Source organism: Paraburkholderia sp., from assembly GCF_004298475.1.
In the GTDB taxonomy this organism is placed as follows: Bacteria; Pseudomonadota; Gammaproteobacteria; order Burkholderiales; family Burkholderiaceae; genus Paraburkholderia; species Paraburkholderia denitrificans.
This window is the reverse complement of record NZ_SCRP01000031.1, coordinates 57,672-105,279: the sequence shown is the minus strand read 5'-3', so window position 1 is coordinate 105,279 and position 47,608 is coordinate 57,672. Positions and strand designations below refer to the sequence as shown.

Annotated in this window: 40 protein-coding genes and 3 pseudogenes (1 of these 43 running past the window's edge); 17 read left to right on the top strand and 26 right to left on the bottom strand. The window is 62.1% G+C overall.

Annotation, left to right across the window (positions count from 1 at the left end; translation table 11 throughout):
• Window positions 1-790 precede the first annotated feature (790 nt).
• The 6 genes from EPN59_RS15390 to EPN59_RS15365 all read left to right on the top strand — a co-directional run bounded on the left by EPN59_RS15390 (window position 791) and on the right by EPN59_RS15365 (window position 9,124).
• Window positions 791-2,827 carry a sigma-54-dependent Fis family transcriptional regulator gene (locus tag EPN59_RS15390; protein WP_293035412.1) on the top strand — a complete coding sequence of 679 codons (2,037 nt, stop codon included), beginning with the start codon at window positions 791-793 and terminating at the stop codon, window positions 2,825-2,827.
• A 440-nt stretch (window positions 2,828-3,267) separates the two neighbouring features.
• A complete protein-coding gene (locus tag EPN59_RS15385; protein WP_293035414.1) occupies window positions 3,268-4,794 on the top strand; it encodes an aldehyde dehydrogenase family protein in 1,527 nt (508 codons plus the stop codon).
• Window positions 4,795-4,871: 77 nt separating this feature from the next.
• Window positions 4,872-7,169, top strand: coding sequence for a TonB-dependent receptor (locus tag EPN59_RS15380; RefSeq protein ID WP_293035416.1), 2,298 nt, complete (start codon window positions 4,872-4,874; stop codon window positions 7,167-7,169).
• Window positions 7,156-7,899, top strand: a complete 744-nt coding sequence (locus EPN59_RS15375; RefSeq protein ID WP_293035418.1) for an energy transducer TonB — start codon at window positions 7,156-7,158, stop codon at window positions 7,897-7,899. Before EPN59_RS15380 ends, EPN59_RS15375 begins: the two co-directional genes overlap by 14 nt.
• Before the next feature lie 53 nt (window positions 7,900-7,952).
• Complete coding sequence (locus EPN59_RS15370; protein WP_293035420.1) at window positions 7,953-8,705, top strand: MotA/TolQ/ExbB proton channel family protein; 753 nt, start codon at window positions 7,953-7,955, stop codon at window positions 8,703-8,705.
• Window positions 8,696-9,124 (top strand): biopolymer transporter ExbD, encoded by a 429-nt coding sequence (locus EPN59_RS15365; RefSeq protein ID WP_293035422.1) that lies wholly within the window; start codon window positions 8,696-8,698, stop codon window positions 9,122-9,124. Before EPN59_RS15370 ends, EPN59_RS15365 begins: the two co-directional genes overlap by 10 nt.
• Before the next feature lie 25 nt (window positions 9,125-9,149).
• Here the strand turns inward: EPN59_RS15365 and EPN59_RS15360 are convergent, their stop codons facing one another.
• From EPN59_RS15360 to EPN59_RS15335, 6 genes are all read right to left on the bottom strand, one after another.
• Entirely contained in the window at window positions 9,150-10,175 is a 1,026-nt protein-coding gene (locus EPN59_RS15360; RefSeq protein WP_293035424.1) for a porin, read from the bottom strand.
• A gap of 98 nt (window positions 10,176-10,273) precedes the next feature.
• Window positions 10,274-11,359, bottom strand: coding sequence for a porin (locus EPN59_RS15355; protein WP_293046335.1), 1,086 nt, complete (start codon window positions 11,357-11,359; stop codon window positions 10,274-10,276).
• 223 nt (window positions 11,360-11,582) lie between these two features.
• Window positions 11,583-11,897, bottom strand: coding sequence for a high-potential iron-sulfur protein (locus EPN59_RS15350; RefSeq protein ID WP_293035428.1), 315 nt, complete (start codon window positions 11,895-11,897; stop codon window positions 11,583-11,585).
• A gap of 58 nt (window positions 11,898-11,955) precedes the next feature.
• Entirely contained in the window at window positions 11,956-13,188 is a 1,233-nt protein-coding gene (locus tag EPN59_RS15345) for a c-type cytochrome (RefSeq protein WP_293035430.1), read from the bottom strand.
• Window positions 13,189-13,307: 119 nt separating this feature from the next.
• Window positions 13,308-15,005: a methanol/ethanol family PQQ-dependent dehydrogenase gene (locus EPN59_RS15340; protein ID WP_293035432.1), complete on the bottom strand. Its 1,698-nt coding sequence runs from the start codon at window positions 15,003-15,005 to the stop codon at window positions 13,308-13,310.
• Window positions 15,006-15,537: 532 nt separating this feature from the next.
• Complete coding sequence (locus EPN59_RS15335) at window positions 15,538-16,152, bottom strand: OmpW family outer membrane protein (RefSeq protein ID WP_293035434.1); 615 nt, start codon at window positions 16,150-16,152, stop codon at window positions 15,538-15,540.
• A 14-nt stretch (window positions 16,153-16,166) separates the two neighbouring features.
• On the opposite strand from EPN59_RS15335, the pseudogene EPN59_RS15330 reads away from it, so the two are divergent.
• A pseudogene (locus EPN59_RS15330) lies at window positions 16,167-16,416 on the top strand (helix-turn-helix domain-containing protein); the annotation flags it as partial.
• On the top strand, window positions 16,385-16,516 hold the full coding sequence (locus tag EPN59_RS15325; RefSeq protein WP_293035442.1) for a hypothetical protein: 132 nt from the start codon (window positions 16,385-16,387) through the stop codon (window positions 16,514-16,516). The pseudogene EPN59_RS15330 and the gene EPN59_RS15325, both read left to right, overlap by 32 nt.
• Before the next feature lie 43 nt (window positions 16,517-16,559).
• On the opposite strand, the gene EPN59_RS15320 is transcribed toward EPN59_RS15325, so the two are convergent.
• The 11 genes from EPN59_RS15320 to gspG all read right to left on the bottom strand — a co-directional run bounded on the left by EPN59_RS15320 (window position 16,560) and on the right by gspG (window position 26,161).
• A complete protein-coding gene (locus tag EPN59_RS15320) occupies window positions 16,560-17,111 on the bottom strand; it encodes a cytochrome b/b6 domain-containing protein (RefSeq protein WP_293035436.1) in 552 nt (183 codons plus the stop codon).
• Between the two features lie 394 nt (window positions 17,112-17,505).
• The gene (locus EPN59_RS15315; protein WP_293035438.1) at window positions 17,506-18,198 is read right to left on the bottom strand and encodes a hemerythrin domain-containing protein; all 693 of its coding nucleotides are present in this window, start codon (window positions 18,196-18,198) and stop codon (window positions 17,506-17,508) included.
• A 116-nt stretch (window positions 18,199-18,314) separates the two neighbouring features.
• A complete protein-coding gene (locus EPN59_RS15310) occupies window positions 18,315-19,955 on the bottom strand; it encodes a phosphodiester glycosidase family protein (protein ID WP_363928568.1) in 1,641 nt (546 codons plus the stop codon).
• A 174-nt stretch (window positions 19,956-20,129) separates the two neighbouring features.
• The gene (locus EPN59_RS15305; RefSeq protein WP_293038946.1) at window positions 20,130-20,909 is read right to left on the bottom strand and encodes a type II secretion system protein N; all 780 of its coding nucleotides are present in this window, start codon (window positions 20,907-20,909) and stop codon (window positions 20,130-20,132) included.
• Window positions 20,910-21,080: 171 nt separating this feature from the next.
• The gene (locus EPN59_RS15300) at window positions 21,081-21,587 is read right to left on the bottom strand and encodes a type II secretion system protein M (RefSeq protein ID WP_293038949.1); all 507 of its coding nucleotides are present in this window, start codon (window positions 21,585-21,587) and stop codon (window positions 21,081-21,083) included.
• Complete coding sequence (gspL, locus tag EPN59_RS15295) at window positions 21,584-22,918, bottom strand: type II secretion system protein GspL (RefSeq protein WP_293038952.1); 1,335 nt, start codon at window positions 22,916-22,918, stop codon at window positions 21,584-21,586. The genes EPN59_RS15300 and gspL overlap by 4 nt, the downstream gene beginning before the upstream one ends.
• A 34-nt stretch (window positions 22,919-22,952) precedes the next feature.
• A complete protein-coding gene (gene gspK / locus EPN59_RS15290) occupies window positions 22,953-24,092 on the bottom strand; it encodes a type II secretion system minor pseudopilin GspK (RefSeq protein ID WP_293038955.1) in 1,140 nt (379 codons plus the stop codon).
• On the bottom strand, window positions 24,089-24,778 hold the full coding sequence (locus EPN59_RS15285; protein WP_293038958.1) for a prepilin-type N-terminal cleavage/methylation domain-containing protein: 690 nt from the start codon (window positions 24,776-24,778) through the stop codon (window positions 24,089-24,091). The genes gspK and EPN59_RS15285 overlap by 4 nt, the downstream gene beginning before the upstream one ends.
• Complete coding sequence (gene gspI, locus EPN59_RS15280) at window positions 24,756-25,124, bottom strand: type II secretion system minor pseudopilin GspI (RefSeq protein WP_293039016.1); 369 nt, start codon at window positions 25,122-25,124, stop codon at window positions 24,756-24,758. Before gspI ends, EPN59_RS15285 begins: the two co-directional genes overlap by 23 nt.
• A gap of 74 nt (window positions 25,125-25,198) precedes the next feature.
• On the bottom strand, window positions 25,199-25,681 hold the full coding sequence (locus tag EPN59_RS15275; protein WP_293038961.1) for a GspH/FimT family pseudopilin: 483 nt from the start codon (window positions 25,679-25,681) through the stop codon (window positions 25,199-25,201).
• A gap of 9 nt (window positions 25,682-25,690) precedes the next feature.
• Window positions 25,691-26,161: a type II secretion system major pseudopilin GspG gene (gene gspG, locus EPN59_RS15270; protein ID WP_293038964.1), complete on the bottom strand. Its 471-nt coding sequence runs from the start codon at window positions 26,159-26,161 to the stop codon at window positions 25,691-25,693.
• A 103-nt stretch (window positions 26,162-26,264) separates the two neighbouring features.
• Between gspG and EPN59_RS15265 the strand changes: the two genes are divergently transcribed.
• Window positions 26,265-26,678 (top strand): general secretion pathway protein GspC, encoded by a 414-nt coding sequence (locus EPN59_RS15265; RefSeq protein WP_293038967.1) that lies wholly within the window; start codon window positions 26,265-26,267, stop codon window positions 26,676-26,678.
• 62 nt (window positions 26,679-26,740) lie between these two features.
• Here EPN59_RS15265 and gspF read toward each other — a convergent pair whose 3' ends face one another.
• The 3 genes from gspF to gspD are packed head-to-tail and all read right to left on the bottom strand — an operon-like array spanning window position 26,741 to window position 31,712.
• The gene (gspF, locus tag EPN59_RS15260; RefSeq protein ID WP_293038970.1) at window positions 26,741-27,958 is read right to left on the bottom strand and encodes a type II secretion system inner membrane protein GspF; all 1,218 of its coding nucleotides are present in this window, start codon (window positions 27,956-27,958) and stop codon (window positions 26,741-26,743) included.
• A gap of 32 nt (window positions 27,959-27,990) precedes the next feature.
• The gene (gspE, locus tag EPN59_RS15255; protein WP_293038973.1) at window positions 27,991-29,490 is read right to left on the bottom strand and encodes a type II secretion system ATPase GspE; all 1,500 of its coding nucleotides are present in this window, start codon (window positions 29,488-29,490) and stop codon (window positions 27,991-27,993) included.
• Window positions 29,487-31,712, bottom strand: coding sequence for a type II secretion system secretin GspD (gspD, locus tag EPN59_RS15250; RefSeq protein WP_293038976.1), 2,226 nt, complete (start codon window positions 31,710-31,712; stop codon window positions 29,487-29,489). The genes gspE and gspD overlap by 4 nt, the downstream gene beginning before the upstream one ends.
• Window positions 31,713-32,372: 660 nt before the next feature.
• Here gspD and EPN59_RS15245 point away from each other — a divergent pair.
• From EPN59_RS15245 to EPN59_RS15235, 3 genes are all read left to right on the top strand, one after another.
• On the top strand, window positions 32,373-32,522 hold the full coding sequence (locus EPN59_RS15245; RefSeq protein ID WP_293038979.1) for a hypothetical protein: 150 nt from the start codon (window positions 32,373-32,375) through the stop codon (window positions 32,520-32,522).
• Window positions 32,523-32,692: 170 nt separating this feature from the next.
• Entirely contained in the window at window positions 32,693-33,262 is a 570-nt protein-coding gene (locus EPN59_RS15240) for a TetR/AcrR family transcriptional regulator (RefSeq protein ID WP_293046329.1), read from the top strand.
• Window positions 33,241-34,161, top strand: a complete 921-nt coding sequence (locus EPN59_RS15235; protein ID WP_293038985.1) for an SDR family NAD(P)-dependent oxidoreductase — start codon at window positions 33,241-33,243, stop codon at window positions 34,159-34,161. The genes EPN59_RS15240 and EPN59_RS15235 overlap by 22 nt, the downstream gene beginning before the upstream one ends.
• A 170-nt stretch (window positions 34,162-34,331) precedes the next feature.
• Here the strand turns inward: EPN59_RS15235 and EPN59_RS15230 are convergent, their stop codons facing one another.
• Window positions 34,332-35,615 carry an L-serine ammonia-lyase, iron-sulfur-dependent, subunit alpha gene (locus EPN59_RS15230; RefSeq protein WP_293038988.1) on the bottom strand — a complete coding sequence of 428 codons (1,284 nt, stop codon included), beginning with the start codon at window positions 35,613-35,615 and terminating at the stop codon, window positions 34,332-34,334.
• A 249-nt stretch (window positions 35,616-35,864) separates the two neighbouring features.
• On the opposite strand from EPN59_RS15230, the gene EPN59_RS15225 reads away from it, so the two are divergent.
• Window positions 35,865-36,995 carry a branched-chain amino acid ABC transporter substrate-binding protein gene (locus EPN59_RS15225; RefSeq protein ID WP_293038991.1) on the top strand — a complete coding sequence of 377 codons (1,131 nt, stop codon included), beginning with the start codon at window positions 35,865-35,867 and terminating at the stop codon, window positions 36,993-36,995.
• Window positions 36,996-37,124: 129 nt separating this feature from the next.
• Here the strand turns inward: EPN59_RS15225 and EPN59_RS15220 are convergent, their stop codons facing one another.
• The 3 genes and pseudogenes from EPN59_RS15220 to EPN59_RS15210 all read right to left on the bottom strand — a co-directional run bounded on the left by EPN59_RS15220 (window position 37,125) and on the right by EPN59_RS15210 (window position 42,556).
• Window positions 37,125-39,806, bottom strand: a complete 2,682-nt coding sequence (locus EPN59_RS15220) for a diguanylate cyclase (RefSeq protein ID WP_293046326.1) — start codon at window positions 39,804-39,806, stop codon at window positions 37,125-37,127.
• A 12-nt stretch (window positions 39,807-39,818) separates the two neighbouring features.
• Window positions 39,819-40,172, bottom strand: a pseudogene (locus EPN59_RS19735) (GAF domain-containing protein); the annotation flags it as partial.
• An 875-nt stretch (window positions 40,173-41,047) separates the two neighbouring features.
• On the bottom strand, window positions 41,048-42,556 hold the full coding sequence (locus tag EPN59_RS15210; protein WP_293038997.1) for an acetyl-CoA hydrolase/transferase family protein: 1,509 nt from the start codon (window positions 42,554-42,556) through the stop codon (window positions 41,048-41,050).
• Between the two features lie 394 nt (window positions 42,557-42,950).
• Here EPN59_RS15210 and EPN59_RS15205 point away from each other — a divergent pair, with 394 nt between their 5' ends.
• Window positions 42,951-43,142 carry a hypothetical protein gene (locus EPN59_RS15205; RefSeq protein ID WP_293039000.1) on the top strand — a complete coding sequence of 64 codons (192 nt, stop codon included), beginning with the start codon at window positions 42,951-42,953 and terminating at the stop codon, window positions 43,140-43,142.
• 125 nt (window positions 43,143-43,267) lie between these two features.
• On the opposite strand, the gene EPN59_RS15200 is transcribed toward EPN59_RS15205, so the two are convergent.
• Together EPN59_RS15200 and EPN59_RS15195 are read right to left on the bottom strand one after the other, a co-directional pair.
• Window positions 43,268-43,468, bottom strand: coding sequence for a copper chaperone (locus EPN59_RS15200; protein ID WP_293039003.1), 201 nt, complete (start codon window positions 43,466-43,468; stop codon window positions 43,268-43,270).
• Entirely contained in the window at window positions 43,446-43,733 is a 288-nt protein-coding gene (locus EPN59_RS15195) for a hypothetical protein (protein WP_293039006.1), read from the bottom strand. The genes EPN59_RS15200 and EPN59_RS15195 overlap by 23 nt, the downstream gene beginning before the upstream one ends.
• Before the next feature lie 23 nt (window positions 43,734-43,756).
• Between EPN59_RS15195 and EPN59_RS15190 the strand changes: the two are divergent.
• The 3 genes and pseudogenes from EPN59_RS15190 to EPN59_RS15180 all read left to right on the top strand — a co-directional run.
• Window positions 43,757-43,861: pseudogene (locus EPN59_RS15190) on the top strand (LysR family transcriptional regulator); the annotation flags it as partial.
• Between the two features lie 603 nt (window positions 43,862-44,464).
• Window positions 44,465-47,152, top strand: a complete 2,688-nt coding sequence (locus tag EPN59_RS15185) for a sugar ABC transporter (RefSeq protein ID WP_293039009.1) — start codon at window positions 44,465-44,467, stop codon at window positions 47,150-47,152.
• Window positions 47,142-47,608, top strand: the 5' portion of a protein-coding gene (locus tag EPN59_RS15180; RefSeq protein WP_293039012.1) for a tetratricopeptide repeat protein. Its footprint extends 3,487 nt past the window's final position; only the first 467 of its 3,954 coding nucleotides appear in the window; it begins with the start codon at window positions 47,142-47,144; the stop codon falls past the right edge of the window. Before EPN59_RS15185 ends, EPN59_RS15180 begins: the two co-directional genes overlap by 11 nt.

Below are 47,608 nucleotides of genomic sequence, written 5' to 3'. Positions count from 1 at the left end.
AGACGCGCCCAGAAGCCCTCGTAATCGCGCTCGGCTTCCGCGCACAGTGCGTTGTAGGCATCCATGCCCGACACCGTCGCATTCGCCACCATTTGCGCGGACGGCGCGAACACGCGGTGCTCTTGAAGAACTGATTCAATCGTAGACATCTTCTCTCCCTGTCTCCTTCACTGCATATTCCGGCCGTTTCGCGGCCTGAACATGGTGAAACTGTTTAGAAAAATCTCCATTGATTCTGCGGCTCGAAGTGACCCGAATAACTGACAGCACGAACCGTGCCAAAGTCTGAAAGCGCCTGATTCCAAGGGAAAGGAGTAAAGACGCGCTCCCCCACTGCCCAAATACGACGCACCCTGATCATTTTCTGAACAGTTGCACGCCATACCCGTGATTTCGATAGCCGTTGCGCTGCCAAACAACCGCACGAAAACTATTCTTTGGCGCGAGTCCGACCGAATCGCACGTTGGCCCTCTTGTTGCATTCGACACAACCCCAGGCGCGTGACTGAACTAACGACGCTGTGATTCGTTTGTCTGAATGGACCTAATCTTCTGATTTTCAGTTTCGACGATGCCGCTCCCGGTATTTCGCAGCGAGCCGCAATTGATTTGATTTGATTTGTTTTGTATTGCGCGCAGACAGCAGCCAAGGCGCGGGTCCGTTCATCGGTACCTTGCTCGCCACCTGCCCTGGAAAATCGCGTATGCCGCGTGCTTGTTTGGCCCGGTACTTGCTTTATGGATTGAAAACAGTCCGGAAAACGACCGGCCACATTCTCCGGAGGAGACAATGCGCGATGACGTTCCTCAGGCGGCCGCGGCAGGCGGCACGCCGGCTAACCGGCCACCAGCGGAAATCAAGAAGGCCCACGAGCGATCCGAGACGTTCGGCCTGCTGGTGGGCACACGACCCGACTACGACGTCCTTTCGAGCACGGCGCTCGAACTCAAGCGCGAGCAGAACCACGTGTTGTGCATGCAAGCAATGCCGGTGATGGAGACGCTGCACGAACAGATCGCCAACACGCACAGCATGATCGTGCTCACCGACGCACAAGGCCTGATCCTGCACTCGATCGGCGACGACGACTTTCTTCCCCGCGCCGCGAAGGTCGCACTGCTAGCCGGTGCGAACTGGGCTGAAGACCAGCAGGGCACCAACGCGATCGGCACGGCGCTCGCCGAATTGCGCCCGATGGTCGTCCACGGCGATCAGCACTACCTCGCCGCGAATCACTTCATGACCTGTTCGAGCGTGCCGATCCTCGACCCGTACGGCGATGTGGCCGGCGTACTCGACGTAACCGGCGACCACCGCAGTTATCACCAGCACACGATGGCGCTCGCCAGGATGTCCGTGCAGATGATCGAGAACCATCTGTTTACGGCAACCTTTCGGGAAGCCCTGCGCGTGTCCTTCCATGGACGGCCCGAGTTCCTCGGTACGTTGATGGAAGGGATCGTCGCGTTCACGGCAGACGGCCGGTTCCTGTCCGCGAACCGCAGCGCGCAATTCCAGCTCGGTATGCCGCTCGCCGCGTTGCGCGCGCACACGCTGCCGTCGCTGTTCGACGTGACGTGCGCGCAACTGATCGAACGCATGCGCACCAGCGCCGACCAGCATCTGATGCTGAACCTCGGCAATAGTGCGGTGGTGTGCGCACGCGTGCAGTTCCGGCGCGCCGCACAAATGCCCGGCAACCGACCGCCCGAGGTGCACGACACGGCTAATCCATCCGCACGCGCGACCGGCGCTCAGGCTCAGGGCGCGGCGGCAGGATTATCGCGGCTCAAATATCTCGATACCGGAGACCCGCAGGTCGCGTCGGTGATCACCAAGGTGCGCAAGGTCATCGACAAGGACATCCCGATCTTGATCACCGGCGAAACCGGCACGGGCAAGGAACTGCTCGCGCAGGCGATCCATAACGATTCGTCGCGGCGTGACGGACCGTTCACGGCAGTCAATTGCGCGTCGATCCCGGAATCGCTGATCGAATCCGAACTGTTCGGCTATGAAGAAGGCGCATTTACCGGCGCGCGACGCAAGGGAGCCATCGGCAAACTGCTGCAGGCCGACGGCGGCACGCTTTTCCTCGACGAAATCGGCGACATGCCGCATCCGTTACAAGCGCGGCTGTTGCGCGTGCTGCAGGAGCGGGTCGTCAATCCGCTCGGTTCGACGAAGGCCATTCCCGTGAACCTCTCGATCATCTGCGCAACGCACCGCGACTTGCGCGACATGATCGCTCAGAACCGTTTCCGCGAGGACCTCTATTACCGGCTCAACGGCCTCACGGTGCGGCTGCCACCGTTGCGCGACCGTACCGACCTGGCCATCGTCGTCCAGAAGATGCTGCAGTACGAGTCGCACGGAAACGCGTACGGAAATGCGCAAGAGAGCGCGCACCAGCCGTCACTGAGCATCGAGCCCGAAGTGATGGCGCTATTCGAAAGCTGTGCCTGGCCGGGCAATTTCCGGCAGCTTTGCAACCTGCTGCGCACGGCTGCGGCCATGGTCGACGAAGATGGCGTAATCCGGCGCGAACATCTGCCCGACGATTTCTTCGACAACGTCAGTTGCCGCAATACGCCAACGCCGTGCGATACGCCGGGTACACCGGTTACGCCGGTTACACCAGTTGCGCAGCCCAATGCGGATGTCCAGGCCACGGCTAACACGCGCTTGCAGGACGTCGCGACGGCAGCAATCGCCTCCGCGCTCACCCACCATGGCGGAAACGTATCCGCGGCGGCGCGCGCGCTCGGCGTATCGCGCACCACCATCTACCGGCGAATGCCGTCGGTCGAGCCGACCGATCATTGACACATCGATCGCCGGCCAGCCACTGCGCGCATCTGTCACACGCAGCGCTCTAATTCACAACAGGTGTTCAATAAATGAACACCTGTTGTGACCGCAATGGCCCTCATTATTGTGTGGGCTTCCCTCATCTCGCTGCAATGCAGCGAAAGACGTCCGGCGAATGTGATTTCGAAGCGGCGTCGCTTTGAATAATCGGCATTCAGGCCGTGCGATCTAAATCAGCGCTCCGAAATATAAATATGTCTGCAATTGCGCCATAATTGTCCAGCAAGATGCGCCACCTGAACCAAATTGCAACACATGCCTGCTGCCCGATCACGATCCGGGTTCGCAGATAACGCTGCCAGATCGGTGTTCTTTAATCATGGTACGCATATTGCTTGAGATGCCCTTGCGACACTCACGTTGTTCTCCTCCAAACAATGAACCGGAGATACCAATTGAATCCCTTCGATCTGAAACAGCTTGGCATCGATATCGAATACCCCTATCGCAACCGGTACGACAACTACATCGGCGGCAAATGGGTCGCACCGATCAGCCAGGAATATTTCGAAAACATCTCGCCGATCAATGGCCGCGTGTTCTGTGAGATCCCGCGCTCGAACGCTGCCGATATCGATGCCGCTCTCGATGCCGCACACGCCGCCCGCCGCAAGTGGGCCAAGACGTCGGTCGCCAATCGCGCGAACCTGCTGCTCGCAGCGGCCGACAAGATGGAACAGAATCTCAAGCTTCTGGCAGTAGCGGAGACCATCGACAATGGCAAGCCGCTGCGCGAGACGATGGCTGCCGACGTGCCGCTCGCCATCGATCACTTCCGCTACTTCGCGGGCTGCATCCGCGCGCAGGAAGGCGGCATTTCGGAAATCGACGACAACACCGTCGCGTATCACTTCCACGAGCCGATCGGCGTGGTCGGCCAGATCATTCCCTGGAATTTCCCGCTGCTGATGGCGGCCTGGAAACTCGCGCCCGCACTGGCAGCAGGTTGTTGCATCGTGATGAAGCCCGCCGAGCAGACACCGGCATCGATTCTCGTCCTGATGGAATTGATCGGCGATCTGTTCCCGCCGGGCGTGATCAATATCGTGAACGGTTTTGGCAAGGAAGCTGGCGAAGCACTGGTCACCAGCACGCGCATCTCCAAGATCGCGTTCACGGGTTCGACGCCGGTCGGCAAGCGCATTCTGCGCGCGGCAGCCGAAAGCCTGATTCCCTCGACCGTCGAACTGGGCGGCAAGAGCCCGAACATCTTCTTCGCCGACGTGCTCGACCATGACGACGCGTTCCTCGACAAGGCACTGGAAGGCCTTGCGATGTTCGCCCTGAATCAAGGTGAAGTCTGCACCTGCCCGTCGCGTATCCTGATTCAGGAATCGATCTACGAGAAATTCATCGAACGCGCGGTGGCCCGCGTCGAACGCATCAAGGCCGGCAATCCGCTCGACATGCAGACGATGATCGGTGCGCAGGCATCGAAGCAACAGCTCGATAAAATCCTTTCGTATATCGACATCGGACGCAATGAAGGCGCGCAATGCCTGACCGGCGGCGCACGGGCTACGCCCGCATCCGATCTGGACGCAGGCTTCTATGTCAAGCCGACGATGCTGCTCGGCAACAACAAGATGCGTGTGTTCCAGGAGGAAATTTTCGGCCCGGTCGCATCGGTGATGACGTTCAAGAACGAAGAGGAAGCCATCGAGATCGCGAACGACACCTACTTCGGACTGGGTGCGGGCGTCTGGTCGCGTGACGGCTCCCGCGCGTATCGCATGGGCCGCGAGATCGAAGCCGGGCGCGTGTGGACCAATTGCTATCACCTGTATCCCGCGCACGCGGCGTTCGGTGGCTACAAGCAATCCGGCATTGGACGCGAGACGCACAAGATGGCACTGTCGAACTATCAGCAGACGAAGTGCCTGCTGGTGAGTTACGACGCCGACGCACTCGGTTTCTTCTGATTCCGATTGCCCGGTAACACGATGGCACGATGGCCCCCTAGGGGCCATCGTTCACTCCTGATGTGCCGATAAAAATCATGCGCCTATTCCAAAGCCATCTTGTCCGGCTGCACATCAGGCGCCGCGTGGGCCTCATCCTTACCTTCGGCACGACGCTTGCAGGTGTCCCGCACCTCGTCCTGGCACAGAGCACTCCGCCTGCCACGGCTGGCGACGACACGGCCGCAAAGCAACTCGCGCCCATCGTCGTGATCGGCACGACACCGCTGCTCGGCATCGGCACGCCGCTCACGCAGGTTCCCGCGAACGTGCAAACGGTACGCGCGCGCGACATCGAACAGCAACACCGCGCCACACTTTCCGACTACTTCGAGAAGAACCTCCAGAGCGTCGATATCAACGAGGCTCAGGGCAACGCGTGGCAAACCGACGTCAACTATCGCGGCTTCACGGCCTCGCCGCTGCTCGGCACGCCACAAGGGCTTTCGGTGTTCCTCGACGGCGTGCGCGTGAACGAACCGTTCGGCGACGTCGTCAACTGGGATCTGATTCCGCTCGCCGCCATCGACACGATCCAGCTGATTCCCGGCTCGAACCCGACTTACGGTTTCAATACGCTGGGCGGCGCGCTCGCATTGGCGACGAAGAATGGCCGCAATCATCCGGGGGGCAGCGCCGAAATCAGCGGCGGTTCGTGGGGACGAAAAACCGCACAAATCGAACAGGGCGGCACGATCGGCCCGAACCTCGACTACTACGTGACGGGCAACGTCGCGAACGATAACGGCTGGGCCGACCACAATGCGAGCAAGGTGCGCCAGGGCTTCGGCAAACTGCGTTACACGGACGCCGATACGACCCTCTCGCTCTCGGCAGGTGGCGCCGACAACACGCTCCAGGGGTCGCAAACGATCCCGCGCTCGTTCCTCGACAATCCGCGTCAGGCGTACACCTATCCGGACCAGAACCAGAACAGCGCCGCATGGGTCACGCTCTCGGGCGATCACTACTTTACCGACAACGTCGAATTGAGCGGCAATATCTACTATCGCCACTACGACAACCGGAATACCAGCAGCAACATCAACAACGATTTCGATCCGACCGATCCCACTTCGCCGGAAGGCACCAACGCGCTGTCCGACGTGACAACCGACAGCTACGGTTCGAGCCTGCAATTGACGCTGCTCGGCAAGCTGCTCGGGATGAAAAACGATCTGGTGCTCGGCGCAAGCGCGGACCTTGCGAATTCCCAATATCTGCAATCCGTACAGAACGCCACTTTCACTGCAACACGTGCGACAGTGGGCGTCGGCGATTTTCAGTTGCAGACCAACGCGAAGACGCATAGCGCGAACTACGGTTTCTACTTCAGCGACACGCTTTCACTCACGCAGCAACTCTCGGCCACGGTATCGGGCCGCTACGACTGGGCACGCGCCGACATCGGCGACGAAAGCGGCCTGCAGCCCGCGCTCGATGGGCGTCACACGTTCTCGCGCTTCAACCCCGCCGTCGGTCTGAACTGGAACCCGTCGACAGCGCTCACGGTATATGCGACCTACAACGAAGGCATGCGCTCGCCCACGGTGATCGAGCTCGCCTGCGCGGACCCGAATGCGCCCTGCTCGCTGCCGAACGACTTCATCGCCGATCCGGATCTGCGCCCCGTGATCGCAAAGACGTTCGAGATCGGCGCGCGCGGGCGGATCGGCTCGGCCACCACATGGAATGTGGCGGCCTGGCGTACGACGCTCTCCGACGACATTCAATTCATCAGCAGCGGCGCGAGCAGCCAGGGTTACTTCCAGAATGTCGGTAAAACGCGCCGCCAGGGCTTCGAAGCGGGTGCACGCACACGCATCGGGCGGGTCGGCATCGGCGCGAACTATAGCTACGTCGATGCGACCTATCAGTCGACTTTTGTTTCGCGCAGCCGGAGCAATTCGAGCGCCGATGCGAACGGCAACATCGTCGTGCGATCCGGCGACCGTATTCCGGGCATCCCGGCCAATTCAGTGAAGCTGAGGCTCGATTACACGCCGGTCTCGCAGGTCAATTTCGGTACGAATCTCACCTGGCGCGGCAGCATCTTTGCGCGCGGCGACGAAAACAACCAGGACGCGAATGGCAAGATCGCAAGCTATTTCCTGATCGATCTCGACGCGACGTGGAATGTGACAAAGCAGTTGCAGATCTTCGCAACCGTGACTAACCTGCTCGACAAGCAATACGCGAGTTTTGGCGTACTGGGAGAAAACTTCTTCAACGGACCGGGCCACTCGTTCGATCCCGCGAATCCCGTGAACGAACAGTTCGTCGGCGTGGGCGCACCGCGCGGCGCATGGGTGGGACTTCGCTATGCCTGGAGGTAATGGTGCGCCAGGCGTGTGGATAAAATACCCGGCGAACGAAGTCGTCGTCGTGTTCGCCGCCGTCCTCGCGCTCCATGCCGCACTCGCGTTGTGGTTGATGCGCGCGCAAACGGTGCGCGTGGTGCCGCTCGCAACACCACGCACAATCGTCGCGCGCCTGCTGACTACGCCGCCGAGCATCGTCGCAACTGCGCCGCAGCGCGCAATCGTTCCGGCACGCACACCGGCAATCGCACCCGCCCACTCGCAACCGCAGCCGCGACCGCAACCGCGCCAATTACCGAAAGCAAACCGGAATAACACCGCGCTACCGCAACCGGCGCAGCACATCGAAACAACACCACAGCGCGAAGCGAATGTTGCGCCGCCACCGTCAACTGCGCCCACCACTTCGCAACCGGCCACGCCGCCAATAGCACAACCGGCTTCGCCTCCGCAGGAAATACGCACCCCGAAACCGGTTTCGCATATCGATTGCAGCATCACGCAACCCGACTACCCCGAAGCGGCGCGCCGACGCGGCGAAACCGGCACGGCACTCGTGCGCTTCGTCGTGGACACGGAAGGGCACATTCAACACGCGCAATTAAAGCGTAGCAGCGGCTCGCCGCGCCTCGACGAAGCCGCGCTTGGCGCGTTGCAGGGCAGCACATGTCACCCGTATCTCGAAGCGGGCGTGCCCATTCCGGTAACGTTCGAACAGCCCTTCACCTTCGGGCTGGAGAACTGATCCGATCGAAAGAACCCGCAGCAGCGGTCACGGAGAATCACGGAGAACGCGTTATGCAACATTACGGACTTGAAAACGTCTGGTCGCAAGGCGATATCGTCTCGCGCTCAATCCTCATCGTGCTATTTACGATGTCGGTGCTCTCCTGGGTCGTAATCGTCGTGAAGCTCGTGCGCATCGTCCGGCTCGCACGCTACGTCGATAGCGCCGTTACGCCGTTCTGGCATGCGGGCTCATTCGAAGCCGGCGTACAAAGCCTGGACGCTGCCGGGACGAACCCACAGCACAACCCTTTACTCGCCCTCGCGCGCGCGGGCAAGACTGCCGCAGCGCATCATCGCGACGCCAATCCGCAAATCCACATGCGCATCGACGCTTCGGAATGGATCACACGCTGCCTCAAAGACACGCTCGACGAGTGGATCGCACGCATGCAGGGCGGTCTTGCGATGCTCGCGTCCATCGGCAGCACTGCGCCGTTCGTGGGCCTCTTCGGCACGGTCTGGGGGATTTATCACGCCCTCATGGCGATCGGCGCAAGCGGGACGGCCACGATCGATCATGTAGCGGGCCCGGTCGGCGAGTCGCTGATCATGACCGCATTCGGGCTCTTCGTCGCGATCCCGGCCGTGCTCGGCTATAACGCGCTGACGCGCGCCAATCGCACCGTCGTACACAAGCTCAACCGCTTCGCGCACGACTTGCATGCCTACCTCGTGGCGGACATGCGGCCTGGCTCGCGTGGCGCTGCGGTGGCGCGCACACAGCGCGTCGACGACAACAACGGAGCACTCGAATGGCAATGAATGCACCTTTCGGCGACGACGCCAACGACGATGCATTGATGAACGAGATCAACATGACGCCGCTCGTCGACGTCATGCTCGTACTGTTGATCGTGTTTATGGTGACGATACCCGCGCTACAGCATGCGCTGAAGATCGACTTGCCGCGCGTCGTCAGTCAGCCCGAGGCAACGGCGGCGCAGCATGTGGACGTGGGCATCGCGGCGGATGGATCGATCTTCTGGAATGGCACGCGTATCGAAAGCGGCGCGCTTTCCGCGCGACTGATCGCGGCAGCTGCGGCGAGCCCGCGTCCCGAGCTGCGTCTTCATGCGGACCGTGCCGTGCGCTACGAGCGTGTCGCGGACGTGATGGCTCAAGCGCAAGCGGCAGGAATGACACAAATCGGTTTTGTGACCGTTCCACAGGGACGGCCGTGAGCCGTCCCAGTTGCTCGCAATCCGGCTAGAACCGGTTGATCATGCCGATCTGCATGCCTCGCACCGGCGCGCCCGGCCAGGTGGGTGGCAGGCCCGTAACGTTCACGCCGCGCAGTGTAAACGCCGCCTTATTGCGGTTACGCAACCAGCCGGCGCTGGCATAGAACTGCAACCGCTTCGACAGACTGTACTCGCACATCGCGCTGAACTGGTCGGCGTTGTTTGCTTTGCCCGAACGGTCACGCACGTACGCGTAGCCAAGCGAAGCATCGAAGACAGGCGTGAACGCATAGCGCAGCGACACCGCAAGGCCGTCGTTGTGAAAAGCGGGTTTACCGGCTCCTGCATCGTTGAACCAGTCCGCAAACAAAGTCGCCTTTTGCACTTCGTATGAAGCACCGGCGATATTCGTACGTAGCGCGCCGCTGCCGTGCGTCTGCTGGTGCGCGTAGGCGAGCAGAGCCGGGCCGTGCCGATATGTGACGGTTTCGATATTTCCCGCGAGTCCATTGCCGTCGTTATCGCTGCTTGCCCGCAGCGACGCCATCACGGTCGCGTTAAAACCCGCGATCGTCGGCGACAGATAGGTCATGGCGTCGCTCAGATAAGGCGTGATCTTCGAGAAATTGTTCATCCCCGACGCGATCGTCCCGGCGCCAAACGCGTCGATCATGCCCTTGAACGGGATATAAATCGGCGAGTACTGTCGACCGACACGCACCTGGCCCCATCCGCCGCCAGCGCCAATCCACGCCTGGCGGCTGAACAGCGTGCCTGGCGTCGAAAGCGTCCCATCCGTCGTACCAAAACCGCTCTCGAGCGCGAACAGAATACTCGTGCCATCGAAGACCGGCTCGCTGCCGCGCAGCCCGATGCGCGGCCCGCGGTAGGCGCCCGAATCCATTCGGGACACCCACCGGCCGCCCGGATTGGTGGTCTCAATACTCGTATCCATCAGGCCGTAAAGCGTGACCGATGCCTGCGCTCGCGCATTGGGCGTCAATGCGAGCAATACGCCCAGCGCGCCGAACGCATATATACGTTGCGACACGCTGATACGGATACCAACGTGCCGCGAACCACGGCGCCAATACCCACCCCTCAAGATGCCTCTCCTCCGGGCACTTCGTCTTTCTATTCAGATGCCGATCAGAAGTGATGCATGATGCCGACGTTCGCCAGGACCGTCTTCGCACCCGCTGCAGTGCCGCCCGATACGATGGACGTCTTGAGTCCTTCGAGCGGATCGGCTGTTCCGACTACGCCGGCATCGACATAAGCGACCTGCGCATACAACGTGGTGCGTTTCGACAATGAAAAATTGTTGCTCAACACCAGTGATCGCGTGATGCTTCGGTGCGCGCCGCTATAGGTGTTGTAATAGCCGGCCAGCGTCAGCGTATTGGCGTAATTCCACCGGTAATCGATGCCGGGGCTGATCGAGCGAACGTTCGAGATGTCCGGCCCAAAGACCGAGCGATCGATCACGCCGAGATAGTTGAGCTTGCCGGTAAGCGGACCGTACGACATTGCCACGCCGAAATTCCACAGGCGACTGACGTTTTCCCCCGTCACACTGTCGGCAATCGACTGATACGCCGCCGATGCGGTAAACGGGCCGGTATAAGTCGCGCCCAACGACATTTCGCTTCCGTTCTTGAGGCTGCCGGGTACGCCGCCGAACGACCAGGCGCCGCCCACCCAGACCGGCCCCAGCGTATTCGAATACTGCACGGCATTGCCGATGAACACGCCAACGTCGTTGCCGGGATTGGTGCCCGCGCCTTCAGCATTGCCCGGCGCAGGCAACTGGTTGTATGCCCACGTATAAAGGTTCGAGAGATTCTCGGCAAAACCTCTCGGCTCGGTCGAAATGGCGGCCAGCAGCGACGGGCTATACATCCGTCCGAGGGTGACCGTGCCCCAGTGGGTGCTGAGTCCGATATTGGCCTGGCGCCGGAATATCTCCGACGTGAATCCAGGACCGCTCGTCAGCGTGCCGTTATTGCTGCTGAAATGCCCTTCGAGATTGAAAATGGCCTTCATGCCGCCGCCGAGGTCCTCAACCCCTCTAAACCCCCAGATGCTCGGGGCGATGCCGCCGGTTGCGAGTTGAACCTGACTGCCCGATCCCGTTGCCGCACGGTTCTGATACAGCACACCGGCATCGATCGTTCCGTACAAGGTCACAGACGATTGCGCCGACGCCACACCGGACGCTCCACCCAGCACCACCAACAGGAAGGTCTTTCGAAAATGTCTATTTTTCATTATGTCTCTAGTTATTCGAGTGATATTGGTTCACTTCGTTTGATTTCCCACCATCCCCTCCAATCAGGACATGGGATCGGACACGTCACGTTCTCCTATACGCGCCTCCTCGAATACATTGATTGTTATATTAATTGACAACGTCAGATATCAGCGAGCTACAGTCGAGACCTGCAGCTACGTTCGATCAGACGCGCTTCGCGTAGACGTTGCACCAGCCTTCTGCGGCCACGTTCTTGCCGGGAAACATCGGGCAAGTCCCCGATGCCTCGTTCGACGCCCCTTTAAAGAAGCGGCAGTTGGCACACTTCAGGCCGGCCTGGTATTTCGGGGTGTGAGCTGCATCGACCGTGCCTGCGTTGGCGTGGTAACCCAGACCCTTGGCAGCCGCATCGTTTTCGTCGACGAGCGGCACATCCGCTTTCGCGCCTTGCGCAATGGCGAGCGACGCGCATACGCCGATCGATTGAATCATGAACACTCGTCTTGCTTTAGAAATCATTTTCGCATTCCTCAATAAAAAAGTTTGAAGTCCAGTCGTTAGCCTGGACAATCCTCAGTTATTTGCGCGGCCCGGCGTTGAGCGGTGCCGTGGAGTCGTTCGCGATGTCTGCCGTCAGGTGACCCTTGCCGGCGTTGTAACCGTTCTGATAGAGCAGGAAGGCCATCAGGTCGGCATAATCCGCGTCCTTCATCTGGCCGGGGTGATCGGCGGGCATGTTGTTGGACATGTACTGGAAAATACCGCTGACCGTGATATGAGAATGCTCGGCGGGAGCGAATGCCGGACCGCTCAACGCGGGCCCAACGTTACCCTCCAGATTGTCGCCGTGGCATTTCGCGCAGGAACTGGTATAAAGCGCCTTTCCATGCGCCACCTGCTCTTTGTCGAACGACGGCACCCCCGCGGTGGCCGTACTGTCCGCCACCTTGATAAAACCGCCGCCGAAGGATGAGCCGGAAGAAGGTGTATAGCCTGCAAGGCGGATTCCACCGGACGCAGGCCGCGCATGGACCGGCCGGCTGACCGCCGCTGCCCGCAGGTTGTCGGGCAGCGCCCACTCACGCGTGAGCCTGGCCAGTGCGCCGCTCTCGCGCAATTTCGTCAGCGCCGCATCGATACGTTGGCGCAGGTCCTCGCTGCCCGAGTTCAGCGCGAACACGAGGGTCCAGTCCGAATAGTCGGAAGCCACCGGCGCCACATCGAAGCGCTGATGCGGATGCGCGCGCTCATAAGCCACGACCGCCGGATACCAGACGATGGCGCGTTGAGCACGCTTCGTCGCCACAGCGTTGACCGTTTGCTCCGAGGTGTTCTCCAGATCGTAGTGTGCATATCGCTGCTGGACTGCGATCAGTTGGGACGGGCTGGAATAAGTTGCGGCAATCGTTTCATGTTCCGGCGCCGCGGCGCCCGCGCCGTGCGGCGCAATGCTCACATAGCCGGAGTGCAGGTAAGGCTGCGAGTACAGCATGGACGTTCCGTGGCTGTCGGCGTCCGACGACACCGGGAATCCGGCGACCACGTCGCAATTGTGCGCCAGCGATTTTGCGAGCTCATGCGTCGAAACGCCATCGTCGTCACCGTCCTTGATGCCCTTTTCGCCGATCGTTGCTTCGATACCAGCAACACGAAACACTTCGCGCGCCACGGACGTGTCCAGCGCTGTCGTAGGGTTGCCAGGAAACATGCAAACCCGAACAGTCCGTGCAGAGGCAATTGAGGGCACACATGCCGCCCCTGCAGCGACCAGGGAGGCAAAAATCAGGGAGGTCGATCGAATATTCTTCATGATGCGTTCCGATTGAGGCAAGCAAGCCGTGCCCTGCGTGCAGCAGGGCAGGGCACGGATCAAACAAGACCAAACAAAAACAAACGTGACTAAACTAACTAGGCGTAACTAAGCGGGGATCAGTTCTGGCCAAGCGCGAACACGTACAGCGTGCCGCCGCGCGGAACATCCTTGGCGATGTCGGCCATCGGGCCACCCCAGATCGGATTCGCGCCGCCGTAGCCGGCCACCACCGCGACATATTCCTTGCCGTCGACTGCGAACACCGAAGGCTGCGCGATGACGCCGCTTGCGAGTTGCGGGCTCGTCCAGAGGATCTTGCCGGTTGCGGTATCGAACGCGTACAGGTGACCGTCGAGCGAACCGCTGAACGACAGACCGGTCGACGTCGTCGCTACGCCGCCATTCCAGGGCATCTTGGTCCAGTGGCTCCAGAGCTTCTTGCCCGTATTCACGTCGATGGCCTGCAGTTCGCCGAAGCCTTCGCTACCCGGTTCAGGCTTGATCTCGAAGCCCTCGCCCAGATACGGCAGCCCTTCCATATAGCTGACCCGTTTGCCGGACAAGCTCATGCAAGCATGCAGGGTCGGCACCACGGCGATATGGCGAACCGGGTCGTACGACATCGACCACCAGTTCTTGCCACCGAGAAAGCTCGGGCACGTATCGATCGTCGTACCCGCCTTCGGATACTTGCTTGCGTCCGCAACCGGGCGGCCATCGTCCGTGTAGCCGGTGACCGAGGTCGCCTTGACGAACGGCTTCGCGTAAATCAGCTTGCCGGTGTCGCGATCGATGGCAATGAAAAAGCCGTTGCGGTCGGCGTGGATGATTGCGTTGTGATCCTTGCCTTCATAGTTGATTTTGGCGAGGATCGGCGTGTTCACGCCGTCGTAGTCCCACGTATCGTTCTGCGTGTACTGGTAATGCCACTTGAGATCGCCGTTCGCCGGATTGAGCGCGAGCAGCGAATCCGAGTACAGGTTGTCGCCCGGGCGCAGCGCCGCCAGCCACGGGCCGGGGTTACCCACGCCCCAATACAGCGTCTTCGATTTCGGGTCGTACGTACCCGTCAGCCACGCGGCACCGCCGCCGTGCTCCTGCATGCCGTCGGGCCACGTTTCGCTGCCCTTCTCGCCCTTGCCCGGGATCGTGTAGCGCTTCCACTGGATCGAACCATCCTTCGGGCTCAGCGCCGCGATATAGCCGCGAATCCCATACTCGCCGCCCGACGTGCCCACGAGAATCGAATCGTTCAGCGCGAGCGGCGCCAGCGAGAACGCGTAGCCGAGGCCGGGATCGAACATCTGCTTCTTCCACACCAGATCGCCGGTTTTCGCGTCGAGCGCAGCCACTTCGCCGCTCAGCATCGCGATATAGACGTTCTTGCCGTACAGGGCGACACCGCGATTAACCACGTCACAGCAGGCCGTCTTGAACGACTCGGCGCCCAGCTTCGGTTCGTAGTTCCAGAGTTTTTCGCCGGTTTTTGCGTCGAATGCGTAGACGTTGTTCTTCGGCGTGGTGATGAACAGATAATTACCGTTGACGATCGGCGTCGCTTCGAAGCCCTGCTTCAATGCCTCGGGAAACTTATAGGTCCACGCCGCCTTGAGATCGCCCACATTCGCTGCGGTGATCTGATTGAGGGACGAGTGCGATTGACCGTTGTACGTGCGGTAGTAGGTCAGCCAGCCCGGATCGCTCTGCGCGTTTTCCAGCCGCTCGAAGGTCACGTCCTGATAGTCCGAAGCCGCCCGGGCCATGCCGCCGGCCAGCGTTGCAACGGCAGCGATTCCGATTGCCAACTTCGTCATTCGGTGTGCATAAACAGCACGTTTTCTCATTTTCGTCTCCAGATTTTGGATTGGCGTGACAGGCAGATAAACCGGACACCCAGGCAGGCACCGATTCAACTGACATCGTTAAAGCACACTCCGTGCCAGAATGCCGCACATCACAAAGATCAAGCTATCTTGAGATTTTCCGACGTTCAAGTCAGGGTTTGCCCGAGCACGATAGATGACTGCATCTGTCGCATTTCGTCACACCCCTCGTTTCACATGTCACCAAACAGGACACTGCTGCGTGGAGCACCCGCAAACAGCGGGTTGCTGAGCGCTACGGGAGATGCAATGGGCAGTGGTCTGATTGTCGATGTTGAACGCCGGATGACAGCCATTAGTTGGATGAGGCAGAAATGACGAGCGGCGACCACCAGAACGATGGTCACCGCGAGCATTGATCGCCGGGAATCGGCACTTCCCACCGGAATCGCTAACCAGGATGTGGGCGGTAGAACATCAGCCTTACCGCCTGCGGATGATCTATTGACCGGTTTTTCGGCCCTCAGAACCAGTGATTTACGGAGACAAGCGTTACCAATGGATCAAGCGTGATCTTCGCGACGCTTTTAACCGTCTCTCCTGCCGGGAGCGGGGTGGTCAGGCTGGCCCTGGTCGAAAACGGAAGATAAGAGATCGAAAACGCGGCCGACCAGTGTTTATCGAATTGGTACGCAATCCCTCCGTTGAACACGGGAGACCATTCGCTATCGACATGCGCGCGGGTTGGCAGCCCCGCTGTTGCACCGCGGGTCAACTGCATACTCAGTGCCTGCTGAAAAGCAGCCGACACGTGAGCATGGGTAAACCAGATGTAGCTGACGCCGAGGCCCAGCCAGGGTCGCCATCTCCCCTCAGGTTGCAGAAAATAGTACTTCAGCAACAGCGCCGGACTCCATTGCCGAACGTCTCCGAGTGGGTTAATTGAAGGCGACGCAAGAACTCCCGTACCTGAGAATTTGAATTTGGGCGGAATTCCGGTTACCGTTTCAAGCGCAATGCTATCGGTAAAGAAATGCGTGAATGTGATTCCCAGCGTATCGGCATTGTCGACATCCGCTCCGGTATTGGCAATCGATTGACCGCCGACGACTAGTCCATTGAACCAATGAAATTGCACCGATCTAAAGGTGCATGGGAAAAATGAATCTGAGTGAAGCCGAGCGCGAAGCACTGCTGTCGATGCAGCGCAGCCGAACGATGGCCGTTGGCCAAGTAAGGCGAGCGGCGGCTGATCCTGCTGCTCGACGAAGGGGCCTCGCGCGGGGCGATCATGAACGAATTGCGATGCGATTCGCGTTTCATTACCACATGGCAAACCCGCTTCGCCAGTGAACGTCTGGCAGGCCTGTATGGCAGGCACCCAGGTCGTGCGCCGCGCCGTGATGGAGCGCATCGAAAGCATTCTCGGCGCGCGCCTCGACGAATCCGGCTGGATTGCGAAGCTCGACATTGCGCTCAAGCTGTGCAACTCGCAGAAGTGAGCCATACGAAGTCTATCGAAGCGCTCACCGGTTTCGGCAAGAATCACAGCATGCGCTTCAGAACATTGTTCTTCGAGACGAAGTGATGCTTCAGTGCGGCGCCGGCATGGGCCGCCACCAGAACGGCCAGCGTGTAGCACGCAACCTTGTGCACCGCAAACCACTGCTCCGTGACCGGCCCGGCGGAGAACGGCGTTTTCACGAATACAGTCCAGAACAGCCAGTATCCATCAGGCACCATCATGAATCCGCTCAGAAGCACCACAGCGATAAGCGTGTAAATGAGCGAATGAACCAGATGCGCAATCGCGCGCTGCCTTTCTGGAATCGAATCAATTTCCGGCGGCGTCTCGCGGAAGAACGACCACAAATACCGCATCGGAAACAGGACGATCAGGCACGTCGCGAGCGACATGTTGAGCGTCGACACAAAACCCCAGATTTTCTGGTTCGTGATGAAGTGAAGCGAGATGCCTGCAACCATCGTGTAGAGAATGATGGCCGCAAATACCCAATGCAGCGCACGGGACAGCCGATCATATCGGCCGACGTTCGCCGATCGAGGGCATGCACTTGCCTGCGAAGCGGAAGACATGTCTAAACATCCTTTGTCTATGGCCGATCCATTGATCGGTATTACTCAACGATGAAAATTATCTTCACCGAATGAGAGGATGTACAAAAACATGAACGCTTTCTAAATGCCCGCGACGCCCTAAAGTGCTACAGGGCGAGCCGAATTGACGGGTCGCCCTGGGTTGGCTAGAAGTGACAGTCCGCCGTGCTCACGAGCCGCACGAAAGGACCGTTCGAGGTCAGATTGGATTGAAGGCCGGGATCTGCGGCCGCGCAACAAGAACCGTTGCCCGGATTCTCACCAGCAGGCCAAACGCACAGGCAAGCGTGCCGTATCGGAGAGAGACGCGGCGAAAATGCGTGATACGGTCGAAGTCACGCACGCGGCCTGCTACGACACGCGTAAAACCGCGTCAGTGATGCGTAGCGGAGCGGCGCGCCACCATGACCGCGCTGAGCCGGGCCAGTTGCTCCCGATCCAGATTCGCTTCGGCGAATGGCAGAACATCGCGCTCTTCCCTGGCGATATGGGCGGCGTAAGCACGCTTGAAGTCATCCACCGAGGCACGCTCGAGCAGCCGCGCTTTGCCTTCGGCAATTTCGGCCAGCACCGCGCGCAATTGCGTCCACGCTGCCTCCATGGATCGATGCTCGCCAAGCAAGGATGCGATCAGTTCGCCCACTGCCTGGCCCTGGCGTTGACCGACTTCGACCAGCATCGGAAAGAGATCCTGCTCCTCGTCAGCATGGTGATGCGCACCCGCCACATCGAAATAGCGCATGACGTTTCTGGCTGCCTGCTGCGCCTGCGCGTCTGAGCCATGCTCGGGGAGGTACGCCGTGAGCTTGTCGAGCGTCGCGCACTGAGCGGCAATTCGCTCGTGGCACGCCTTCAGCATTTCGATGGGTTCGTCAAAAGTGGGCGCTGGCTTGAACAGGCGGCTATCAGAAGTCATTTTGTACTCGTATCGCGACACGTCAGCCACCTTGTTATCGGCGCGCCAACGTGTCAGGTAGTACCGGAATTGGCCCGGCCTGCGCTTAACATCGACGAACGATACATCTTTTATGAGATAAGCACAATGCCCACTGATCGGCGCAAGCATTTTGTCGCACCGCACGGGCGTTCTGCCCACGCCCACGTGCTGCAGGCGGCGACTTCCGAATCGCCGCTGACGCAATCAGCCTCGGCCTCACGAAGATGGCCGAGGCCTGTCCGGATTTACTGATTCGCTCCGATCAGCAACGTGCCGCCTACAGCGCGTTCTCCGCTGCCATCAGACGGATGGCCCACGGTCGCTCCGTTCACAACCATGTTGCTCGACCCGCCGCCATCGAGATTGATGGCCGAGGCCGCACCGAGCCATGTCATCACAGCCGACGTTTCCTGAATCGAGGTTCCCAGGCTGACCATCGGTTGCCGCCCGTCGATCTCGACCAGCAGAATCGTGCCGTCTCCGCTCACGCCAATTGCCGTGCGCCCGTTGCGCGCCACAACCCAGCCGTCGTACCAGCGATTGTTGGATGTGCTTGCCGGGTCACCATTGCCGATTCCGCTCAGGGTCGGCGAGAAACCTTCGGCCCAGGCGTTCTCCAGCAGATTCGCCACCGAAAGTGTCGGTCCTGCCTCGACGATCGCCATACCTGGTGCGAGCGCGATCTCGTTTCCGTTCGAATAGACGTGCTCCGCCCGGGTGAGTTTCGTACCGACCGCCGCGTGACGCTCGAGCCATGCCGCGCTCTTGCCAAGGCCTTGCAGTACGTATCCGCCCTTCGGCGCAGGCGAACCGAGCGTCGCGTGACTCGCGACGACCGTACCGGCTGCGTCAACCACCAGTTCGTACGTCGCTCCGTTGTAATTCGCGTTGACGAGCGTGTTCGACGACTTGCCTTGCAGGTAGAGCGCGTCGTACATCACGAGATCGTCGAAGTTGGTGCAGACGTAATCCTGCTGCGGCGTCGTGATCGGCGCTTCGGCCGGCGTGCCGCAATTGACGACTGTGCCGAGTATTGGACGGTCGATACTCTTCACATCGATGGCCGAATTCTGCGCGTCGGTCACCGTTATCGACGACGTCAGCTTCGGCAGCACCGTCACCTTTGGATGACCTGCGCCAGTCGTCGTGATCATGACGCCGGGGCGACCGCCTGCAGCCGTGCCGACCAGCTTTCCGTCAACCACCGTTGTGCCGACTGGCGACCGCGGCGGCTGCGGCGACTGCGGCGTGCGGAAGGGATTGATATTCGAGAAGAATCCGGCGTTGATACCGGCCACGGCGCCGAGCCGCGACACGGCGGCAGACACGGTTTCACCCGTACCGCCGAGGTTGTTTCCCCCAGGCAAGGCAAACGAAAGCCGCGCAGTGGTCTGCGATGGTTTGATCGCCAGAACGTTAATGATCCATGGGCCGGTGGCGCCGTTGCCGGCCAACGCGGTGTTCCGCACGCCCGGCTTGAACTTGTTGGACTTGTTGGCTGTTGCTTCTGCGATCTGGTTGGCGTGCGCGGTCGCTTCGTCTTGCGTGCCGAACTTGCCGACCGACAGGTAATAGCCGAGTGCATCGCCCTTGATGTCCGTTCCGGCGGACCGGTCGAGGCGCGTGTCGAATCCCAACGCGTTCAACGCGTCGGCATCGGCTTGTGCCGCATCTTGCGTCGGATAAAAACCGATATTGACGGTCCAGAAGTCGTTCGGGCTCAGCGCGCCGCGCTGGATCTGGTAGTAAGTGACGCCTGCGGTCACCGGCCGGCTTGTAATCGATTGACGGGTCCCCGCAGGGCCGAGCGGTGCATCCGTAGACGGCATCGTCCAGGTTTCGGGCGCAGTTGCGGCGATATCGCTGCCGCACCCGCCGAGAAACATCGAGCCAGCTACGATCAGGACTGCGACACGAATTGAACAATAACGGTGATTAATCACAGCGCACTTCCTCACTTCTTTGAAATTGGGAAGTCGAGGTTATGGCCTGAACATGAAACTCGTGTGATGAGCGCGCCTCGTGGTTGAAACCAGCCCCGTGATGACACCTGTGTCCGCTCAGCGGACGAAGGTCAGCGCGACCGTATCCGGCCCGGTCGGGCGGCCCAGCAGATTCAGCAAACCCGCCAGATTCTCGCGCTGATCGGGCGTTGCGCTTGCGGTTCCCTCGAACGAAGTCGATGCGCTCGATAGTGTGCCGTGCCCGTTCAGCAGCAGCGCCCCCTTCTGAGTCGATAGATCGAGCGACGACGACGCGCCCTTCGCCTGCACCACGACCTCATACGATCCGAGCGGCTTCACAAGCGATACGCGCGAGCTCATGTCGGCGAGCGAGATGGTGAGCCGTCCGAATGCATCCGTGCCAAACGTGCGCCACGGGCCCCACGCGAGCCGTACCCTGCCATCGAAATCGAGCGTATTGAACGGCGCGCCAAGCCCCGCGAGCAACGAAGCGGGCACGGCAATCGAGCCCGCTGTCAAGGTGGCGCCGCGCGGCGTCGCCTCGACGGTCACCGGTTCGGGCATCGCCTCGGTCTGGCGCATCTGCATGCGCACGCGCCCTGCGAAAAGCGGCCAGAAAGCGGTCCGCCACTCGACGCGGCCCGGCAGCAGCGTCGCACCATTCGCTTGCGCGCCCGCCGCGAGCATCAGCGTCGCCGATCCGTTCCACAGCGAGCCTGCCGGATCGACCAGGTTCACGTGGCCGTGGCTCATGTGCGCGAACCGCGGTGCAATCCAGGCCGCGGGCAGGCGCGCGAGCAGCACGGCGGCGCTCGACACCACACCCACCAGCAGCCACGGCAATGCCGCTCGCGCGCGTCGCATCCAGTACGTCATACGTTGATATCTCCTGTCGACCAGAGTTGGCGCTTCAGCGCTTACTCTGGTCCCATGCAAAGCTGTCGACCAGAGTTGGCGCTTTAGCGCTTACTCTGGTCCCATGCAAAGCTGTCGACCAGAGTTAGCGCTTTAGCGCTTACCCGGGTCCCATGCAAAGCCCGATTGCACTCACTGCACGTTCGCCGGTTGCAGCAACACGCTGAGGTCGACCTGGCCATCCGGCTTCTGCGCCATGACGTGCGCCTCGATCACCTCCACCTTGAATTGCCTGCGTACGTCGTTGAGCCATGCCGTAACGGCTGCGAACGCTGCATTCTCAAGCTGCACCTGCGCCGTCGTACCGATCAGTCGCACCTGCGCGTCCTGGAGGTCGTGCTCGCCGAGCGACGCCGTCATCGCATCCTTGAGCGCCGCACCGGCCGGCGCTACGCCTGCCGCCTGGCCCGCGAGCGAGCGCGCCTCGTTGGCCTGCGCCGTCATCTGCGCAAGCTCGCGCTGCAAGCGCGGCATACGCTCGCGCAACTGCGCGCGGCCGTCAGCGGCGGGCGCCCACAGCACCGACCAGCCAATCGCCACAGCCAGCGCCGCGCCGCCCCACGTCAGCAGCACCTTTTCGCGCGCCGTGCGCGATTCCCAGAAACCGGCCCACGCGCCGCTCAAAACGGTTGCCTTCACGATGCGCTCCTGATCGTCCATTTGTCGTTGCTGCTGTCCGCCGTGCCCGCGAGGCCGTTGCGCGCAAGCCGTCCGGCGAGGCCGGTATCGACATTGACGCCAGGCTGGAACGTCACTTCGAGGCGGCGCTCGCGATAATCGAGTGCGGCGATCGCGTTCGCGGGCACAGGGCCGAGCGAACGTGAGAGACCGTCGGCGAGCGCGAGGAAGTCATCGGGCGACGGCTCGCCCGCCGCCGTGCGCAACTGCTGCAACCCGCGCGTCATCTGGCCTGCCGCATCGAGAACGACGGTGGTCTTCGGAAATGCGTTAAGAAGCGTTTCGGTCATCTGCGCCTCGATGGCGTCGCGCTGGCGCGCGAGCATCAGCCATTGAAGATTGGCGCCGACGACCGCCACCGCCAGCGACGCCGCCACGAGCGCGATCGGCACGCGCAGGCGGCGCAGCGTCGCGCGGTCGAGACGCCACGGCTGCGCGGCGAATTCGAACTGGCACAGATCGAAACGGCAAGCGAGCGCGCGCCGCGCAATCGCTTCGAGCGTGAGCGCTTGCGTGCCGGGCAGCACCGCGGCGGACGATTCGCCCGGCAGATCCGATAACGAATAGAGCGTGACGGGCGCGTCGCCGGCCAGCGCCGCAATCGTGGCGGCTGCGCCATCGGCAGGGATCGCGAAACCTTGCTCCGACACGCCGCGCACGACTGCAAGTTCGAGCGCGGCGTCCGGCGCGGACGGCGCTTGATCGGGCGCGTCGCCCGCAAGCAGCGCGGGCGCGGTGGACATGACGTGGCCGAACACGCAGGCGATCACCGGCTCGATTACAGGTTCAACTGCGGGCTCGACAGCAGGTTCAACTACGGGCTCGACGGCCGCTTCCGGCGTGTGCACTTCGGGCAGTGGCAGGCAGCGTGCGACGGGCACGGCGCGCAGGGCGCGATGCCCAGCCGCCGAAAAGCCCTCGACCAGAAAGCGCAACCAGCCGCGATCGATCGCCGCGACCGTATGCCGGCCATCGGCCATCGACTGCGGGTCGAGTGCAAGATGACACGTCTGCGGGTCCTGGATCAGTTGATCCTCGACGACGTTCGGCAGCGCCTGGCGCAGCCGCGGTCCCTTTAGCGGCGGCACAGCGACCTGCACCATCAGCAGGTCGCGCGCGGCGATCAGCAGCACGGTCGACGACGCGCGCGGCAGCAGCGCGAGCGCCGCACGGCCCGTACGTTGCGTATTGCCCGCCTTGTCGAGCAGCACGAACGGCAGTTCCGGCAACTGCCATTCCTGCGAGTGCACCGCCGGATCTCGCGGCGGCATCAAAACCATCAGCGTGCTCAAACGCACCTCTCTTCGATATTGGATTGCGTCGGATTCATGGTTCGTCGCCCACGCGCACGATGCGCGTCATATGGGTGAGCGGGTCGCGCCAGACGAGCGTCGTGCGGACCACCTCGGCGCGCTCGTGGTCCACGCGCGAGTGAACGAGGAAATAGCTCGTGTTGACGTCCCACTGTTTCGTATCAGTCGACGTTTGCGGTATGCCTGCACCCTGTAGCGCCAGTTGCACGTCGGCCACATTGCGGAAAAACACGTGCTGGCGTCGCGCCACGAACGCCTGCGCGCTCGACAGATTCATGCCGGGCACAGTCGCCGCGATCACTTCCGCGCTCGCTGTGTTCATGTTCACTGCCGTCGTGGACGGCAAGATCGTCACGAACGGACGCAGTCTCGCGACGGCGTCCGGCGTGAAACCCGGAACGTCGAGCAGCGCATCGACGCTCGTCATCATGAGCGGCGCGACTGCGCTGTTGCTGTCGGCATCGTCGAGTCCCGGGTTGCTGGCGAAAGTCGAGGCGCTCACTGCACCACCCGCACCACCCGCGCCGCCTTGAAGCGGCTGCGCGGCGGAGGTCACGTCGGTCTGAAAGCGCGTCGCCGAATGCATCAGCCCCGAGCGCACATACACAGCCGTGTTCTTCGCCAGTTGCCCGTTGATGCCGAGCAGTTGCAGCAGGCGCGCGAACGCCTCGATCTGTTTGAGATCGAGCTGGAGCAGACCGGGCGCGGGGCTCGACACGAGGTTGCGCAAATTCAGGCGCGCCTGGGCGTCCTCGATCGAACCGGCGAGATACGTGGCCGCGCCCTGCTGCGCGCGCACGTCGCCGATCTGGCCGAGGAGGTCGGACAGGCGCGTCCGCGCGACCGGCACGGCCCACGCGCCGCCGAGCCAGGTGATGGCCGCCGACGTATCGGCTTGCGAGCGCAGCACGAGCCGCGTCCAGTCGAGCGCGCCGCGCGAGATCCATTGGGCCTGCGCGATGAGCCGCTGATTCTCGATACGGCGCAACTGCACTTGCTGGCGCCATAACAGGCCCGCAACGAGGATGGCCGAAAGGGAGACGACCAGCATGGCCGTGATGATCCCGGCGCCGCGCTGCGAGGCGCGGCGGGGCCGCTGCAGGGGACGCCGCAGGGGACACGCGACGTGAAGATTCGGCGTACGCATCGTCATCCCCCCACCAGAAACACGCGCGTAACGGGCCACTGAAGCGACGGAGCGCTCACGCGCACCTCCAGCCCCGTTACAGCGCGCGGCAGCGGCGCATGGGCGGGCGACGGCATCTTGAGATTGTTGATATTGACGGCAAGTTGCGCGCCCACGTCCTGCATGTCCGAGATCCAGCCGATCTTCGGCACGTAGAACCGGGCGCTGATCGAATCGACGCCGCCCATCATGGGCAAAGCGCTCCACGCGTCGCTCTCGCCGCCGCGAAGCGCGCGCCCCAGTTCTCCCCGATTCGCCAGCGGCGGCGACGCGTAGCGCACCACACGGCCTTCGTTCAGGCGATAACGCACCACCTGGAGCCGCGGGGCCGCACCGGGCGGCACGGCAAACGTGCGCACGATCTGCAAAACACCCTCATTGAGCGAGATCGCGCTCACGCCCGCTTCATCGTCGTCGGCAGCGCGACGGCAATCGATCTGCATCTGGTCGAACATCTGCGCGAACACGCGTTCATCGGCCATCGAACGCGTGATCGTTTCACGACCCCGGATGATCTGGTCGAGCCCGCGCCACGAGAGGATCGCCACCACGGCGAGAATGGCGATTGCAACGAGCAGCTCGATGAGCGTGAAGCCGCACGCCCGCTTACCGCGTGCGACGCGTGCGCGCTTACAGGGAACGGTTCGTCTCATTGCCGAGCACCGTAACGAGTTGTGCAAGATTTCCTGTTCGGCCGGGCGTCGTGACCGACACCTCCACGCGACGAAATACCGGATTGGGCGACTCGCTCACCGTTTGCGTGCAAATGAGCGGCAGCGCGGCCTGGGAGCAGTCGAAGCTCCGCTCGCCGAGCGCGGGCCACGCGTGATCGAGACGCAGCTGCGCGAGTGCGTTGTCGGCGCTCCAGCCCGCGAGCAGGCGCTCGTGCAGATCCGCCTCGCTCGCGGCAAGACTGCCCACGGCGCGCAGCGACGCAACAAGCGCGATTGCGATGATCGACAGCGCGACAAGCATTTCGATCAACGTGAAGCCCTGCATGTGGTCTCGAATGCGGCCTTGAATGTGGCCTTGAATGCGCGCTGCGCCGAAGGAGCGTTGGAAGGTCGGCATGTTCAGCGCACCTCGAAGCGGCCACTGCCGGTGCCGACGATCGTCACGCGCCCGGCGGCGGAAAAGAGCGTCACCTCGACAGGCACATCCACGGCTTCGGTACCGAACACGAGACGACTCGCGTGCGTCGCGTCGCCGCTGCCGGAATACGCAATTGCAGCACCCGTCACGCCGCCTTCCCATTGACGCGGGCCGAGAAGATCGTCGCGCAGCGCACGCCAGCCGTCCTCCGTGCGCACATCGAAGCGAAATCCGCCCGTAACGGGCTGCCACGCAACGGGCCTTGCGCGCACCTGGGCCTCGTCGCCCGCCGATTCGAACAGCAGCGCCACGCGCTCGGCCTCCTCACGCAGATCGCTGCGCGGATTGCGCGAGACCGTCAGCGACGCGACCGAAATCAGCAAACCCGCAATGAACAGCACCACCAGCATCTCGAGCAGCGTAAAGCCCGCCGGGCGCCTGAGCCGTATCGAACGCGTGCGCATGGATAGCCCTTATTGCCAGGATCCGACGTCGGCGTTGTTGCCTTCGCCTCCGGGCTTGCCGTCGGCGCCATAGCTGAAGACGTCAACCTCGCTGTGCAGGCCTGGATTGAGATACGCGTACGCATTGCCCCACGGATCGTTCGGCAGGCGTTCGACGTAACCGCCATCTTTCCAGTTGCTGGGCACGGGGTCGGTGGAGGGTTTCGTCACGAGCGCCTGAAGGCCCTGTTCCCCGGTGGGATAGCGGCCATTGTCGAGTCGGTAGAGCTTGAGCGCCTGCATGATCGTGCCGATGTCCTGGCGCGCGGCGACACGTCGTGCGTCGTCGGGCCGGCTCATGATCTTTGGCACGATCAACGCGGCAAGAATGCCCAGAATCGTAATCACGACCATGATTTCGATCAGCGTGAATCCTCGGCTGCGGCGCTTGTGACCTCGCGCCGATGCTGTGCGCAAACGTGCAGTATGTAAAACGTTCATCGAATCGGACTCCTGAAACTACTGGTGTTGACTGTTTCATCGCGGTTATTGCGACTCAATTTACGGCGCTATACTCCAGGTCATGCGAACTATCAATCGACTCATGGCCCCGACATCACGCCGCCTGCTCACACTCGCCGCCTTCGCGGTCCTGTGCGCCACCTCGACTCACTGGGTCGTCACGCTCGCCACAACGCGCGCCCGGCCGGTCGAAGCGGCCGCCGCCGAGGCCCCGGTATCGCTCAACGAAGCCGCCAGGCTGTTCGGCGGCACGCCACAGAAGCGCATCACGCAGAACATCCACCTCTTCGGCATCCTCGCACTTGAGCAAGGCGCCGCAGCCATCGTCAGCACCGACGGCGAACCGGCGAAAGCCGTCTCGCTGGGCGGCGCGCTCGGTCAAGACACCACGCTCGCCGAAGTGCGCCCGCGCTCGATCGTCATCGACCGCCACGGCGCGAACTCGGAAATCTTTCTGCCCGCCAACAGCGCCGGTCCCACCATCTACGTGCGCTGACGCTCCGCGCGCCGCCGGTACCGACAAGGCAACCGACAAGGCAACCGATAACGCAGCAACCGCTACCGCACGAAGTTGTTCAACTCGATGATCGGCAGCATCACAGCCAGCACGATCACGAGCACCACGCCGCCCATCGCCAGAATCAACAGGGGTTCGAGCAGGCTCGTGAGAAACATCGTGCGGCGCTCAAGCTCCCGCGCTTCGCCTTCGGCTGCGCGGTCCAGCATCGTCGTTACGTCGCCGGTCGCCTCGCCCGAACGGATCAGGTGGACGAGCACCGGCGGAAACGTCTTCGTATTGCCCAATGCGCGCGAGAGCGACGTGCCTTCGCGCACGCGCACGATCGCCTCGTCGACGTTGGCGCGCATCGCCTTGTTCGACAGCGTCTCGCCCGCCGCCTGCAAGGCGCGCAGGATCGGCACGCCCGCGGCGCTCAGGATGCCGAGCGTGCTCGCGAAGCGCACCGTGTTGTAGCCGCGCACGAGCTTGCCCGCGAGCGGCGCGCCAAGGAGCCAGCCGTCGAACGCCAGGCGCGCGGCCGGCTGCCGCAGGATTGCGCGCACGATCCACGCAGCAAGCGCCGCAGCGACGAGCACGACCCACCACCACTGCCGCACAAACCCCGAGAGCGCCATCATCACGACGGTGAGCAGCGGCAATGCCTGCTTGGTGCTCGCGAACACGTTGACGACCTGCGGCACCACGTAGCTCAGCAGGAACGTGACGATGGCGAACGCGATGATCGTGACAATCGCCGGGTACGTGAACGCCAGCACGATCTTCTGCTTGAGCGCGTTACGCTGCTCGATGTAATCGGCAAGCCGCGCAAGCACGATGCCGAGCTTGCCGGTATGCTCGCCCGCGGCGACGAGCGCGCGATAGATGTCCGGAAAATCGCGCGGATGTTGCGCGAGCGCGTTCGCAAACGAATGGCCGCCCAACACCTCGGCGCGGATCGCCGCCATCAACTCGCGAATGTAGTCGCGCTCCGCCTGTTCGGTAAGCACCGCGAGCGCCTCGCCCAGCGGCAAACCCGCAACCAGCAGGCTCGCAAGCTGGCGCGTGAGAATCGCCTGCTCCCGCTGCGACAGACGCCGCCCGAGCGCGAGCCGCGCGTCGCGTGCGCCGCGCGTGCGGCTTGCGGCCGGTTCGACGACGAGCGGCGTGAGCCCCTGGCCGCGCAATTGCGTGCGTGCGCCGCGTGCGCTGTCGGCTTCGAGGACGCCCTTTTGCGGCTTGCCCGCCGCGTCGATTGCTTCAAAACGGAATGCTGGCATCGTTGTTGGCGGCCCGGCTTATTTGCAGTCCATCATGCGCCACCCGTGACGCGCAGCACTTCTTCGAGCGAAGTCGTGCCCGCGTCGAGATAGCGCGCGGCGTCCTCGCGCAGCGTGCGCATGCCTTGTGCGCGAGCGGCGGTGAGAATCTCGGCGTCGGCGGCCTGGCGATGGATGAGCGCGCGGATCGGCTCATCGATGGGCAGCAGTTCGTACACGCCGCGCCGCCCCGCGTAGCCCGACTGGCGACAGCGCTCGCACCCCACCGGATGCCAGCGCTGGCCACCCTCCGTTTCGGCGCGCATTTGCCGGCACGCGGGGCAGAGCTGCCGCACGAGCCGCTGCGCCAGCACGCCGAGCAGCGACGAAGCGAGCAGATACGGCTCGACCCCCATGTCGGTGAGACGCGTGACGGCGGAGGCGGCGTCGTTCGTGTGCAGCGTCGCGAGCACGAGGTGGCCGGTCAGCGACGCCTGCACGGCGATCTGCGCGGTTTCCAGATCGCGTATTTCGCCGATCATGATGATGTCCGGATCCTGGCGCAGGATCGAGCGCAGCGCACGCGCGAACGTCATGCCGATGCGCTCGTTCACCTGGGTCTGGCCGATCCCCGCGAGGTCGTACTCGATCGGATCCTCGACGGTCATGATGTTCGTGGTCGCCGTTTCGAGCCGCGACATCGACGCGTAAAGCGTGGTCGTCTTGCCCGAGCCCGTCGGCCCCGTAACGAGCACGATGCCGTGCGGCTTCGCGATCAATTCATCGAACTGCTTCAGTGTGTCCCCTGCCATGCCGAGCGCTTCGAGATTCAGCCGCTGCGCGTCCTTTTCGAGCAGACGCAACACCGCGCGCTCGCCGTGACCGGTCGGCAGCGTCGAAACCCGCACGTCCACGGGCCGACCGCCCACGCGCAGCGTAATGCGGCCGTCCTGCGGCAGACGTTTTTCGGCGATGTCGAGCTGCGCCATGATCTTGATGCGCGAGATCAGCGCGCCATGCAGCGCCTTCTTCGGGCGTACGACGTCGCGCAGCGTGCCGTCGACGCGAAAGCGCACGACGCACGCATGCTCGAACGGCTCGATGTGAATATCGGACGCCTGCTCGCGCGCGGCCTGCGTGAGCAGCGCGTTGATCATGCGGATGATCGGCGCGTCGTCTTCCGACTCCAGCAGATCCTCCACCTCGGGAATGTCCTGCATCAGACGCGACAGATCGACTTCGCCTTCCACCTCGCCGACCACCTGCGCCGCGCTGCCGTCCTGGCGCGCGTAGGCCTGGTTGATCGCATGAGTGAGGTCGTCGGCAGGCAGACGCACGAAGCGAAGCGCGCCGAAATTGCGCGCGACCTCGGCGATTGCGGCACGGGCCGTGCGCTCGCCGATCCACACTTCGAGGCCGTCCGCATGTTGCTGGGCGATGAGGATCTGCCCGCTCTTCGCGAAGCCGTAGGGCACGAGGCGCGCGGCGAGCGGCGACGGCGCCTCGCGGGTGTGCGTGTGCGTGGCCGATTCGCCCGCTTGAAGGGCGTTCACTGTTGCGCTCCGTCGCCGGCATCGGGCTCGCCGGGCTCGCGCGTCGTCTGGCTCAGGTCGAAGAGGTTCTGCGCGGGCTCGGCGCCCAGGCTCGGACCCGGCGGCGCCGGCGGCAAAATCGGCACGTTTTTGTCCCGGATAAGACGGTTGTCGGTCTGATAGCCGTTCTGCAGTCCGCGCATGTAGTCGTAGCGGCTCATCGCAATCGCCCGGCTCGTCGCCTCGTCGCGCACGATCACCGGCCGCAGGAACACCATCAGATTGCTCTTCGAACGCGTCTTGTTCTCCGACCGGAACAACTGGCCGAGCAGCGGAATGTCGCCAAGCAGCGGCACCTTGCTCGCGCCGCCCGCATACTGGTCCTGCATCAGCCCGCCGAGCACGATGATCTCGCCGTCGTCGGCGAGCACCGTCGACTGGATCGAGCGCTTGTTGATCGTCACGCCGCCGGGATGGTTGATCGTCGTTTTGTCGACGGTCGAGGCTTCCTGGTAGATCTGCAGCTTCAGAATGCCGTCCTCGGTGATTTGCGGCCTCACGTGCAGCGTCACGCCCACGTCGATGCGCTCGAACGTGTTGAACGCCGTCACCGAAGTTGCCGTGTTGGCGGTCGGCGTTGCATACGAGCCCGTCACGACCGGCACGTTCTGGCCCACCACGATCTTCGCTTCCTGGTTGTCGAGCGTGATGAGGTTCGGCGTGGAAAGCACGTTCGCGTCGGACGACGTCGAGAGCGCCTGCAGCAGTCCGCCCAGGCCGAACACATTGCCGAAGCGGTGCAGCAGGCCGATGTTCAGCCCGTTTGGCAACAGACCCTGCCCCCCTGCAGCCAGGGCCGCCTCTGGGTTTGCGGCAAAGAGCGCGCCGCGCGCCGTCAGGTCGACGATGCTCGAACTGCCCGAGCCGAAATTCGAGCCGCCGTATACGCCGTTATTCCCGTTGTCGCCCATCAGTGCGCCCTGCCACTGGATGCCGAGATTGGCTCCGGTGTTCGCGGAAAGCTCGACGACCAGCGCCTCGATATAGACCTGCGGACGGCGCACGTCGAGCTGGTCGATAACGCTTCGCAGGTTGCGATAGACGGGTTCCGGCGCGGTGACGATGAGCGAGTTGGTTGCCGCGTCGGCCTGGATCATGCCGCCGCCGCTGTTGTCTTCGCCGCTTCCGGGTAACGAAGCGGCGTGGCCGCCTGACGACGCGCCGCCCGACATCGGATTGCTCGACTTCGCGTTGCTGCCGCCAAACGAACCGGGCAACGGAGGCAGGCCGGACGTGCCGGTCGACGAATCGTTGCCCGCGTTCTCATTGAAGAAATTCGCCGTGCCACCCGACGAACCCGAATCGCCGCCCCTGCCCAACATGCCGCGCAGGGTTCTGGCGAGCTTCACGGCGTCGGCATTGTGCAGCCTCACGACGTGCATGTTGCCGGGCTGAGCCGTGGGCGCATCGAGCTGTTTCACCAGTTTTCTCGCCGTCGCAAGCCGTTGCGGGGTCGAGGCGCGCAAGATCAGCGAATTGGTGCGCGCGTCGGCGCTGAGCGACACTTTCAGCGTCGGATCCGAGCCGCCGATCGCACCCGGTTCGAGCAGCTTCGACAGCTGTGCCGCGATGTCGAGTGCGTTGGCGTTGTGCAACGGCACGATCTCCAGTTGCTGCCCGGCGGCCGTGTCCACGCCCGCGATGATCGACGCGATGCGCCGCACGTTGTCGGCATAGTCCGTGACAACGAGCGTGTTGTTGGCCGGGTATGCCGTGATGGTGTTGTTCGGGGAGATCAACGGGCGAAGGACCGGCAAGAGGCCGTTGGCCGATTCGTTGCGCAGCGTGAATACCTGCGTGATGACCTGATCGCCCTTCGCTATCGGTGTATCGCCGACGTAGGTTGGTACGCCCTGCAACTTGGCATCCGCCTCCGGTACGACCTTCAATACGCCGTGGTCTTGAACCAGCGCGAAACCTTGCATGCGCAGCGCCGCCTGCAACGTTTTGAGCGCCTGGTCGATCGGAACGGAGTTTTCGGACGTCAGGTTGATCTGGCCTTTGACGCGCGGGTCGACCAGGATCGTATTGCCCGTTGCCGCACCGATTGCCTTGGCGACCAGATCGATATCCGCGTTTGCGAAATTGAGATTAACCTGTGCGTTTGCTGTACAGACTGTCAGTACACCTGAGAATATGAGCGACTTGAAAAGGCGCCGAAGCGCGGGTTGGGTATAGCGCATTATTTCTTGGTGTTGACGACTACGTATTTGCAGTCACGTGGATAAATCACCGGAACATGCTCTTCGTTGCCGCCGTTGGCGGCACGATTAGTTTGCCAATTGAGGCATCGCGGCGGACTGGTGTCCGGTACATCCCGGCTGGACGACCGCCGCAATAGTCGCGAAGCGTACCACACGCTCCTATGAGCGTATAGGCGACTATTCTTTATCCTGCGATTCAGGCGGAGATTAGGGCAGGGATTGAGGCAACCAGGCCTGTCGGATTTTTGTGTCGGCGTCCGCGTATCGTTTGGTTTGGTTTGGCGGAAGATTGAAGTTCTCCTGCCCATTCCGGCCTCGGCACATCCGTTGCAAAAACAACCTCTGGCGTAATCTGGATGATCCGATCCATCCGCCGTGCTTCTAACGCGCGTCTTTCCACGACATATCGGCATTTCCAGCGTTGCCTTTACTTTCAGCAAAACCGGCACGGTTGTTGCGCACCTGGAATAAGGCATCGGTGCGCGGCGTTTAGGACTATGTCGACGCCGGCGTTCGCGATGAGGCGCGCGATGCGTCCGCAATGCACCGGCGGTTCGGCATCGTCGGTGGTTGTGCGGTCAATCTCGCCAGACATCCCTTCACGGGACTGTCTGCGCGTTTCCCCAACAGGAGATCACCATGAAGCCGTTTCGGGTTGTTCTTGCATGTCTCGTCTGTCTGGTCATCGCCGCGGTCACCGGATCCGCATCGGCCGCGAGCAGCGATATGAAAAGCGGCAGCGACAGCGCTTCGAGCACGTCAGGCAGTTCTTCCAGCGGCGGTTACTGAACACCGCACGCCATCTTGCGCAGCCCGCCGCCCGGGCTGCGCAACCTGCAACTTCCCTTCGGTTCATGGAGCAATGCCGCAGCCCGCCCCCTGAAAAACCGGATGGTTGACATCGCCTGGCTCGCGACTATAATTGAGCGCTTACTCACTCTATATCGATTCAGGACGCGATGGCCCGCCCCCTCAGCCCGGAAAAACGCAATGCCTTATTGCTTTCGGCGACGCATGCCGTCGCCGAACAGGGCGTACTGGCCACCACGGCGAACATTGCCCGGCGTGCCGGAGTCGCCGAAGGAACGCTGTTCACCTACTTCGAGAACAAAGAACTGCTGTTCCAGGAACTGTATCTGCACCTCAAGCACGAACTGGCCGAAACCGTGATGCCCGACTATCCGCATCAGGCCGACTACCGGCATCGGTTGGAGCATGTCTTTCAGCGTTATGTGGGCTGGGGTCTGACCAATACGGCGGCGCGACTCGCCGTCTCAAGGCTCTCAGCTTCGGTGCAGTTGCTGGATGGAACCCGGGCACAAGGCATGGAGCCGTTCCAGCCGGTGTCGGAGATGATCGAGGATGCCGTGCAAAGCGGCATTCTGGTGAACGCACCGATTACGTTTCTTTATTCGATTATCGAGCACATTGCCGATACCACGATCGACTACGTCGACAGGCAACCTGCCGATGCCGAACGTTACCGACAGTTGGGATTTCACGCTGCATGGCGGGCAATCACGCCATAAAATTTTGTCTGTTAATTGAGTGCGTACGCGCTCACCGTAAAGGAGAAATTATTATGTCCGCTCAGAAATGGTTTATTACTGGCGCGTCCGGCGGTCTCGGGCTTGCGCTTACGCAGAAAGTGCTGGCCGAGGGTCACCATGTGGTCGCAGCCGTGCGCCGCGTCGAAGCGTTGCAGTCGCTGAAGCAAGCCTGGCCGGATCGGCTCGAAGTGGAGTCGCTCGACGTGACCCGCCCCGAGCAGGTGCTGGCCGTCGCGGCACGCCATTCCGATATCGATGTGGTCGTCAACAACGCGGGCGGCGCCGTCATCGGCGCGATGGAGGAATTGAGCGAAGCGGACATCCAGCACCAGATCGCGCTGAATCTGCTCGGACCCATCCATGTCACGCGTGCTTTCCTCGGCGCAATGCGCGCGAGAAAACAAGGCACGTTCATTCATGTCACCAGCATCGGCGGACGTGCGGGCTTTCCGAGCGGCTCGATGTATCACGCTGCAAAATTCGGCCTCGAAGGTTTTGCCGAAGCCGTGAGCCAGGAAATCGCCGGATTCGGCATCAAGACCATCATCGTCGAGCCGGGCTCCATCAAAACGGACTTCGTGGCCAATATTCGCTGGGCCAGGGAAATCGACGCCTACAAAGAAGGTGTCGTCGGCAAACTGCGCCGGCAGATCAAGGAAGTCGGCGATGAATATGCTTCCGGCGATCCCATGAAAATGGCCGGCGTCATTTACACGGTCAGTCAGATGCAGGAGCCGCCGCTGCGTACCGTTCTCGGCGGAGACGCCTACGCGTTGCTCGAAGCGAGCTATACGCGCAGCCTCGCCGAACTGCAGGCCCAAAAGGATCTCGCCAGTTCAGTGATGTTCGCGGGCAAGCAAGGATTCACCGTCCAGTGAGCATGGCGGCGGCGCCACGTGCCGCTGCGTTCAACCGACATCTGAATTTGCGGCCGCAACGAAGTGGCACGTTCCGAAGTAGCACGTTCCGAAGTGGCGCATTCATTACGCGCCCTTCCATTTCGCACGCGTAATCCGCGCGTGCGGAATGTTGCATCCACGAATCCGGTTCAGGACACGCGCAACGACTTATCCGACATGATCCGGATGATGGCCTGATCGGTATGTTTCATCGGCTGCGTCACCAGGCTGCACAGGTTATCGATTGTGTCCTCAACGTCCTCGCACACAATCCCGTCCGCCGAACTCGCGCGAATATTCTGCCCGGCCAGCAAGACGGAACGGAAGGCGCTGTTGACGGACGTCGAAACCTTCATCGCGCAGGTATTGGACGCACCGTCGCAAATGATCCCGCTGATGTCGCCAACCATATTGGACACCGCGCATTCCAGCACGCCGAAATCCTTTGAGAACAGCCAGCTCATTCCCGCCGCAGCGCCCATGGCCGCGGTCGTCACGGCGCACAGTGCCGACAGGCGCGTATAGCGGGCATGAATGGAGATCGCAACCAGATGCGAGAGCGCAAGTGCGCGCGCCAACGTCTCGTCATCGGCTTGAAGATGCTCCGCAACAGTGACGACAGGCATCGTTGCCGTAATGCCCTGATTGCCGGAGCCAAAATTCGTCATCGCAGGCAGCGTCGCGCCGCCCATGCGTGCATCCGACGCACTGGTCGCATCGATCACGATCCTGTTGAGCAGATCGTTCTGCATGAGCCCCTGCGAGATGGCATCCCGCAGTGTTCCGCCTACGTTGAGGCCATAGCGCACCCGTCGCCCTTCAGCAGAGAGCGCACTGTTCATTTTCGCCGCTTCAAGAATGAAAGCGATGTCGTCGAAGTCGACCGACCCGGCGAACTCAAAAGCATCGCGAAGGGTGAACGCCGGAAGTGCATCGTCGGCGCGTCCTGTCGAGCGCGCGGGACGATCGATCCGGACATGATCATCGACCGCCAGGTACGTGACGTTGGTGTGCCCGCCATTCACGATCACCCTGCACTGCCTGTTCTCGCCTTTCAGCGTGAGATCGACGTGGAGAAATTCGTGGGTTGCTTTTTGCTCGATGGTGATCTGGCCGTCGCTCACCATCAGATTGGCCTGAGCGACATGCTGAAGCATGACATTGCGGAAAACTTCCAGCCCCGCATTCGGGTCGCCTGCGATCGAGCCGATGGCTGCCGCAAGCGCCACGCCGCTCGAACCTGTGCCCGGGATGGTGACCCCCATCGCGTTCTTGTACAGATTCTCGGACACCGTGCCCGTAATCCCCACGACAGGTTCACCCAGGTGCTGCGCGGCGACCGCTGCTGCAAATGCAATTGCGACCGGCTCCGTGCATCCCAGCGCCGGCGACACCTCTCGTTTCAACCACTGAATCAGTACTTGTGCGTCCATGATCGTGCTTCTGCTTCTTCTATTCCCTGGGCGCAAAATTATATGTTCTTCACCGAGGATATTTATTCTAAATTCCTCCTCGCGCAGCCGGAATAATAGAAATTATTTCTGCCCGTTTACCCCCATACTTCCGGCGCTGTCCCGATACTGCGCGTACGGGCGCCGTCATTCAGCCGTCACGGCCCCAAGTAGTATCGGTAGTATCATTGCGCACCTAAACCAATATAAGGGACTCACGAAGTGTACAAGTTGCCTCTTACCAGCCTGGCCGCCGCCACCGCGCTTTCTTTCGCACTGTGCAATACCGCATCGGCCGACACGATCGTCAAGATCGGTCACGTCGCACCGCTCACGGGTGGCTCGGCCCACCAAGGCAAGGACAACGAAAACGGCGCTCGCCTCGCAATCGAGGAGATCAACAAGAAGGGCCTCGTGATCGGCGGCCAGAAAGTCACGCTCCAGCTCGACCCGCAAGACGACGCAGGCGATCCGCGTCAGGCGACGCAGGTTGCGCAGAAGCTGGTGGACGACAAGGTCGTTGCCATCGTAGGCCACGAAACGTCGGGCACGTCGATTCCCGCTTCGCAGATCTACAGCGATGCCGGTATCGTCCAGATCTCGCCGTCGGCGACGAATCCGAAGTACACGCAACAAGGCTTCAAGACGACGTACCGCGTTGTCGCAACCGACGCGCAGCAAGGTCCGGCGCTGGCGAATTACGCCGCGAAGGCGATGGGCGTGAAGAAGGTCGCGATCGTCGACGACTCGACCGCCTACGGTCAAGGCCTTGCGCAGCAGTTCGAAGTGGCCGCGAAAGCCGCGGGCCTGACCGTCCTGTCGCATGACGCGACGAACGACAAGGCCGTCGATTTCCGCGCCATTCTGACGAAGATCAAGGGCGAAAACCCCGACGCAATCATGATCGGCTCGATGGACGCCACGGGCGGCCCGTTCGCCAAGCAGGCGAAGCAGCTCGGTCTGCGCGCGAAGATTCTCTCGGGCGACGGCGTGTGCACGGCAAACATCGCCGATCTGGCCGGCGCGGCCGCCGACAACATCATCTGCTCGGTTGCCGGCATCGGCCTCGACCAGATGGCTGGCGGCGCAACGTTCGCGTCGAAGTACAAGCAGCGCTACGGCCAGGACGTCGTGCTGTATTCGCCGTACACGTACGATGCCGTCTATATCATCGCCGACGCAATGAAGCGCGCGAACTCGGTCGAACCGGCGAAGATCCTCGCCGCCATGCCGACGACCGACTACAAGGGCGTGATTGGCGAGACGACGTTCGATGCCAAGGGCGACCTGAAGAAGGGCATCATCTCGATCTACGGCTATAAGGATGGCAAGCGCCAGTTCATCAACAAGGTTTCGATGTAAATCGAATCCCGGTTCAGCTGGCTAAATCAGGCCGCAAAATCAAGCCGCATGCGCTTTCGCGCATGCGGCTTTGGATGGGTCAGCATGCACGCGTCTTTCTGCGCGTTGCTCGCCGCAGGTTGTTCATGCTCATCGGCTCAACACAGCAATCAGTTTCTCGCGAGCGGCATGATATTGCGCGCCCGCAATACCGTGATTCATCGCAGCCCCCAGAAGCGAGGTCTGCAATTCAGGATCAATCATTCTGAACGGCAAAACCGGTGTGTGCCCATCGGAAAATTCGAGTACGCGGGACTGAGCCGATCCGAACAGCAACTGCACGTGAGACTCCCAGATCAGCAGCTTCGCAAGCTTCGCGAGGTACCCCCTGGGATACATCCGGTCGGGTATCTGGTAAGCCGCGCCATGCAGCCGTATCCAGTCGGTAAAACGGGCAGCCGGCATCGGCCGCGCAACGGCGTAACCCTGAACCGCATCGGCACCGAGCAACGCGACCGCATCGATCAGATCAACGCTCTCGACACCTTCCACGACAACGGACTTGCCGAGCGCATGACACAGATTGGTCAACTGGTAGATTGAACTCAGCACATCGATGGGGGTGCGTTCGACACCCTGAATCAGACTGCGATCGAGTTTGATGACATCGAACGGCAATGCGCGCAGACGATCCAGGCTGCTGTGCCCGGCACCCAGGTCGTCCTCGGCAAGCTTGATGCCGAGCGATCTGAATTTTTCCAGACCGTAGCGTTCGCAATCGGTCGTGCCCGTGCCGGAAGTTTCCAGCACTTCGAGCATCAGCCGCTGCGGCCGGCTGCCGTATCGGCGCAATGCCTCACGGGTAATGTCGTAATAGCGCGGATCGTACAGCGCCTCGGCCGGCAGGTTGGCCGAAACCAGGATGTCGAGCCCTTCGCGCAGCCAGCGATTCTGCTGACTCAATACCTGATGCAGCCCCTGCGTATAGACCACGACGAAGTCTTCACGCGACACGCACGGAAAGAACTTGCCGGGCGACAGCGTATCGTCGCCGTCACGCAGGCGGACCAGCGCTTCGGCACGATCCACGCGCCCCGAACGCAGATCCCGGATCGGTTGATAGTGCATTTCGAGCGCGGATGTCCCGATGAGACCGGCCCAGCGCTGCCGCGTCGACCACGGCAGTGCGTGGGAGGTTCGCGAGCCGCTCTCGACGCGCGCAATGGCAAACGTCATCACCGCCTGCAACTGGCGGATAAACGAGGCCTGCTCAGCCGACGAATAGCCCCCGGGCAACTCGCTGTACAACGACAGCACCGTGCTCGGCGTGCGATCGGGCGGGCACAGCGGAATCGCCACGCTGGAGCGAATGCCGTGTCGCCGCGCGATTTCGCGCCACAGCCCCATCCTCTGATCGGTTTCGAAATTGATGCAGCGCTCGACCTGTCCGCCGAGCCACGCTCGCCCGGTCGGCCCCTGGCCCTGCGGCCCGGCCCCTTTCATGACCACGGTGGAATCCGTGGCCTCGATGTCGGCGAAATACGCCTTCAGCCGGTCGCCGGAAACGGATTCGAAACGGAAAATGCCCTCGATGCCCGGACGGCCAAACGAACAGCCGACGCTGCCATCGAGCGCACCGAGGATGGTCGCGGCCTTGTCGATCAGATCGGTGTGGCTGGTGGCGCTCCACGCCAGTTCGGTCGTGCGCAGCAACACCTCGCGCGAGTTGTCCCACACCAGCCGCGACGCTTCTATCTTCCAGGTCAGACAGCGGCTCAGCCGCCGGGACAGTACGGCCAGCGCGACGTGATGCGTGTTTGCATCGACACGGCGGCTCACCACGGCTTGCAGCAGTTCCTGGCTGTGCGCGAGATCCCGGGCATTCATGCCGAAGAGCGTATGGATACGTCCCGCCCGCATGCTGCTGGCGCGATGCTTGCCGGCGGTCAAGCCGGCAGATGCCGACAGCATCAGGTGCCCCGTTTGACGCCGTTTCAGATGAACCAGCTCCGTTTGCGCAAGACTCCGAATCAGCTTGCCCACGCCCTTCAAGTCACTGAGCTGCGCGTAGAACTCGTCGATAAGGCTCTCGGCGTCAGGTTGAAGAACCTCCGTGAGCGCCGCCATCGCGGGCGCCAGATCTTCGCCATACAGATACGCAATCTCATCCAGTTCGATCGCGCCCGGCATCTCCCGGCTATCGTGGATGCCCGTCGCGCCGGACTGGCCTTGCGGATCGTCCTCCGACCGGAGCCGCGGCCCGACCACCCTGTTTCGCCCCGTACGTTTGGCTTCATACAGGCAGCGGTCCGCCCGTTCGATCAGGTCCTCGAATGAATCTTCGGCATGTTCGTCCGAATTCGATACGCCGATGCTGACGGTCAGCATGGTCTTCACGCCGGGGGCTTTCGCGTGCAGCTCCTCCTCGATCGTCAGCCGGATCGACTCCGCAACCGCGATCGATTCGCGTGGATCGGCGTCCTGAAGCACCACGCAAAACTCCTCTCCACCGTAGCGGCCCGCAATATCTCCGGGATGCGGCACGCCACCCGCAATGCAGTTGGCGATCAGGCGCAGCGCCTTGTCGCCGGCCAGATGTCCGTGGGTATCGTTGTAGCGCTTGAAGTGATCGACATCGATCATCAGCACACCCACGCTCGCACCCGCCCGGCGCGTCTGCGCGAGGATGCGCCCGGCCTCCCGTTCGAGCATGCCGCGATTCGGCAATCCGGTCAGTGCGTCGAAATACGCGAGCCGCTGCAGGCTGCTGCGTGTGTCCTCAAGCTCGAAGGCCAGCGAGCACAGCCGAAGGCACGCCTCGACGAGCTTCACGTGAGCGTCGCCCGGCTCGCCTGGCTGCCTGAAATAGAACGCGAGACTGCCCAGTACCCGGCCGCTTTGATCTTTGACCGGATGCGACCAGCACGCGCGCAGACCCAGCGGCTCGACCAGATGCGCGAGCATGCGCCAGTTCGGGTCCTCGCGAATATCGCGCGTGAGCACTGCCTCGCCCGACGTCATGGCGGGGCCGCAGGTTCCGGTTTCGGGTCCGGCCAGCATGCCGTCGAGCGCCGCGTCGTAGCTGGGCGGCAGACTCGGGGACGGGATCGGGCGCATGCGTCTGTCGCTATCGAGCCTGACCGCCGCTACGACGACATCGGGCGCAATACGCTGAACTTCGCTGCACAGCACGTACATCGTTTCGCCCAAAGGCGGATTGCCCGTCATGGCGGACAACATGACGTCCTGCAACGCCAGCAGGTTCAATTCCATTTCACCTCAAGCCCCTGCCTGTTGCCGGACGAACTTTCCCCGTGTCCACGGGGAATCGGTAACGATATCGACGCACGGATACGCCATGCGCCGGTTCGTGCCAAAGTTTTATTGACCTGCTGTCCTTCGGTCATGATCATTCGCCTCCAGAGCGTCCGGGCGCACGCGGCCCTTTTTGATGCGCAGCCGGATGCCGTCCGGCGCGCATGACAGTTGAATCGATCTGTCCATGCCAATTTTTGCCTGCCCCGCCAGCCAGCCTGGGGCGATACCCTGGGGTGATATCCCGGTGTGAGACTTCTTTCCCGTCAATGGCGCTTCGCCGTTCTCCTCTGAATTGTCATTTCGGCAAATGCATGCACGCACACGCTGGTTGCGTATGCACGTAGTTATACAGGGAAACGCTTCACCCGTTCGGTTAACGAAGCCTCTCCGTGAAGTGTTCGGAGAAAATAGAGCGTGTTTTGCGTTACGTCACGAAATGATCTGCAAACCAGATAAAACGTTGACAATTCCAATGCGCAGCCATTGCATTTTTTGGGCAGAATCTGGCAGCGCTATTGTTTTCATAACTAATAGATATCCTGATTAATTATCAGGACGTGGATCGCCAAACGCCACCGTTTGGCGATCCCCCTCGTAGCGACGATTCCGTCGCTACGAGGAAGAAGCGTTGCAGTCTCATGCATCGAACGGCGGGCGACGAAGTGTGCGGCGAAGTGTACGACGAAGCGGGCGCCAACCATCGAGCCCGCCGTCGCGTGAGCGCCGCACGTGTGCGCCCATCGGGGCGCACATGGTTATCGCATGCGGCCGTTCGCCATATAGTGCTGATGCCAGGACAGCGCCTCGCCGAGCAGATGCGGCGTATGCTTGCCGGCGCTGTCGCGGCTGGCGCGCTCGAAGTAGTCTTCGAGAAGCGGACGATAGTCGGGATGCGCGCATTGGGAGATGACCGCCTTGGCGCGCTGCTTGGGCGAGAGCCCGCGCAGGTCGGCAAGGCCCTGCTCGGTCACGATCACCGTCACGTCATGTTCCGTGTGGTCCACGTGGCTTGCCATCGGCACGATGCACGAAATCGCGCCGTTTTTCGCGGTACTCGGCGTCACGAAGCACGACATGAAGCCATTGCGCGCAAAATCGCCCGACCCGCCAATACCGTTGATGATCGCCGTGCCCGCGACGTGCGTGGAATTGACGTTGCCGTAGATATCCGCCTCCACCATGCCGTTGATGGCGATGCAACCCAGACGCCGCACCAGTTCGGCGTGGTTCGACATTTCCTGCGGACGCAGGACGATACGGCTGCGATAGTGGTCGATATTGCGCTGGAATTCTTCGACGCCCTCGGGGCTCAACGAGAGTGCAGTGGCCGACGCGACGCGCATCGTGTCCGTGCGGATCAGGTCCAGCATGCCGTCCTGAATCACTTCGGTGAATGCGGTGAGGCCTTCAAAACCGCCGTCGCGCAGGCCGGTGAGCACTGCGTTGGCGATATTGCCCACGCCCGACTGCAGCGGCAGCAGCTCCGGCCGCAGTCGTCCGCGCGAAATCTCGTGCCGGAAAAATTCGACGAGATGTCCGGCAATGCGCGCGCTGGTATCGTCGGCCGGGGCGAAGCGGCCGAGACGGTCCAGCGCGTGAGTCTCGACGACCGCCACCACCTTCGCGGGATCGACGCGCAGATACGGCTCGCCGATGCGGTCGCCGGGCGTGACGAGCGGAATCGGCTTGCGGTCGGGCGGCAGCGCCGTGCCGTAATAAATGTCGTGCATGCCGTCGAGTCCAGCCGGCTGATTCGAGTTCACCTCGATGATCACCTTCTTCGCCAGATCGAGCCACGTCTTGTTGTTGCCCACCGAGGTTGAAGGAATCATACGGCCATCGGGCAGGATGCCGGCAACCTCGACCACCGCCAGGTCGATTTCGCCGAGAAAGCCGAACCACGCATACTGCGCCACCTGACCGAGGTGGATGTCCATGTACTCGATTTCGCCGCGATTGATGCGGGCGCGCAGTTCCGGATCGCTCTGATACGGCAGACGAAAATCGATTCCACCGACTTTGGCGAGCGCCCCATCAAGTTCCGGCGCAGTCGATGCGCCTGTAAGCACGCGAATTGCAAAGCGCTCTCCCCGCGCGTGAGCCTCCTCGATCACCCGAGCGAGTTCGAGCGGTACGGCCTTCGGATAGCCTGCGCCGGTAAACCCGCTCATACCCACCGTCATGCCCGGTTGAATCAGCGCAGCGGCCTCGCTGGCTGGCATCACCTTCGATATGAACGAGTTATTCTGAATTCGCGATTCCATTTCCACTCCTTGCCGTTCCATGGCTTCTGCCACATTTCTAAACGTCAGGGGCCGGGTGACACCTCGCTGTGCCGCCCGCCCTTTCCATCACTTTACGCGTCTCCTGCCCAGATTCCGGGATTCCCTGACTTCGGCACCGGGCAATCTGGCGCTCCGCCGCGCCGACGCGAGCGCCCTACATCTTACGGACTGTTTTCGCTGGCAGTTTGATTTCAGTTAACTTGCCGAATTCAATTCAGGGAACAATGCCTTCCACGCAACTTTATGCTTGCGCATTCCACTGGCTATCCGTCTCAGGCGTGCGCGCCGCGTGTCACGCCGCTCCCCAGCAGCCACGAGAAGACCCTTGAAAGCCACAAGAAAGCCGCCGGACGCGGTATAACAAGAGCACCCGATGGCAACCGATCCGAAAACAGCGATGAAAAACGAATGGCGATCGCTAATCGCGCCCGCAGTGTTTATTGCGGCAATCGCCGCGGCGGCGGTTCTCGCCTGGCGCGCCACCCAGGCAGGTTCAGAGCATGTCCACTGGCCGATCTGGCAGGCCACATGGCGGGCGATCAAGTCTCACGTGGGTCACCAGTAGGTGAACGCCTGGCACGCACGCGCAGCCTCCCGTCATGACGACGGCTGCGTGGCGACACCTGCAGCAGCGCGGTCGGTTCGGTCTTTCTTCTGTCCGGCGCAAAACCGCTTTCAGTCTCGGGGAACTTACCACTCGGCAATAGCGACGTCGTAGTCTTCCTCGTAGAACGCGATGAGAAACTCCTCCGGCATCAGCCACGAGTCGACACTGACCGTCTGTGCGGCAATGTCGAGGTCGACCTTCGCGTCGGCATCGACAGTCTTCATCGCATGCTCGATCGTTGCACGATCGTCTGCACCGATTTCAGTTTTCATCGCGAACTTCATTTTTCCCGTCTCCCTTCAAAGACGCGCGAATCAGGCCGTTGTCCCGCACCCGCGGCCACAGCGAAGCGAGCAGGCGCCCGTAGGAAAGATTAGTTGACAGCACACCGGTCGGCAAGCGCAGTGCGGCAGCATTCCAGACCGGCTCCATGTCCGCCGCTGCACCTGAAGCAAAGAACTGCCGCGATTCCGGCGTCAGGTTCAAAACGCAGGTCTGGATATTACGCGCTTGCATTCGCAAAGAGAATCCATGAGGATCGGAATTCATCCTTCCACTAATTGGCAGGCTCCATGAATCGCCTCGAAGCCATGTCCATCCTCGTCGCGATCGTCGATTCAGGCAGCCTTTCGGCGGCCGCGCGCAACCTCGACATGCCGCTGGCAACGGTCAGCCGCAACACGACGTTCACGGTACGCGGCGACGCAGGTGGACATTCATTGCGCCATTCCATCCGGGCATCGCATACCCGGAACGAATACACGATGGATAATTCCGTGGACCACGGCGCATTAGAACCATTCATCGGCCACCATTTTCGCGTGTAAATCAACTCCCGGATTGCCCCCTTTTATCCGCCGCGTGATCCGGTAACCCATTTTCAAAACTGGACCCGCCTGCAAAGGTAAAACGTTTGCCATAAAACCAGTCCAGCGAATATCGTCGGAACGTGCGAAATCGCGAGCAGCTCTGGCGGTACGGCACCCTTTATTTAATTGATCAGGCGACGTCTGACTAGAACAACGTATTAACGTCCAGGGTTTTAAATCACTTCAAACTCACGCGGAATTCGTGGTAACTTCGCCTCCTGCAGACGGATTCAATCACCTTGCGGGCGCACAGCGTCTCGTGACAAATCCGCACTACCACAGATTGAACGGCGCGTGTCGATCTGATCTCCGAGGATTCAATTTATCCGGGTACGGAAGTTGGCAAGTCTTGCACATAAGATGGCGCTCTCTACGCGAGAGGCTCTACATTCGACGGGGTGTTCCAAACTAATGCGCACGCTGACCGCCTGCATCGCGGTCAGTGCGTATTCGCATGTCGCCTGTGCAACGCCTGCCGAAGCGGCAATCACGAATGCCGCCGCAACGACCGGGCCGCGCCACGTCAATCTCGCCACTTTCGACGCCGACAATCCGCCGATGGATCTGTTGCAGGCGTTCGACGCCGTCGTGCTCGATCCGGCACGCACGTTTGATCCAGCCTTGCATCCGCTTGCACATACGATTTACGTCGCGCGCACGACGGCGCAGCCCGGTGAACCGGTCGCCAGTTTCATGGCGCAAGACATTGCTCCGCTCTGGAAACGCGGATTTCACGGCTTCGTGCTCGATACGCCCACAGCACGCGATGCGATCGGCGCAATTCGCGCGGCGTATCCCGACGCCGCGATCGTGCTCTCTGGCGACGACGCACTGAACACGGCGCGCGCGCACGCCAACGACATCTATGCCGTGCTGTCCGGCCCGTTTTTCAGCGAGCCGCAGGCCGACGACGCAGCGCCGGCCCCCACGCCACCCGTTGCTGCGCCGGGTGCGCTACAAGCGGCGCAGGCGTTCACGCACGAGACCGGCATTCCGGTCGTCTCGCTCGAATACTGCCCGGCAACCGACCGCGCGTGCGCCCGCCGCACCGCACAGCAAGTGCTGTCGGCAGGGCTCGATCCCTACGTGAGCGCTGCGGCGCAGGACGTCGTCGGCATCGGCCGCATCGAGGTGATGCCGCGCAAGGTGCTGGTCGTGCAGGACCGCGAAGCCGACGAGCAGATCGACTCCACGCCGGGCGTGCGCGTGCTCGCCACGCCGCTCAACTACCTCGGATACGAAGCCCGGTATGTGGACATCACCGGCCCGCTGCCGGCGAACGTCACGCCCGACCAATATGCGGGCGTGGTGGTGTGGATCCAGCACGGCGACGTCGACAATCAGATGGCGTGGCGACGCTGGCTCCGGCAGGTCGGCAGCGCGCACGTGCCGATCGCCTTCCTCGGCCAGTTCGGTTTCGCCGCGGGCGATTCGAGCGTGCTACCAGGACTCGTCTCTGTGAGCGGTCCGCTCAAGGGGCCGCTGTCGATCGTCGCGCGCGACCCCATGATCGGCTTCGAAGCGATGCCGGCCCCCGATCCGCGCGATCTGCCCAACGTGCGCGTGACAGGCGCGGGCCGCTCGCTGCTCGCCATCGACGCAAACGGTACGCGCGTGGATGCCGCGGGCCTGATGCCGTGGGGCGGTTTCGCCCTGAACCAGTACACCGAGATATCGCTGAACGGCATCAATCAGGAGCGCTGGGTCATCCAGCCAATCGACTTCCTGAAGGCGGCGTTGCGGCTTGCCGCGCTGCCGGGCCCGAGCGTCACGACCGAAAACGGGCGGCGTCTTTTCATGAGCCACGTGGACGGCGACGGCTTTGCCTCGCGCGCCGAATTTCCCGGCCCGGACTATTCGGGCGAGGCGCTTTATCAGCGCATCTGGACCCGCTATCCGATCCCGGCGACGCTATCGGTCATCGAAGGCGAAGTCGGTCCCGACGGCCTGTATCCCGCGATTTCGCCGCGTCTCGAAGCTATCGCGCGCAAGATGTTCGCGCTGCCGTACGTCGAGATCGGCACACACACGTACTCGCACCCGTTCATCTGGGAAGAAATCGACAGCAAGAGCGGCACGCAAACCGACCGCGGCGGCTCCGACGCTGCGTTCTCGCTGAACATTCCGGGCTATCGCTTCAATCTCGACCGCGAAATCTTCGGCTCGATCAAGTACATCAACACGCGCCTGGCGCCCCCCGGCAAGCAGGTGGACGTGCTGCAATGGTCCGGCGACTGCATGCCGCCCGCGGTTGCCGTGAAGCGCACGTATGATGCGGGCGTGTTCAATATCAACGGCGGCGACACGGTCATCACGCGCAACAACAACAGCTGGACGAACATCGCGCCCATCAGCATCGACAAGGGTCCGGGCGCGTACCAGGTGCTTGCGCCGAATCAGGACGAAAACGTCTACACGAACGACTGGCAAGGCCCGTTCTACGGCTTCACCCAGGTGCTGCAAACCTTCGACATGACCGACCGGCCACTGCGCTTCAAGCCGATCGACGTCTATTACCACATGTACAGCGGCACGAAGCTCGCATCGCTGCGCGCACTCGACACGATCTTCAGCACCGTGCTCGCGCAGCCGGTGCTGCCCGTGCAGATCGCCGACTACGAGCGCAAGGTGCTCGACTGGCACACCTTCGCGGTCGCGCGCGAGGGCGATGCCTGGCTCGTGCGCGGCAACGGTCACGTGCGCGAATTGCACTGGGCCGCAAGCGACGTGCCGCGCATGAGCGATGCGACAGGCGTCACCGGCTACGCGCCGGGCCCGGACGGCACCTATATCCATATCGACGGCGGCAGCGCGCGTTTCTCGCTCGTCCGGCCCGATCCGAACGGCGCACTCCCGTACATCGCTCAGGCCAACGGTTTCGTGCGCAACTTCACGCGCACCGCGCACGGGCTGCGCTTCGAATTCGGCGGCTACTACCAGCCGTTCGTCGCCATCGCGCACGCAGCACAGTGCCGCGCAAGTCGCGCTGGCCGCGCGCTCGCCACGCAACGTCAGGGCGACACGCTGCGCATCGTCACGCCGGCCGTCCCCGGCGTGCGGGTAACGTACCAGCCCGTCGAGGTCGACTGTGGCCAATGACCGGCCCCGCATCGCCACGACCTCCATGCTCGCGGGCGCGACGATCGCGCTCGTGGCGGCGTTCGCCGGCACCTACGACGCGGCGCATCTGCGCTCGCGCGTGCTCGCGGACTCCACGCCGAACGCGCTGAATACGGCCTACCTGGAAGCGTGGCTGCGCAGCGCGCCCAGGGACCCGACGTACCTGAAGGCGCTCGGCACCCAGTACCTCGGATTTGGCCGGCTCGACGACGCCCAGCGGGTCGCCACGCGGCTCGCCGCGCTCGGCACGCCCGACGAACGCCGCGAAGCCGACGACCTGCTGCTGCGCTGCGACCTCACGCGCGCCTTCGCGGCGGAGCCCCGTTCATCCAGCCGCGAAATCGATATCGCCCATGCGCAGGCGCTGCTCAAGGCCATGGTTCCGGAAGCCTGGACCGCGGCCCAACTGCAATGGCTTGCGAATCAGGCGCTCGC

Coding starts and splice junctions, on each gene's coding strand:
- EPN59_RS15390 (WP_293035412.1), top strand. CDS start 791: ATGCGCGATGACGTTCCTCAGGCGGCCGCGGCAGGCGGCACGCCGGCT.
- EPN59_RS15380 (WP_293035416.1), top strand. CDS start 4,872: ATGCGCCTATTCCAAAGCCATCTTGTCCGGCTGCACATCAGGCGCCGC.
- EPN59_RS15375 (WP_293035418.1), top strand. CDS start 7,156: ATGCCTGGAGGTAATGGTGCGCCAGGCGTGTGGATAAAATACCCGGCG.
- EPN59_RS15370 (WP_293035420.1), top strand. CDS start 7,953: ATGCAACATTACGGACTTGAAAACGTCTGGTCGCAAGGCGATATCGTC.
- EPN59_RS15365 (WP_293035422.1), top strand. CDS start 8,696: ATGGCAATGAATGCACCTTTCGGCGACGACGCCAACGACGATGCATTG.
- EPN59_RS15350 (WP_293035428.1), bottom strand. CDS start 11,897: ATGATTTCTAAAGCAAGACGAGTGTTCATGATTCAATCGATCGGCGTA.
- EPN59_RS15345 (WP_293035430.1), bottom strand. CDS start 13,188: ATGAAGAATATTCGATCGACCTCCCTGATTTTTGCCTCCCTGGTCGCT.
- EPN59_RS15340 (WP_293035432.1), bottom strand. CDS start 15,005: ATGACGAAGTTGGCAATCGGAATCGCTGCCGTTGCAACGCTGGCCGGC.
- EPN59_RS15325 (WP_293035442.1), top strand. CDS start 16,385: ATGGCAGGCACCCAGGTCGTGCGCCGCGCCGTGATGGAGCGCATCGAA.
- EPN59_RS15320 (WP_293035436.1), bottom strand. CDS start 17,111: ATGTCTTCCGCTTCGCAGGCAAGTGCATGCCCTCGATCGGCGAACGTC.
- EPN59_RS15315 (WP_293035438.1), bottom strand. CDS start 18,198: ATGCTTGCGCCGATCAGTGGGCATTGTGCTTATCTCATAAAAGATGTA.
- EPN59_RS15310 (WP_363928568.1), bottom strand. CDS start 19,955: ATGTTTCTCGGCGGGTGCGGCAGCGATATCGCCGCAACTGCGCCCGAA.
- EPN59_RS15305 (WP_293038946.1), bottom strand. CDS start 20,909: ATGACGTACTGGATGCGACGCGCGCGAGCGGCATTGCCGTGGCTGCTG.
- gspK (WP_293038955.1), bottom strand. CDS start 24,092: ATGACGATGCGTACGCCGAATCTTCACGTCGCGTGTCCCCTGCGGCGT.
- EPN59_RS15285 (WP_293038958.1), bottom strand. CDS start 24,778: ATGAGACGAACCGTTCCCTGTAAGCGCGCACGCGTCGCACGCGGTAAG.
- gspI (WP_293039016.1), bottom strand. CDS start 25,124: ATGCAGGGCTTCACGTTGATCGAAATGCTTGTCGCGCTGTCGATCATC.
- EPN59_RS15275 (WP_293038961.1), bottom strand. CDS start 25,681: ATGCGCACGCGTTCGATACGGCTCAGGCGCCCGGCGGGCTTTACGCTG.
- gspG (WP_293038964.1), bottom strand. CDS start 26,161: ATGAACGTTTTACATACTGCACGTTTGCGCACAGCATCGGCGCGAGGT.
- EPN59_RS15265 (WP_293038967.1), top strand. CDS start 26,265: ATGGCCCCGACATCACGCCGCCTGCTCACACTCGCCGCCTTCGCGGTC.
- gspF (WP_293038970.1), bottom strand. CDS start 27,958: ATGCCAGCATTCCGTTTTGAAGCAATCGACGCGGCGGGCAAGCCGCAA.
- gspD (WP_293038976.1), bottom strand. CDS start 31,712: ATGCGCTATACCCAACCCGCGCTTCGGCGCCTTTTCAAGTCGCTCATA.
- EPN59_RS15245 (WP_293038979.1), top strand. CDS start 32,373: ATGAAGCCGTTTCGGGTTGTTCTTGCATGTCTCGTCTGTCTGGTCATC.
- EPN59_RS15240 (WP_293046329.1), top strand. CDS start 32,693: ATGGCCCGCCCCCTCAGCCCGGAAAAACGCAATGCCTTATTGCTTTCG.
- EPN59_RS15235 (WP_293038985.1), top strand. CDS start 33,241: ATGGCGGGCAATCACGCCATAAAATTTTGTCTGTTAATTGAGTGCGTA.
- EPN59_RS15230 (WP_293038988.1), bottom strand. CDS start 35,615: ATGGACGCACAAGTACTGATTCAGTGGTTGAAACGAGAGGTGTCGCCG.
- EPN59_RS15210 (WP_293038997.1), bottom strand. CDS start 42,556: ATGGAATCGCGAATTCAGAATAACTCGTTCATATCGAAGGTGATGCCA.
- EPN59_RS15205 (WP_293039000.1), top strand. CDS start 42,951: ATGGCAACCGATCCGAAAACAGCGATGAAAAACGAATGGCGATCGCTA.
- EPN59_RS15200 (WP_293039003.1), bottom strand. CDS start 43,468: ATGAAGTTCGCGATGAAAACTGAAATCGGTGCAGACGATCGTGCAACG.
- EPN59_RS15195 (WP_293039006.1), bottom strand. CDS start 43,733: ATGAATTCCGATCCTCATGGATTCTCTTTGCGAATGCAAGCGCGTAAT.
- EPN59_RS15185 (WP_293039009.1), top strand. CDS start 44,465: ATGCGCACGCTGACCGCCTGCATCGCGGTCAGTGCGTATTCGCATGTC.